Source organism: Acidipila rosea, from assembly GCF_004339725.1.
GTDB lineage: Bacteria > Acidobacteriota > Terriglobia > Terriglobales > Acidobacteriaceae > Acidipila > Acidipila rosea.
In genome coordinates, this window is sequence record NZ_SMGK01000003.1 from 57,672 (window position 1) to 115,102 (window position 57,431).

A 57,431-nucleotide genomic window follows, 5' to 3' on the forward strand; every position below is an offset into this window, starting at 1 on the left:
TGAACGGAGCCCCCGTGCGATAACTGCCGTAGGCAAGCGAGTAGATATAGGGCAGCAATTGATAGCGCAGGCGAAGATACTTCGCCAGAATGGGCTCTGCCTGCTTTCCATAGGCCCATACCTCGTTATGCATTCTCTCGCCATGCGCACGCATCACAGGTTGGAAAGCACCCCATTCGAACCAGCGAACAAACAGCTCCGGATAGTCCTCATACACGCCCACGTTACTGCGCGCATCGGAGGGGTCGATCAGCGGCTTGTGAGCAGCGTGATAGTTAGCAGGAAGAACCGGAGAAAAGAACCCGGCAATATCTGTATCCCAATACGGCAAGCCCGTTGCCGTGAAGTCGAGCCCCGCTGGGATCGATCGCTTCAGCATGTCCCAGTTCGAGACGATATCGCTCGACCAGAAGACAGTCCCATTACGCTGCGCTCCCAGATAGGCCGCCCTCGCCAGGATCATGACTCGCCGGCTGTCGCCGAAATCCCGTCGGAAGCCCTCGTACACCGAAGCCGTATGAAACAGCGGATAGACATTGTAGTACCGTGTCCCTGAGCCGATGGAAAAGAAGTCCTTGGCCGGATCGATATCCGGTTCGGTTTCGTCCAGCCAGAGGTAGTCGAAGTGATCGGGCTTGATGTAACGGTCTCGAATCGTCTCCCAGAACCACTTCGCCGCGGCCGGGTTGGTGGTGTCGATATTCGGCCCGATCACATTGGCGAAGTTTCCCACATCTGGCGTTCCGTCTGCCTCGTGGATTAGCCAGCCCTTCTGCTTGAGCATGTCGTAGTAGCGCGTTCCAGCTGCAAAATGAGGCCAGACGCTGAGCAGCGTTCGAAAACCCATCGAATGAAGCTGATCATTCATGCCAGCCGGATCGGGCCAGCGCTTCGGATCCAGATCCATTTCGCCCTGCCGGGTCATGTTGAGAAAGTCCACCACCATAACATCCGCAGGCAGATGGCGCTCACGATAGCCCTTCGCAACGGCCAGCAGCTGCTCTTGCGTGGGATAGATTGCCTTGCTCTGGATGTACCCATAGGTCGGCTTAGGAAGCATATGGGTGACTCCCGTCAACTGCCGATAGCCCTCATAGATCTCGTCCGTGTCATTGCCTGCGATGACAAAGAACGAAACGCGATCACCCACATCGGACGACCACACATTCTGCTGGTTGAATCCAAGATCCACTGTGGTTTGAGAAGGATTGTCCCAGATCAGACCGTAACCGCCACTGGACACGATGAACGGAACACAAACCGTCTCGCCGCCAATCTCCTGGTAGTTATGCCAGCAGTGCATCCGGTGATCGCGCAGATCCAGAAAGCCCTGCTGGTGCTGCCCCAGACCATAGTAGTGCTCTCCACTCGGAGAATCGAAGGTCGCTGCAACGTGATAGCCGAGATCGCCTTTCGAAGCCGCACCAGAACTGTTAGGTCGCATCGACCAGTTCCGCATCGTGAGGAGCACTTTGCCCGTCGGCGTGGTGACTGTCACCGTGTCGTTGCCGGGGGAGCGTCCACTGGGGCCGCCGAAGTACTGATTGCGGAGCTGCTGGTTGATTTCATCCAGTGGCATCCGTCGAGGCTGGAGCGAAGCGGGCAGATCATCAGGGGAGACGCGCACAACAAGGCGCCCGGAGCGGTAGACATCCCCTTGCCCATCGTGTTCATGTGTCCAGCCCTGGTCAGAAGGGGCTCCGATAAATCCATAGCCGGGCCGTCCTAATGCCTGGGACTTCAGGGTACTCATCGTCACGCGAACGATGTTCGGCGCATACGGCTCAAGTACGATGGTGCTGCCGTTACGCTCGAGGACGAGCTTGCCGTCTTGAGCATGTGCAAACACCGTCTGCTGAAGGAAGGCTACGAAACAGAGCAGGAGGCAGCTTCTATAGATCGATCGTTTCATTTTTTCCTACATTTCAATTTCAAGGCGACGATCGCTCACCTTGGTGCAGGTGAGCGGCGTTGAGTGAGTGGAATGGTGAGACGGATGGGAATCATCAGGAGGCTCGTGGAATGCGCCCTTGTGGTGGATCCGAGCCTGGTCGTAATCAGGAGCGCGAATCAGCGACTCTATCGACACAATCGAATTTTGAGCTTGTTGTCCGTAAGCAACGACAGAGATACACGCGGCCAGAAGCAGCAGACATCGGATACAAAGCATTGGTTGGCTGATTTCCATGTCTAAGCACTTACATCTGAGTTCATGCCTGCCACATCACTTGGCGGAGATCTCGAATAGCGACCGATTGCTCTCACTGCAAACCATGCGGTATAACTCCTCGATGCCAACCGGGAGCCGATATTCGTTTGTCAAGCCGATGCTTTCAATCGGACTAATTGTAATGCCTTTCGCCTCCTGTACGGCCCAGACTCACTCCGTGCCGCCGCTCTCGCCTCAGTACAAGCAGCTGCAGCAGCGGCTGGCGCGAGGCTGGAACACCTGGGACACGCACAGCGTAATGACACAGGTGCTGCTGCCGGAAGGATTAGCGATTCGCATTGGCGTCAAGCATCAGGGAACCGAAGGCTCCGACGGCTTCCTTCCTGCTGCACTGATCGGACGCCAGGGTAAAGAAGAGGAGCGAGTTGTTCCCGGGCCGCACTCCTACAATGGCAGCTATTCCGATCTCAAACTGCTGTGGCGAGGACACCAGATTCGCATTCAAAGTGCGCACGACGGAGACGACCTCGTGCTATTGGCCACGCCGCTCACGGCTGCTGGTGGCTCCTCTCACTTACCCGCCGAAATTGTATTCTCCAGCGGAATGCTCTGGAACCGGCCCGGCGCCGTCGTCAAGACCAGCGGTCGCATGGAAGCGCATCTTCCTGACCGCACCGTATCGCTGTTTCTTTCCGGCACGGACAACGGCGATGTCAATGTCCCGATCAAGGGCGCCTACTTTGCCGCAAGTTTGAAAGCAGCAGTTGGCCTGAGCACCGGCAGACCTCGGAGCATACCGGAGATCGAGAGCATACTGCGACGCGAGCGTAAGGCATATGAGCAATCAATAGCCGGGTCGAAAGACGAGCGGCCGATTGCCGATGCCATTCAAACCGTGATCGGATGGGACACCATCTATGAGCCGGAGGGCCACCGCGTGATTTCACCGGTGAGCCGCATCTGGAACGAGAGCTGGGGCGGATATGTGCTCTTCGACTGGGACACGTTTTTCGCAGCGACACTGGCCGCAGTCGGCGACCGCGATCTGGCCTATGCCAATGCGATTGAGATCTGCCGCGAAGAGACGCCTCAGGGCTTCGTCCCGAATTACGCCCGCAGTGGCGGTTGGAAGAGTGAGGATCGCTCCGAACCCCCGGTAGGATCGATTACGGTTTGGGGACTTTATCAGAAATTCCACGATCGATGGTTGCTGGAAAATACCTTTGCGCCCCTGCTGACATGGAACCGCTGGTGGGCTGCACATAGGGATCGAGAGGGCTATCTCGTTTGGGGCAGCGATGGCGAGAACCAGCCGGAAAATATCGATGATATGTCCCGCGGAACTCGTGCTGGAGCCATCCTCGAATCCGGCCTCGACAACAGCCCCATGTACGACGACGCCACTTACGACAGGCAGACGCACCAGCTGCTCTTTGCCGATGTCGGGCTGATGGGAATGTATATTGCCGACTGCGACGCCCTGGCAAAGATAGCGGATATTCTCCATAGAAGTTCGGAAGCCGAGGAGCTTCGCAGGCGAGCCGCAAAATATCGCACTTCGCTGGCTACTTTATGGGATCCTGGCACAGGAATTTTCCTAAACAAGGACCTGCGCACAGGCCGCTTGAGTCACCGTCTTTCGCCCACAAATTTCTATCCGATGCTCACCCACGCAGCCACTTCTGAGCAGGCCGCGCGAATGGTGGAAGAGCACCTTCTCAATCCAAAAGAGTTTTGGGGTCAGTGGGTCATTCCGTCCATCAGCCGAGATGATCCGGCCTTCAAGGATCAAAATTACTGGAGAGGCCGCATCTGGGGTCCCATGAACTATCTCGTCTATCTCGGCCTACAGAACTACTCTCAACCGGAGGTCAACCACGCCAGAGGTGAGCTGGCGCAAAAGTCATTAGACCTCTTTCTGCGTGACTGGCAAGCGAATGGCCATGTCCACGAAAACTATAACGGCGCAACCGGAAGTGGCGATGACGTAACCAACAGCGACCGCTTCTATCACTGGGGCGCGCTGCTGGGGCTCATTTATCTCGATGACCAGGGCTCTGCTGGCAGACCTTGATCCTCGACTGCGCCACAAGTGATATAGGTCACTGAACTTCCCGCAGTATCCATCTACTCTGAGGAGCAGAAGGAGTTTCAATCGATGGCCACCACTGCGGAAACACCGGTAAGCAAGATTGTTCTTGAGGCCCCAGCTGCGATACCACTGGAGGTTGCTGCTTCCGGAGAAGACCTGAAAGGGACTTCTGTTCTCGAGCGCCCCGCCACGATCTCAAAGGAGTTCACCCTCAACCTTTATCGCAAGCTGCTCACGCTCTTCTACATCGAGGAGCGGATGAAGGTGTTTGCCCGGCAGGGCAAGTGCTCCTTCGTCGCTTCGAGCCGCGGGCATGAGGTCACCCAGGCAGGGATCGCGTCTCTTTTAACGCCGGGCCACGACTGGTTCTTCACCTATTACCGTTCGAAGGGCACAGCCGTAGGGATTGGTCTTCCGCTGAGAGACCTCTTCATGGGAATGCTGGGACGGGAAGGCGATCCCAATTCCGGCGGACGCAACATGCCCGAGCATTTCTCCTCGCGTGCGCTGAATCTGGTTTCGCGAACTGCCTGCACCGCCTCGCAATATCTGCCCGCCGTCGGCGCTGCGAAAGCGATGAAGACAGAAGGTAAAGATGCCATCGTCTATGTGGAGTCAGGGGAAGGTGCGACGAGCGAGGGTGAATTCTTTGAGGCATTGAACTGGGCAGCCAGAGAAGCGCTCCCCGTGTTGTTCGTGGTGCAGAACAACGGCTACGCCATCAGCGTCCCACAGAGAACACAGACCGCCTCCTCAGTGCGCAGGATCGCCGAAGGCTTTGGCATCCACGCCGTTGAGATCGATGGAACTTCCTTCGAGCGTGTCTATGAAGTAGTTCCCGATTTGATTAAGTCGCTACGAGACGGCCACGGCCCGGTTTTGATTGAAGCGAAGGTTGTCAGGATTGACCCGCACTCTTCTTCTGACGACCAGCGAAAGTATCGCAGTGAAGAAGATATCCGCCATGCCGCGGAGATGGACCCCATCCTGCTGATGGAAGCGCGGATGCTGGAGAGCGAAAGTCTCCAGCGTGCTGAGATCGAGCGGCTTCGTCAGGAAGTCAAACAAGAGGTAGATAGCGCCGCAGACTGGGCCGATGCTCAACCTGAACCCAGCAGCGACAACCTGATGGAGCACATCTTCGCCGAGGCTTCGAACGGGAGCACGACGGCGCAACCGCCTCAATACATCTCTCAGGATCCCGTCACTTTCATCGATGCCATCAATCATGGACTGCGTGAAGAGCTGGAGCGCAATCCTAGAATCGTGATGTGGGGCGAGGATATCGCCGACCCCAAAGGAGGCGTCTTCGGCGTGACTCGCGGTCTATCTGACGCGTTTGGGAGTCGTGTCAGCAATTCGCCGCTTGCCGAGGCAAGCATCGCTGGCGTAGCCGGTGGAATGGCGATCGCCGGCTACAAGCCGATCGTCGAGATTCAATTCGCGGACTATCTCTGGCCAGCCGCGATGCAACTGCGGGATGAAATTCCAACCGTGCGCTGGCGCAGCAAAGGTGTCTGGACTTGCCCGGTAGTCGTCCGCATCGCGGTAGGCGGATACATCAAGGGAGGCCCATGGCATTCCACCTGCGTTGAAAGCTTCTTCTCGCATATACCCGGCTGGAAGGTCGTATTCCCCAGCTGCGCCGAAGATGCCAAAGGCCTCATCAAAGCGGCAGCCCGCTCAGAAGATCCCGTCATCTTCCTCGAACACAAAGGCCTCTATCGCCGCATGCAGGCCAAGACTCTCGAGCCGGATGCAGACTACATTGTGCCACTCGGATGCGGGCGCGTGCGGCGCGAGGGAACCGATGCAACCATCGTGACCTGGGGCAGCAGTGTCTATCAGGCTCTTGAAGTAGCGCGCGATCTGCAACAGCAAGGAAAGTCCATTGAGGTACTCGATCTGCGATCGATTATTCCTCTCGATGAAGAATTGATCTACAACAGCGTGCGAAAAACCAACCGGGTCGTAATTGCGCACGAGGACTCGCTCATGATGGGCTTTGGCGCCGAGGTGGCTGCGCGCATTGCGACAAACTGCATCGATGCGCTCGATGCTCCCATTCTTCGCGTAGCCGCGAAGGACTCGTTCGTGCCATCGTCGCCGACGCTGGAAGCCCTCATTCTGCCCTCCGTCGCCGATCTCCGTCTCGCTGTCGAGCAGATATTGCGCTACTGACATGCGCGTTATCGATACTTGTCTGCGCGGCCGCTTGCGGCCGCGCAGGTTCGAGAGCTTACTCAGTCAACGGCGGCGCGACTCCTTGACAGCATCGAATCCGACGCAGCCCCGCGCCGATCGGTATTGCTCTTGCCTGCTCAATGTCGATTAACTTCCTGCACCTTGACCCCGTCCTGCACCTCTGCACTGGGATGAACAATAACCTCTTGGCCAACATCCAGACCGTCACGCACTTCCCAGTCCGTTTCGCCGCGGTGACCAATCCGCACGTACGTCTTCCGTGCGCGTGAGTCCTTAACGACGAATACCGCCCACTCCTCCGCAGACCGGAAGACCGCGCTCGATGGAACCTGCAGAACGTTGTCGCCTTGCCACACAATCACGCTGACCTCGACGTGGTAGTTATCCTGCAGCCCATGCGTGTCGCCTGCGAAATCGCAGATCACATTTACCCGTTGCTCCTCCACCCCAAGCGCGGAGACCTTGGTGAAGCCACCAGGCTCTACCGTTCTCACGCGCGCCGCAATCGCATTCTCGCCGCCCCAGTCTGTAATCACAGCACGCATGTCCGGCTTGATGCGAACGGCATCGCGCGTGAGAAAGTCGGACACTATCTCCAGCCGCGGCGTGTAGCCCAACTCCAGCAGCGGGGTTCCGGGAGCCACAACGCGTTCGCTCTGTTCAAGGATCCGCAGCACTCGCCCATCTGCCGGAGCCACCACAGCAACAGGCAGATCGGAGCCGCCAGGCTGATAAACAAGCAGGGCCGACTTGGCCTCTTCGACCTGATAGGCAGCGGACTCCGCTCCCGAATGAGCGGCTTTCAGTTGCTGCTGCGCGGCTTCCTCCAGTGTCACCGCCTTGTCCAATGCTTCGCGGGAGATGATGCCCTGGCTATATAGCTCGCGCCCTCTCTGCAGATCCTTTTCCGCCTGCCCATACTCCGCCTTTGCCCTGCCGGCCAGGGCAGCAGCATGCTGCTGATTAGCCTCTGCGGCGCGAAGCCGCGCTTCCAGAACAGCACTCTGTCTCGGCTCAAGCGGAGAAGGATCAATCCACGCCAGCGTCTCGCCCGCACGTACACGGTCTCCCGCATGCAGATCAACTCGCCTGAGCTTGCCGCCAACCGTTGCAGCCACCATGTAGTGGTCATGCATCCTCGTCTTGCCTTCTTCTTCCACCACCTCCCGCAGCGGGCCTCGCTGCACCTTGATTGTCTGAATAGGGATGGGAGCCGTGCGGAAGACAAGCACAAGCCCTGCAGCTATCGCCAGCGCAACGATCAACAGAGTTATCTGGCTTCGTCTTCTCATGTCACTCCCTTGCCTTGAGCACAGATACGATGTCGAGTTTCGCAATGCGACGGCTTACCAGCAATCCGGAGACAGCAGCAGCGATCAACACGATGAGTACAGCCCACGCATAGCTGGATGGATACACGACCAGCGGCATCCTGTACAACTCCGTCTGCATCCGCTCAACCATCACGGCACATATTGCATAGCCTGCGATAAATCCGAAAGGCAGTGCGGCAATCGTGATAATCGCCTGCTCGCCGAGCAGCAGAGCCGTGATCTCATTCCGGGTGAATCCAAGCACCCGGAGCGTGGCAAGTTCCCGTCCCCGCTCTGAGAGCGCAATGCGCGCGCCGTTATAGATCATGCCCATGGCAATGATGCAGGCGAAGATCATCAGCGTGCCGAGCGACAGGCCCATGCTTCGGTCGATCGTATCTTTAAAGCTGTTCACCTCCGCATCTTTGATGGAGACGGCGGCTACAGCGGGCAGCCGCTTCAGCAGTTGATAGAGCTCCTGCTGCTTCGCCGCGTCCACCTGCAGCAGCGCGCCTGAGATGGAGTGGTCTTCCTGCATCATCCGGTTCAGAGCGTGCAGATCCATATAAGCATTGGCTCCCAGCAGATCATCGACCGTCGCGGCAACGAGCACTTCGCGCACGGTGCGGCTTCCTTCCAGCACCTCGACGCGCAGCTTCTCTCCGGGCCTAACATGCAAAGCATCGGCAAGCGTGGCGCTGATCATAATTCCACTTCGGGGTATTGCGTTGCTTTTGCCGTTGCGGTCGATCATCGGACGCATCTCGCTCCCGCGAAGAAGACCGAGCAGTGTAGTCTTCTTCGACCGGTGCTCATAGCTCAGCCTCACCGGCACAATTCGGAATGGTTCCGATCGAATCACACCCGGCAGCCGCGCCAGCTCCAGGCGGGTTCGCGCAGAATGCACCTCATTCAGCGTCACGACAATGTCTTCTCGCTGAGCATCGCGAAACTGGATTTCCATCATCCGGTCGAGTGCATCGAACATGCCGAAGACAACCACCACGATCATCACCGAGCAGCAGATAGCAAATGCGGAGGCCAGCGCTCTCCACGGCTGCCTCTCAAGATTGCGAAGTGTCATTCGCAACCCGGGAGAGATCCAGCCTGGTCTTAGCCTGTCGATAATCCGCGAGCGAAATCTTGGGGGTGCCTCCGGCCGCATGGCTTCCGCCGGCGGCAGGGCGACTGCTCTCATCACCGGCGCAATCGCACCAGCTAGCGCAGCGCTCCCTGTTATCAACACTGCCCACAGAAATATCCGGAGCTCAGGCCGATAGACGAGAATGGGAAATCGATAGAACTCCGCATAGATGGCGGCTAGGCGAATGCCGAAATACCACCCCACCACGCACCCCAGCAGGCACCCAGCCATTCCGATCAGCACACTGAACTGCACATAGTGTGCGCCCACCTGCCAGTTGGAATATCCGAAGGCCTTGATCACCGCAATCTCTGAGCGCTGCATGTTGACCAATCTGCTGAACGACAGATGAACCAGAAGAGCCGCAACCGCCAGAAAGATAGCTGGAATCACAGTCGCGCTGATTCGATTCTGCGCGATCTCATCGCTGATGAAGCGGTGCGATATCTGGTCGGAACGTCCATAGGCTCCGAGGCTGCCGTAGCGTTCCAGTATGCGGTCCATCTGCGCGATCACCGCGGCCTCACTCGCGTGCGGCTGCAGCGAGACAACGATCGAGTTGAAGGCTCCCTTCATGTTCAGCGCAGCCGTCAGTGCATCGGCTGAGATCCAGAGAACCCCAAACCGCTTGTTGTCCGGAAAGAGCGAACCGCTGCCGCGAATCTCATAGATGTATTCCGGTGACAGCGCAATTCCAACAATGGTGAGCCTCTGCCAGCGTCCATTGATCACGGCATCGATCTGATTGCCTGGGACAAGCCCGTTCGCTTTTGCAAATGCCTCGCTCGCGATCACCTCGCTCCCTGCAGCCTGATGCATGAAGCGGCCCCGGCGCAGAAACAGGTCGTTGAGTCCGCCGCGTTCGCCCGGCCTGATAGAGATCAATCGCCCGACCGCAGGCTCCGCCAGTCCCGGAACATCCAGCATCACATCCATCACGACTCGAGGCTTTACCTCGGCCACTCCTGGAATCTCGCGGATCCGCTTCGCCACCCCCTCCGGAGCGCGCTTCACCGCGGCAAAAATATCGGGAAAGCGATATTGCGCGTAGTAGTCGGCCTGCGAGCGCAGCAGTGAGCGATACATCGCGCGCATCGTCACAAAGGAGGCGACTCCGCACGCGATCACCAGAACAATAGCGAACGCCTGTCCTCGCATGTGAATAAGATCCCGAAAGAGTTTGCGATGAAGAGTCGTCATCACTCACCACACCAGCTCCTCCGTCCGCGCTTTTCGCTCGTTGTGCGTGATCTCTACGATCTCGCCGCTGCGCAGGCGAATAACCCTGTCCGCCATGGCGGCTATCGCAGTGTTATGAGTTATCACAGCGACCAGGGTGTGCAGTTCTTCGTTGATGTGCGCGAGTACGTCGAGCACTAATTTCGCGGTAGGAAAGTCCAGTGCGCCGGTTGGTTCATCGCAGAGCAGGATATCGGGATTCTTCGCAATCGCGCGCGCAATCGCCACCCGCTGCTGCTCTCCTCCCGAGAGCTGCGAAGGAAAGTGATTCTGTCGCTCCGTCAGTCCGACCAGGCGCAGCGCTTCCTGCGGGTCCATCGGATGTTCGGCAATCTCCGTCACCAGCGTCACATTCTCCAATGCCGTGAGGCTGGGAATCAGGTTGTAGAACTGGAAAACGAAGCCGACATGCTCGCGCCGGAATCGCGTAAGCCCGGCGTCATCCGCCTGAGAAAGCCAATGATCGCGGAAGCGGACATCCCCGGAAGTCGGAGTATCCAGACCGCCCAGAATATTCAACAGCGTTGACTTGCCGCTGCCGGAAGGCCCGAGAAACACAACAAACTCTCCCGCACTCAGCTCGAGCTCCACCGATCGAAGAGCGACGACGAGGATATCCCCGCTCTGGTAAGTCTTCGAGACTGAGCGAACCTGAAAGACAACCTCCGGGCGCGCCGCAGCATGGATCGTCGATGCCATATATGCGCCTACCCTCCGGCTGTTTCCTGCTCATCGCTATCGTGCAGAAACCGCGGTCCCGCAAGCGGTGATGAGGATCACACCGACGGAAAATGAGAGCTGAAGGGAAGACGCATCAGGGAGGTATCGTCTGCGCCACAGGCAGACGTTAACGGTAGGGCACACGGAGATTCGCCCGCTCCTCAACTACGAGAAGCGGGCGACGTATTTACATCCGTGCGGGATTAGGTCCTTCGGTCGCGATACCCAGCTCAGCAATGGCTTCCTGAGCCTTCTTCGCGTCGAACTTGCCCTCGCGCGCCAGCTTGGAGAGTGTAGCGGCGACAATCGATTCGGCATTGACCTCGAAGTGACGCCGCAGGTGTTCGCGGTTGTCGCTGCGACCAAAGCCGTCCGTACCCAGTGTCACCAGGCGATTCGTGAGCCACGGCGAAAGCTGGTCGGGAACAGACTTCATATAATCGCTCGCCGCGATGATAGGTCCGTTCGCGCCCTGCAGCGCCGTCACCAGGTAGGGAGTTTTCTCCGCTTCGGCCGGATGCAGACGGTTCCAGCGCTCCACCTCCAGCGCTTCGCGGCGCAGCTCGTTGTAGCTGGTCACGCTCCACACGTTGGTCTGCACGCCATATTTCTCTGCGAGAATCGCCTGCGCTTTCACCACCTCGTTCAGGATCGGCCCGCTGCCGAACAGCTGTGCCTGGACCTTCTTGCCGGTCGCCGCCTTGAACTTGTAGATGCCGCGTACGATCCCATCCCGCACGCCTTCCGGCATGGCGGGCATCGCGTAATCCTCGTTGTACATCGTGATGTAGTAGAAGACGCTCTCGCCCTCCTGGTACATGCGACGAATGCCGTCCTGCAGGATCACAGCCAGCTCGTAAACATAGGCCGGATCGTAGCTGAGGCAGTTTGGAACAGTGCTGGCGAGGATGTGGCTGTGGCCATCCTGGTGCTGCAGCCCTTCGCCCAGCATCGTCGTGCGGCCTGCAGTTCCACCCATCAGGAATCCCTTGCCGCGCGAGTCCGCAAAGGCCCAGATCATGTCCCCGACACGCTGAAAACCGAACATCGAGTAGTACATGTAAAACGGGATTGAAGGAACGCCGTAGTTCGCATAGGCCGAGCCCGCCGCCGTGAACGATGCCATCGCGCCCGCTTCGGTAATGCCTTCTTCGAGAATCTGGCCGTCCTTCTCTTCGCGGTAGTAGAGCAGCATGTCCACATCGTGCGGCTTGTACTTCTGCCCCTCGGATGCATAGATGCCGACCTGTCGGATCGCCGACTCCAGCCCGAAGGTGCGCCCTTCGTCCGGCACGATCGGCACAATCAGTTTGCCGATTTCCGGGTCTTTGAGCAGATGCCGCAGCATACTCACAAAGCCCATCGTGGTTGAAACCTCGCGGCCCTTTGAGCCGGCAGTCCACTCGCCGAAATACTCCAGCTCCGGCGCCTTGAACTTCAGCTCTGGCACCACGCGATGGGGCATATGACCGCCCAGCACCTTGCGCCGTTGCTGCATATAGACGATCTCTGGAGCATCCTGCGCCGGGCGGAACGGCGTCCCGTGCTTGGCCGCCTCCTCGGGCACAGGGATATCGAAACGCTTGACGAAGGCCACCAGCGCATCGTCGGTCAGCTTCTTTTCCTGGTGCGCAGCGTTGCGGGCTTCCGTGCTGCCCAGCCCATATCCCTTCACCGTCTTCGCCAGGATCACCGTCGGGCCGCCCTGGTGCTCGGTCGCGCGCTTGTACGCGTTATAGATCTTTGCCGGATCATGACCGCCGCGGTGCAGCACCGCCAGCTGGTCGTCCGTCATGTCCTTCACCAGCTCGAGCAGCTCCGGATACTTGCCGAAGAATTCCTTGCGCAGATACGCGCCGCCCTTCGCCTTGAACGCCTGGAAGTCGCCATCCACGCACTCTTCCATGCGCTTCAACAGCAGCCCCGTGTGGTCGCGCTCAAACAGCTGGTCCCAGTCCGAACCCCAGATGACCTTGATTACGTTCCAGCCTGCACCGTGGAAGACACCTTCCAGCTCATCGATGATGCGCTTGTTGCCGCGCACCGGCCCGTCCAGCCGTTGCAGATTGCAGTTGATTACAAAGATCAGGTTATCCAGCTTCTCGCGCGAAGCGACGCCGATTGCGCCCAGCGTATCCACCTCATCCGTCTCGCCATCCCCGATAAACGCCCAGACCTTGCGCGGCGTTTTTTCGATCAGGTTGCGGTTCTCCAGGTAGCGCATGAAGCGCGCCTGATAGATAGCATTCAGCGGCCCAATGCCCATTGAGACCGTTGGGAAGCGCCAGAAGTCAGGCATCAGCCACGGGTGCGGATAGGACGAGAGCCCCGGCGTGTCGCGCAGCTCATGGCGAAAATTCTTCAGCCGATCATCGTCAAAGCGCCCCTCAAGGTAAGCGCGGGCATAGACGCCCGGCGATGCGTGGCCTTGGAAATAGATGAAGTCGCCCGGCTGTTCGCCATACTTGGCATGGAAGAAGTGGTTGAAGCCAACCTCGAGGAGCGTCGCCAGCGACGAATAGGTCGAGATATGGCCGCCGATCCCGGCGTCCTTCTTGTTCTGTCCGTGCACCATCGCCACTGCGTTCCAGCGCAACAGCGCCTCCACGCGCCGTTCGAGCGCCCGGTCGCCCGGGTAGGGCACTTCCTCATGCTTCGGAATCGTGTTGAGATAAGGCGTTGTCAGCTCGCTCGACGGAGCAATGCCGGCCTCCCGCGCCCGCTGCCGCAGCGCCTGCAACAGCTCCGCGCCCTGTTCCGGGCCCTCGGCCACGACGACGTCGTCAAACGCCTCAATCCACTCTGCGACTTCCTGGGAAAAATCTGCTTCGACGGGAACTGCCACTTTTGTATTCATCCGTAGACTCACCTGCGCAACGTTTCAGTATATAAGCGGCGCCGGGAAAAGGTTTGCCCTTCACCAAAATCAATCCCTGCCAGCATCACTCCACCACGACCCGCGGCACCCGCGCGCTGATGCCGCACAGCACCTCGTAGGGAATCGTTCCACTAAGGTCCGCCAGCTCATAGGCCGTGATCCGCTCCTCACCCTGCTGCCCGATCAGGATCGCCTCATCGCCAATCTCCACCCCGGGAATCTCCGTCACATCGACCATCGTCTGGTCCATCGAGATGCGCCCCGCAATCGGCGCCCGCTGCCCGCGCACCAGCACCTGGCCGCGATTGGAGAGCAGCCGGCTCAGGCCGTCCGCGTAGCCCACCCGCAGCAGCGCCAGCCGCGTCGGTCGCGCAGCGCGAAAGGTAGCGTTGTAGCCTGACGGTTCGCCCGGCTCCAGAGTTCGCAGCGAGAGCACTCTCGCCTTCCATGACAGCACCGGCAGCAGTTCCGGCTGCGCGACCTGCTCCGGCATAAAGCGCACCGGGTAGCCGTAGAGCGCCAGTCCTGGCCGCAGCATCAGCCGCGCTCCATGCAGATGAGCCAGCGACCGCAGCCGCTCCACTCCCAGGCCTGAGACCAGCGTGGCCGAGTTGCCGGCGCTCACCAGCTCCGGACGATGCCCCCGGGCTCCGATCGCCTTCAGCGCCTCAGCTAGAACGCTCAACTGCAGCTCGGTTTCCGGCGAATCCAGTTCGTCCGGCGAGCTGAAGTGGGTCATCACGCCCTCAATGCGTAAGGCAGGCGTACTCTCCAGCTGGGCAAGCCGCTCCCCCAGGGCCGCCAGCCCGCGCACTCCCTGCCGCGCCATGCCGGTGTCGACCTCCAGGTGGACAGGAACTGAGCCCTTTGCCAGCCCCTGCCTGCGTGCCTCCCGGCCAAGCTCTTCCAGGTGAAACGGCTCCCATACGGAGGGCGTCAAGCCATGCTCGACCATCGCCGCAGCCTCACCGCGCCACGGTCCCGCCATCACCAGCACTCTCGCAGTAGGGCAGACCGCGCGCACTGCCAGCGCTTCTTCTACTGAGGTCACCCCCAGCCACCGTGCTCCCGCAGCCATGAGCGCAGGCGCGCAGGCAAGCACCCCGTGGCCATAGGCATTCGCCTTGGCGACAGCCAGCACCTCATCCGGTCCGGCAGCCCTGTTCAATGACTGGAAGTTAGCAGTAAGCCTGGATAGGGCGATCTCTGCCCACATCGAATAACCTTCGCTCAAACCAGGCGCGCTCCCGCAAGCCCTTCCAGCACATTGAGCGGAGAGGTCTCCGGCGTGACCAGCGCCTCATGTTGCACCAGCAGCGTCTGTTCCAGCGCATACTGGCCGGTCAGGACCGCATGCGGCACCGTGTCCGTGTAGACCATCCAGCTTGAGCCTGCTGGAAAATTGAAGCTGTACTTCGCGCAGTCCTTCTGAAACTCGGCATTCTCTTTCAGAAAATTATGGAAGCGCATCATGAAGTCGTCATAAGGCGTCCGCTTGAGCGAAGGCACGGCCGCCCCGAGCCCGATCCCGCTGCCCAGCGTCTTCGCCAGCCGCGTGAATGCGCCATCTACCTGAGGCGCAATCTGCCGCGGTGCAAACTGCCCGACAATCTCCCTGAAGGGGTCGCCCACCACCCAGTCGCGGGTGCGCTCCGGGTGAATATTGTTGAAAAATCGCAGAATTCGCGCGCCATGCGTCGGCCGCGTAGGAAATGCATCCGTATGCAGCAGGTCGTTGCGGCGGCGCAGCGGCAGATCCCGGCCCTGCTCTTCCTGCGGGCGGAAGCTCGCGTAATCCAGCTGCCAGCCGCCGTGGTACGGCTCCAGAAATCCCTTCAGAAACTCGACTACGCTCTTTGAGTAGCTGCGCATGATCGCCTGCAGCCGCGCTACTGCAGCCGCATCCGCAGTCTTCGTGTCGACGCCGCTCAGCTTATCGGCGAGCGGCTTGTAGGCAATATTCTTGTGCAGCGAACTATCCGTCTGCTGCTGGCCCAGCAGGAATTGCAGATCATTCGCCGCGAGCGGAACAGGCGTCTGCGGGAAGAAGAGGATCGCTCCTGCCTCGAGCGCTGCACACCACTCGCGCGCCTGGCCTGCGCCTGCGGGCAGCGTCGCGAGCGGAATCTCGATCAGCTTCATCGCCCTTAGTTCCCGCTAAGCTTGCGCTTCAACCACAAGCCCACAAACAGCAGCAGGCTTAGCCCCAGCACAACCAGGCCCGCCGGCAGCGCAATGTACTTGTAGCTGTCGGCGAAGTTGATCGCGTGGTGTCCGGCGCTGTTGTAGATCAGGATCCCCACGATCGCCAGGAAGCAGGAGAGGAAAAACCCGATGAATCCCGTCGTGAATGCCATGAGCAGGCTTTCGGCCAGCCCGAAGTTCCCAAGCGGTATCCCAAGGAGTCGCGTCGTTGCCCGTTCGGTGCTGAGTTCTTTCGCTGCCATCTCGGATAGAATACTGCCTTATGGCTGACACGGCCCAGATTGAATTGATTCCCGCCGCAAAAGTGGCACAGGCCGCGAAGATCCAGCAGGCGTCCAACGGCATCTGCTACGCAGCCTTCGGCGAAACCCAGGTGACCCCGGAGGATCTCGAGAGAGTCGTCGCTGCTGTCCCGGCAACCATCGCCGTGGCCCTGTCGCAGCGCGCCTACTACTTCGTGCCGCTCACCATCGGGGAAAACGACGAGACCATCGTAGCACCGGGCTACAGCACGGAACTGAGCGACCGTGCCATCTGCCATCGCAATGTAAAGTTCGGCAGCTCTGAATGCATCTTCATCTCGACCCGGCTCATGCAGGATCGCTTCGCGCTGGCCTTCGAGTACTTCATCAACGTTGGCCATCACTTCGTAGAGGCGGTCGGCGTACCCGAAGGCTTCTCCAACCTGCTCTGGTCGCAGGCCAAGGCCGACGTCCGCGGAGAGACCAGCCAGGACGCCCACGAGAATCGCCGCCGCGCCATCGGCGAAGGACGTGGCGAGGACGAGAAGGCCAAGAACAGCTACTTCGAGGCAGCCTTCGCAGACTCGCTCGCGATTTACATGCTGTCGCTCACCATCGACTTCGACTATGCCGAACTGCGCGAGCGGGAGTATCCGCTGCTGGCTGCCCCGGCTCTAGCCGAACGCCTGCGCCACCTGGCTTCGCTCTTCCCGCCCAACCAGGGCTACGAATTTGAGATCCGCTACCGCCGGCGCAACGAACGATGATCGCCCATCTGCGCGGCCGTCTCTTTTCCAAGCAGCCCGGTCAGGCCATCGTTGAGGCTTCGGGCGTCGGCTATGACGTCATCATCAGCGTGCCCACCTTCACCGCCCTGCCCGTCGAGGGCGCCGAGGTCTCGCTCTTCATCCACACCCACGTCCGCGAAGACGCACTCGCGCTCTTCGGCTTTCTGGAGCTTGCCGAGAAGCGGCTCTTTGAGCGCCTGATCACCGTCTCCGGCGTAGGCCCCAAGCTTGCCGTAACCATCCTCAGCGGCCTCAGCCCGGAGCGTACCGTCTCCGCCATCCGCGCGCAGGACCACGCCACGCTCACCCGCATCCCCGGCGTCGGTAAAAAGCTAGCCGAGCGGCTCGTGGTCGAGCTCAAGGACAAGCTCGACGACATGGCCGTAGCGCCCGCCCAGCAGATCGCCGCCGGCCCTGCGGCTGACGACGTACTCTCTGCGCTCGTCAACCTCGGCTACCAGCGCCCCGCCGCGCTGAAGGCGATCGAGACTGCCGGAGAACGAGACAAGGCCGCCGGTGCCGATTTCGACGCGCTCTTCCGCGCCGCGCTCAAAATTATTCGATAAGCTATTGCTCACGAGGTGTAAGTATGGCTGCTCCCTGCTGCGAGAAAAAGGGAAATCCCAAACTGTTTCTGCTCTCCGGTGTGCTCTTCCTCATCGCCGGAGTAGGCTCCGCCTTCGGCCCTCATAAATCGGTGGGGTTCCTGTGGGTTACGCTCGGCGTTCTGTACGTGGCCCTCTGGTGGCGCAAGCGTCCTGTCGACCAGCGCTGAATCACCGAGTGTAGAAGCTGTAATCGGCCGTATACGGCACTTTGATCTTCTGCCCGGCCTGGTCGGCTTTTTCGCATCCCGCTTTCGGAGCCAGCCCTCCGTGGGTATTGCTCCTGCGGATGTAAGCCACCTGGGCCAGCTTTCCGCTCGCCGTGCCCGGCACCGCACTCAGCAACAGCCAGGGAATGGAGCCCGCATCCGGTGACGCCTGGCTGGAGATCACCCGCCCCTTCACATGGCTGCCGTCATTCAGCTGCCAGGTGGGCCCGGCAAAATGCTTCCCCACCACCTTGCCGTTGCCGTCCAGCAGCTTTGCATCCGGCCCTTCGAGCTGCCATTGCAGAAAGCCGTGCTCCTTGCCGCACTCGTAGATCTGTACCCCATCGCCCTTCGCCTGAAGCACCAGGCCGGACGCGCCTGCCTTATCCGTCTGCCCACGCAGCATGGCTGACGGCGCCAGGATCAGAAGAAGGAGACACCAGACTCTCATGCCGGACATTTTAGTCCCATAACATTTCATACGCGGCCCATCTGGGCCATCCATCCTCACCAGCAGGGGCGGCGAACCGGAAGCAGGTCCGCCGTCCCCGTCAGTTTACTTCCTGTCATCTGCGTTCTTCTGGTTCCCATCGTCCTTCGCCGCCCCCTTCGCCGCCGCGTTGATAAAGGCCATTCCATTCGGCGTCCCATAGCCGGTCACATTGTCCCAGCCCGGAGTAATCGTCAGCGACGTATCCGTACCAAAGGTCAGGTCCAGGTACTGGCCGTTCGCCAGATCCCACAGCGCGCTGAAGAACTCCGTCTGGTTCTGCAGCGGATTCGCCAGTGCGCTCGGCGAGTAATACGTCGGCCCGCTGCTGTCGAAGACCGTTCCGGCAACATCCTCCGGCGAGCTTACCGGCACAATGTCGGTGATCTCATGCGAGTTCATCTTCGCAATGATCGGAGCCGCCTGCCCCAGCCAGTGCCCTGCCTTCTGGTTGGCAATCGCCCAGATGCCTGAGAAAATCGGCGCCGCAAGGCTGGTGCCGCCGTAGACCTCGACGTACTGGCCGCCCAGGTTCGGGTCGGTCACCACGATCTCCGTGCCGGTAAAGGGATCCGCCAGCGCCGAGACGTCCGGCTGCTGCCGCATCGTTCCCGGCAACGATTTCTGGTAAGCAGGCTTGCGGAAGTAGATGCTCGGTCCGCCGCCGGCTCCACCATAGTTGCCGACATTGAGCGGCGGATCGAAGACGCCATTCATGGCAAAGGAGAGATAGGTCAGGTTATTTCCCCAGCCTGTCTGGCCGTTTCCTCCGCCCGACTTGGGCAGCCCGACGCTCGTGCCGCCGACTGCCGTCGCATACGGCGAGTCGCTCGGAACGCTCGCGGACGGCTGGCCGAGCATGGCAACGTTGTCCCCGCTGTCGCCCGTCGCGAAGTTGACCGCAATGCCGGCCGCCGCGCCCAGCTCGATGACCTCGTTATAGGCCTCCAGCACCGCCGGTCCCGATTCCAGCTCCGGATAGCCATAGCTGTTTGAGATCACGCTCCCCAGGTGATGAGTGATCGCATACAGCAACGTGTACTGAAAGTCGTTGTCCTGCGCAGATGCCGCAATTAACAGCTTGATATTCGCGCCCGGCGCCATGGCATGCGCCCACTCCACATCCAGCGAGATCTCAGGAATCCAGCCGGTGTTAGGAAGAAATGGCTGACCCTCTGGATAGATCACCTGGAAGTTCTTGGCGTTCAGTTGCGGCAGCTTGTTGAGGGCCGAGAAGGCGTTGGCATCTTCCGTGATCGTCGGCGAACCATAGGCGTCGATGATCACAATCGTCTGCCCTGCACCGTTCAGCTTCTGCTTGTACGCCTGGTCCAGCCCGTAGGTGGATTGCACCTGTGCGGCGGAGTACCCGCACGGCGACAGCGTGCCCTGCTTCGTATTGTTCGGGTCAGCGCCATATACGTTGCCAAAGAACACCCCCACCGGCAGACTCGCTCCCTGCGTCGTCAGTGTCACGGCCCTCGCGTGATAGAAGCACTGCGAAGCAAAGTAAATTCCGTTTGCCTTGGCCAGCGGCACCGCAGCCGTGGGTCTGCCCGTCCGCGGGTCGGCCTGGCGCAGGGCATAGGGGTGGACACCAAAGTTATTCAGCCCGGTTACCGTGCTGACGAGCGCACTCGCCTTCCCGGCAAGGCGAGGAGCTGCCACGTTGGCGTGATAAGCACGATTCCGATAGTGGAACTGGTGAATCTGCGTGTTGAACGCTTCTTCGATCTGGGAGACCGTGCCGCGCGCACGGATCGCCAGATGGTTAGGCTCCGTTTCGAGAATGGAGAGGTTATGGGAGGTCAGCTCCTTCCTCACCGTCTCCATCTCCTCTTCCGTCGGAGCATATGCCTTCAGGTCCTGTGCGCTCAGCCATTTGTGGTACATCGGCGAACCGGGCGTATAAAGGGCTTCTACTTTCTTATCGAGCGCAGCCTTGTTATGCAGCTCCATCCAGACCGTCACGCCCATCTCTTCGTTGGCATTCGCGTGCCCCTGGTCCAGGGCATGGGCGGTGAAGCTGGGAACCCCGCCATGTGACTGCGCGACGGCTGCTCCTGGCGATAGAGTAACTACAGCAAGCGGCAGAAGCGTGGAGACTGTAAGTTTCAACAGTGTCATTGAGTGCGTCATCTGAAATCCTCGTGGGGTGGAAAACAGGGATGGTTAGGCCTGCGCCGCAGAGGGCGGCTCGCTGGACACAGGCTGGTTGGGCGAGACAACGAGTGATGCAGGAAAGGCAGATACTTACAGCCAGCGAGAATCAGGTCTCGCTTCAGGTCACTACAAGGCAAATCCAACAGCTGACTTTAGTAACCGGTCTATTGCCGGAAACTCTTTATAGTACGGATAGCGATGAACGGCAAGTTAAACTTTTCCACAACTCCGACGCCCCTGAAGATCCATTCCGGCTCCCCTCACTTCCGCGCCGAGGCACTCCGCTTCCTCCGCGGCCTCAAGCGCAACAACGACCGCGAATGGTTCGAGGCTCGCCGGGCGGTCTACGAGCGGGAGCTCAAGCAGCCCATGCTCGCCATCCTTGAAGCGATTACCCAGGCCATGATTGACTTCGCTCCCGGCCATGTAAGACCGGCACAGAAATCTCTGATGCGGATTTACCGTGACACGCGCTTCTCCGCCGACAAAAGTCCTTACAAGACTCAGGTTGCCGCCTGGTGGACGCACAACGCTCTCAGCAAGACCTCAGGCGCGGGCTACTACTTCCACCTTTCCTCGACCGAGTTCACCATCGCTGCCGGCGTTTACATGCCGCCTCCCGAGCAGCTCCTCGCCATTCGTAATCACTTGCTCACTCATCATGAGGAGCTGCGCAAACTGCTGGACGGCAAAAAGCTCCGGCGCGTGATGGAGCTGCACGAACCCCTGGCCCTGACCCGTCCGCCCAAGGGCTTTCCCGCCGCCCATCCCGCCCTCGACCTCATTCGCTGGAGACAGTGGGGCGTCACTGCGATCCTGCCCGCTGAGGCAGCACTCGAGCCGGATATGCTCGGCGCTATTGTCTCTCGCTTTCGTCTCGCCGCTCCCCTCGTTGACTTCCTCAACGGGCCGCTACTAAGCTCGTCAACGCCGGCAAAACGAGTGCTTTTCCCCCTGCCCTGAGCGGCTGGAGCGCTCATCTCTCTTCTGCACGCAACAGGCGATCGACGGCTCCTTCTGAAACAGAAATGGCCTGAAAACCAGTAAATGTCCATGATTTAGGTACAAAACCCGAAAAAACCTGTGGAAACAGCCGTTTTGCCGTTGACAAACATTTCTATCCGCCGCAAGGTAAATTGCGGTGGGTCTTCTGAAACCCGCATGGATAAAGGGCATTCGCCACACTTTGGTAATGGTCGCCCATGCAGCAGAGGCTCGGCAGCAACGCTTCACCGCGCCGCAACTGGCCGCGCGGACACCCGCAGATGGTGGAGCTAAATTCGTAACTGGAGGAATTACAAATCATGGCAGCAGCAATGACCAAGACAGCGCTTGTGCGCCACATGGCGGAGAAGCTCGAACTGACGAACAAGCAGGCAGCGGCGTTCCTCGACCTCCTGGCTGAAACCGCAGTCAAGGAAACCAAGAAAAACGGCGTTTTCGTAATCCCCGGCCTCGGACGCCTCGTCAAGGCAGAGCGCAAGGCGCGTCTTGGACGCAACCCGCAGACCGGCGAGCAGATCAAGATCAAGGCAAAGACGGTGGTCAAGTTCCGCGTAGCGAAGGCTGCGAAGGACACCATCGCGCCGCCCAAGAAGTAAGAGTTCTCAGAAGAGGTCCGCGTCTCGCAATCGGGACGCGGGCCATTCGCAGCTCGACACCTGCCTCAAACGCCCGCCGCACACGCTTCGCGGATCTGCCTTCAGACACACGCTTCCGCCAGCTTCTTTTGCTTCCCGTCTGTTGCTTCCTGTTTTTACTCTGAGTTTTCCACTGCATCGCGGCTTCTCTGGAAAATCCGTCCCGTCATCGCCCGTCGCGCAGCCTGGTAGCGAGCCGGTCCGGCAGCCCGGCGCGAATGATTCTCATCTGTGCGAGGCGCACATCGTAGGGCACGCGGCAATAGGTCACCGTTGCAGCACGATCATCGTAGATGGCAAAAGCTGCGCGCCAGTCGCCGTCGCGCGGCTGCCCTACTGAGCCGGGATTGAGCAGGTAGCGTCCGCCCTCGCGCAGCTCGAGCTGCCAGCTCTCCGCCTCATCGTGCGTCAGATAGTCCGGCTGCAGGCGATACCATTCGTCTCCGTTGGTGGCGAAGCCCCCCTGCAGGTGCGTGTGTCCGAAGAAGTTGATGCGCGACGGCGACTGCTGCAGCGGCTCCCACGCATCCCGCACCGAGAGCAGATACTGGTCTTCGTCGAGCGGTGAACCGTGCATGCAGCTCACGTTCGACGCCTCCGGGGTGATCGGTCCCGCGGCGAGATGGCGCAGCCATGAGATGTGCTCGGCCGAGAGGACACACTGCGTCCAGCGAGCAGCGCGGCCTGCAATAGGATTGAAGTCTTCTGTGCCCGTAAGGCCGCTGCAGGCGCGATCATGGTTACCGCGAACGAAGATCTCACCGAGGCCGCGAACGCGGTCGATCACCTCATTGGGGTTGGCGCCATAACCGACAATATCGCCCAGGTTCCAGACCGTGTCATAGGCAGGCGCGGTATCGAGCACTGCGTTCAATGCGTCGAGATTGGCGTGAATGTCGGAGAGAATCAGCGCACGCATGAAAAGAGGCCCAATCCAGAATAACGCGGGCAACAGGCCGATGCGCAGCGGCAGTTTGGATGTCGGCAACCGATGGCAATAATTATTATCAGATAATAACAATTATCAAACGATAATTGTTATTACATAAGATCCAAAAAGTCGCCCAAAAGGTCCTTAAATGGCAAAGATTGCTACAATCGGGGCAATCTAACTACCCTTGGATTTTATGGCTAGAATGCAGGTTTCACGCAGAAGTTTCATGTCTACGGCAGCGCTCGGCACCGCCGCTCTGGCGGGGATTTCCACTCCCGCGCAGGCAGAAAATTCCGAAGTGTTTTTCGCCCGTGGAGACTGGAATACGGCCTCCTTCAACAAGCTGCTGCGCGCGCGCAAAACCATGAAGCAGCTCTTCGATGTAACCGCGCCGGATGGTGAAAGCCTTGCGCTGCACATTCATAATGCGTTCTCCGGACTGGAGCGCGGCTTCGGTATTCCCGCCGAGAAGATCATGATCGTCGCGGCGCTGCGCGCTGGTGCGAACGTGATGAACTTCGACGACTATGCATGGAAGAGGTACCAGATTGGCGCGGCCTTCAAGATCAATGATCCTGCAACAGGCAAGCCTGCGGAGCGAAATATCTTCTACGCCAGCAGCAAGGCTCCTGAGGGCAACTACGCCTCGGACGATCCGAACGACCGCCGCTCCATCAGCTGGGATGACTCGATCCAGGCCCTGCAGCGGCGAGGCGTGCAGCTACTCAGCTGCCATGTAGCGACGGAAGGTTTCGCAGAGGGAACCGTGAACAGACTGCATCTGAAAGAGAGTGCGGAGAGCGTAGCGCGCGACCTGTTGCAGCATATGTTGCCCGGGGTGATCGCTGTGCCCAGCATGGTTTCTGCGATTCCCGTTCTCGAGAAGCAGGGCGGCTTCGCCTACCTGCGGCTGTAGAGCCTCTCGCGTCAGAAGTCGGCTCCGCCTTCATTCGGAGCGTTGCTCAGCACCATCTTGCCGCCGCTTCTGGCGATGACGTAGACAGGAGCGGCGAAGGCAGGAGCGAACTGCTCCTCTGTCCAGAGAAAGACGCGTCCCGGGCCATTCCACAGCTTGGCCAGCGCCGCCTGGTCTAGAAAGACGGGCGGGAGATCGTTGAAGGACGCTCCATACGCCAGCTCTCCGCCGCGGCCATTCACGACCAATACCCGCCGCCCCAGATAGAAGGCAAAGCTGGAAGCCTGTTCGAGGCGGCCGTTGATAACGATTACCGAATCGGCGTTCAGCTCAGGGGAAATGGCCTGAGCAAGGTTCTGCGAGGAGTTGACGGCTGAGACCGTAACCAGCGCCGCCTGCGTGCCCAGAAGCACAAAGACCATCATGCCCGCGAGAAAACAGTTTGCCAGGCGGGCGCGACCGCGGCGGCGCAGCAGCAGGTTAGCGCCAGTGCCCACCAGCACAGCCGTGGCAATGATGCCCGGAGGAACATGGAGCCAGGCGACAGCTCGATGACTGAGCCCCGCGACGTGGGGCTGGTAGCGCAGCAGCACGGCACAGCCGAGAGCAATGAGGACGCCAACGCGAAAGAGCAGCTGCGCGCGCTTGACGCCGGCGGCGGCGGGGGACTCTTCATCGGCGGCAAGCCAGTCCGCAGCCATCATGGCAAGAGGCGGGGCCAGCGCGACCACTCCCACCTGCTGGGGAAAGAGTAGGCCTAGCAGCACAGCGGTCAGCAGCCAGCAGGAGAGTAGGCGACGCTTCGCATGCTCCTCCTCCGGGCACTCGGGACACTGGGCGCTGTGGAAGATGACCCAGGGCAGAAACGCCGCGAGGAAGATGAGGAAGTACGAGAGCATGCCCGTGGCCGCCGTCGCGTGGTGCCGCATGAAGAGGAAGAGTTCACGGCCCTGATGCGCGACGAAGTAATGCCACAGAAAGCCGTGCGCGGGACCCGGACCCCGGTTGGCGAGGCTGGCAGCAATGTGCCACGGAAGGGCCAGCAGCAGGAAGACGGCAAGTGCTGCGAACGGATGCCAGCGCTGCAGGTGGCTGAGACGCCGTGACCTGACCAGCACCAGCGCGACGGTGATGAGCGGCACGAGCAGGCCCGGCAGGCCCGCGCTGAGAAGAGCGAGGGCGCAGGCGGCTGCGAAGCCGATCGCGCTGCCAAGCGTCGGGCCCAGGCGCAGGGATCTCCAGAAGAAATGGGCGGCGAAAGAGGCTGCGAGCGCCGTGAGGACAGTGCCGTTCATCTCACGGGTGCCGGCGAAGAGGGCGACGTTTGTCACCAGGATCAGCGCGGCGTAAAAGCCTGAACGGCGAGCGCGGTCTGCGGGGCCGTTGAGCGTAAGGTCAATGGCCATGCGGAAGGCCACCAGCACCAGCAGCAGCGCGGTGAACGCCAGTGGCAGACGCGCAGCCCAGTCGGAAATGCCGAAGATGCGGAAACTGGCGGCCATGGCCCAGGTCGGGGCAGGAGCATCTGCGAGATAACGGACGCCATCGGCGTAAGGCGTGATCCACTGGTGGCGCAGCATCATGCCGCGGGCGGCCTCGGCGCGCAGCGCGTCGAGCCCATCGGCAAGCGGCGGCGTAAAGAGCGTAAAGGAGCCGTAGAGCAGCAGCCAGAGGCCCAGCAGGGGAAGTACGAATCGCTTTGCAGTGAGGTAGCTTTTCATCGCGGCTGCCAACGCGATTATAGAGAAAGCTGCCCGGGGGTGAAGAACCGCCCGGGCTTTGAAGTGAAAAGCGGCGGTTTAGTGGCCGTCGCCATCGCCGTCGTGACCGGCAGCAGCAGCGGCTTTGCCCTGCTGGCTGATGTTCACGCTATCGGGCTGGAGAGCGGCCTGCTGCGTCTGAACGGCGGACGCAGCAGCCTGAGCCGTCTGAACCTGTGAAACGACTGCACTGCTTGCAACGGGACTGATCATTCGGGTAAATCCTCCTGTCTCTCCTATCGGCACTGGAGGAGAAACTTGACGATTTCCGGAGCAGATGACGAAGAGTTCACGCCTGGTTTAGCGTGGAGTCCGTCCTGCACCTCACCCGGTATTCCTCAGGCCGGCAGAGATACCGTTGATGGTGCCTGCGATGGCGCGGTTGATCGCCTCAGTGTCCTCGCCGGCGCGCTTGCGCCGCAGCAGGTTTACCTGGATGAGGCTCATGGGGTCGACGTAGGGGTTGCGCAGACGGATGGAGCGCGCGAGCACCTGATTCATCTGCAGCAGTTCAGACTGGCCAGTGACGGCGAGTACAGCTTCGTGGGTGCGTTCGAACTCCGCCTTCAACTTGGAGAAGACCCGTTCGCGCAGGCCGGGATCGGGAAGCAGCGCGGCGTAGAGCGAGGCGATGCCGAGGTCGGCTTTCGCCATAGCCATCTCCACGTTGCGAATGAGATCGATGAAGAGCGGGAATTCAGCCATCATGGCCTGCAGCAGAGCCATGCCGCCGGGGCGCTTGGCATAGCGGCTGATGGCATAGCCGACGCCGAACCAGCCCGGAAGCATGAGGCGGCTCTGCGTCCAGCCGAAGACCCAGGGGATAGCGCGCAGGTCGGCGAAGCTCTTGCGCCCGCTGCGCCGCGCCGGGCGCGATCCGATCTTGGCGTGTTCGAGCTCTGCGACGGGTGTGGCTACTTCAAAGTACTCGAAGACCTCAGCATCATCGATGATCTGCGTGCGATAGAAGGTGAAGGCATCGGCGGAGAGCTCATCGAGCGCGGCCTCCCACTCCGGAAGCAGAACGCCGGACTGGTGGCCGTTCGGATCGAGCGCATTGGGGCGAGCAAGAGCGTCGAGAGAAGCTGCAATCATCAGCTCCAGGTTGCGCTCGGCCAGCACCACGTCGGAGTATTTCCAGTTGAGCACTTCCCCCTGCTCGGTGATGCGTATCTGCCCCTCAAAGGCTCCCACAGGCTGCGCGTAGATGGCGCGATGGGTGGGACCGCCGCCACGGCCCACGGTGCCGCCGCGACCGTGAAAGAGCCTGAGCTTGACGCCGCACTCGCGAGCAACCTCATGGAGGGCGCGGTGAGCACGGAAGATCTCCCAGGTGCTGGTGAGCATGCCGCCATCCTTGTTGGAGTCGGAGTAGCCGAGCATGACCTCCTGCGTGCTGCCCCAGGAGTCGAGCAGACGGCGATAGTCAGGGCGTGTCCACAGCTCACGGCAGACGGCGGGTGCGTTCTGCAAGTCCTCGATTGACTCAAAGAGCGGCACGGGCATCAGGCCCGGATCGTTGCCGGTGGCCGCTACCTCAACCCCACCGAGACGGGCGAGCCACACGACAGCCATCACGTCCTCAACCGTCGCTGCGCCGCTGATGACATACTGCCGGACCGCTTCAGGGCTGCAGCCTCGCTTGACCTCCGCAATGGTGCGGAAGGTTTCGATGACCTCGTAGGTCTCCGGGCTCATGGGTGACGGAACCGTGCCTGCGGCCGATTCACACCATGCGGAAGCTTCCTTGAGGGTTTTATCGTGGAGGCGCGCGTGCTGTCGGACATCGAGCGTGTGCAGGTGGAGACCAAAGGTTCGCACCAGAAGGACGAGCGGGTCGATGAGAGTACGCGCCAGACGCAGACTGTTGTTCTCCGCCAGGCTGTCGCGAACAAGCGCGAGATCGTCCAGCAGGTCCTGGGCGCTGCAGTAGGGCCCCAGGCCCTCCAGAGCAGCTTCAAGGCTGTCGCGATCCCGGGAGGTCTGACCGGCGGTGCGCAGCAGCCGCGCGTGAACGCAGACCATGAATCGCCGGTAGAGTTCGAACTCAAAGCGAACGCTGAGCGAACCGGCGCCGCGGCCATTAGCGCCGCCGTACATGCTGGCAAAATAGCCCTCAAGGCGACGGCGGAGAGCGGCGCTGACGGGCTGCTGCTGGGCCGAGGTTGTGAGAAGATCAATGACCAGCTGGACGCGCTTTTCGTAATAATCCAGCAGGCGGGCGCGGGCAGCGGCAAGGGCATTCCGCGTGACTTCAGTGGTGACAAAAGGATTGCCGTCGCGGTCGCCACCGATCCATGAGCCGAAGGAAAGCAGCACAGGGAGATCTGCGACATCAATCGCGAGATCGTACTCGGACTGAAACGCAGAGACTATCTCCTCGTAGAGCTTGGGCAGCGTAGCGAAGATCGAGACGTCATAGTAGTCGAGTCCCATCTTGATTTCGTCGCTCACGGATGGCCGGCGGCTGCGAACTTCATCGGTCTGCCACAGGGCCGTAATCTCCGCAACGAGCAGATCCTGCAGCCGCTGGAGCTCCTCATCGGAGACAGGGATACGGTCAAGCTCCTCAAGAAACTCCCCCATGCGGCGGCGCTTGAAGAGAACGGACCTTCTGGCAATTTCAGTGGGGTGGGCGGTGAAGACGGGAATGATGAGGATGCGCTGGAGCCAGTCAAGAGCGCTCTGGCTGGAGATGCCGGCCTGCTTCATGGCGCGAAGCGTCCCACGGAGCGAACCGCGCTGGACGCCCTCAGTATGTGCCGTCTGCAGGGCGAGACGGCGCCGCTTGCGGTGATTGGTTTCGGCCAGATTGATGAGTTCGAAGTAGAAGGCAAAGGCACGGCTAAGCTGGTAGGACTCCTCCACCGGCAACTCGTTGGTGGTGAGCACGGCGAGCTGCATGCGGTCGTCGGCCTCTTTGAGATGCCCGGTCGCCTGTGCCTCGCGACGGCGAATGGCGCTCTGCCGCAGCTCTTCCACTTTTTCGTATATCGCGTCGCCAGCCTGCTCCCTGAGTACCTCACCGAGCAGCATGCCCAGCGAGCGAACATCGCGGCGTAGTGGCGCTTCCTTCACATCGGTTGTGTGCGCTTCCAGCTCGAGCAGGCGTTGCGCCCAGGTCTCCGGTTTCCACAATGACGGCATGGTTCGATTATGCCTCAGCGGAAAGGTGCATCCGAGTGCTAAGGCTCATCTTTGCAGCTTTTACGGTGTAGGGCGGCCGCTGCCGGACGGACTCCACAGCCCGAGAAGCCTTCTGGTGATTCTGCCGAAGAAGCCACTCCCTGCGCCCGGAGGAGGCAGTGGGGGCATCGGAGACAGAGCGGGAGCGGCCTGACGCTCGAGACGCGCAAGGGTCAGCTCCACCTGTCGCCGCAGCTGCTCGACCTCCAGCGTGCACTGGCGCATATAGGCGGAGATGGAAAGGTTCGCCTCCTCCGCACGTTGACGAATCAGACTCTGTTCGGAGGGCGAGATTCGCACTGAGAGCATGATCGGCCGCGCTGCGCTGGCTGCCCCTGCTGGTGCCTTGCCCGGATTTTTCTTAATGGCTGCTGACGGAGCTGCCTGCTGTTGTAGTGCGCGGTTCAGTGTTTCACGGAATTTCGCCTCCGCGGCTGGTGGCGCCTTCGCCACGGCTCTGGCCCCGGTCTTGCTGGATACCTTGGCGGCAGCTTTGGTAGCGGGGGTGGACGAAAGCTTACGCGCAGGTGGTGTCACCCTGGCCTTAGCGGGTGGAGGTGCCTCCATCTTCGGGGGCGGGGCAGGGGACGGCGGTGCTTCGACGCGGCGGAAGCGGCTACTCTTAAGAGCCTGGTCGTAGGAGAGCTCTTTAATATCTTTTATGCCGCCTTTGGGAGCCTTACCTTGCGTACCGCTCCAGGCCTCGAAGCGGCCAAGGATGGCGTGGATATCATCAGCGGGCTGGGAGCTTGTGGCACTGCGCGTTTGCATGGGAATGCTCCTCCATCAGCCTGAGAATAAGACAGGCAAAGAAGGCTCTACGCTGAACCTCAGAAAGAAGATGCCGGTCATTCCCGATTCAGCACTTAGAGATAACCGCTGAAGTCAAAATGGGAAAAGCGTCTTACGGAATGAAAAAGAAAAGCCCCCTATTGAGGGGGCTTTTCTGGAGTTGCAGGGTAGAGGACCTTACTTCTGGTCCATCACGATTCCACCCGGCTGGCTGGCTTTCTTTTCTTCGTTTGCCTTACGGGTGCTCATCATTTTGGCGCTCCACTGCTGTGCCTGGTCAAGGTCGGCCTTGCGAGCGGCGTCATTGCCACATTCAAGATCAGCCTTGCGGCGGTTCAACAGGTTCATGTAGGCCATTGCATCGTCGTAGTTGGGACGAATATCAAGGGCTTTCTGCATGTACTGCAGACCTTCCGTCACCAGCGGAGTATTCTGCTGGACAAGCGCCTGGCAAGTGGCCTTCGGCATTTTGGCATTGCCGTTGCCGTCGTCCGTCATCCCTACGGCGGTCAGCTCCTTGACAGCATTCCTGTAAGCCTGACGCCAGTCAATGTAGCCGATGGTGTAGTTCGCCTCGGCATCCTGCGGGTCAGCTGCAATCACTTTCTGTTGCCACTGTTTAGCTTCGTCTACTTTGCCGATTTCGAGGTAGAGCGCTGCAATGCCCTTGAGCGCATTGATGTTATTCGGATCCTTGCCGAGGACTTCCTGAAAACCCTGAATGGCCAGATTGGCTGTCTTCATGTTTTCCGGGCTCTGCAGATCCGGAACTACCTGCTGAGCGTAGGCAGTAGCCAGATAAATGCGGGCCATGGGGAGCGACGGATCAAGGTTCACCGCCTCCTGGAAGTGGTTGATGGCCTCTTCGTAGCGGGCGCTCTTGTATGCCTGAACACCCTTATTCAGTTGGTCGCGGGCCTCGAGGCGATGGCACCCGGTCATACTGGCAATCAACGTGGCGGTCGCTGCTGCCATTACCGGAAAGCGTGCGAGTCGGTTCATTCTGTTTTTCATCTCCTTCAACCACCGGGCTGCGCTCTAGCACCTGGCAGTGGGATGCATCGCTTGTGCTAACGAGCGAAACTTATCCGCGTTGTGATTGTAATTGGTTTCCGCCTCATGGCAAGTCCCTGAAGCGACAACATTGCCTGGGTTGCAAATTAATTCTTACCAGTCAGCCGCAGAACGCTCGGCTGAGCGTTTCAACTATAAGAGCACAAAACCAGCTCCGGGCGCTTTCAGCCCCGGAGCATGCTGCCTACTGGCCCGCTTCGATCTTGGGCGTAATCAGTCCGATGTGATCCACGCCCGCCTGATGACCCAGATCCACGACCTCAGCCACGGATGAGAAATTCAGGTTAGGGTCGCCCTTTACGAACATGACACGCTCCGCGCGAGTCGAAAAGATAGCAGTCAACCGGGTAAGAAGATCGCTCTTCTGCACGGTGTCCTGATTGATCAGATACGTGGGCACACCATTGGCGCCGCCGTTGATCGAGACGACAATCGTGCGATCGTTCGGCTGCTGCTGATTGGGGTTCTTCGGAGGCTGCGGAACGAGCGCATCCAGTCCCTTGGGTGTCACCGGCACGATGACCATGAAAATGATCAACAGCACCAGCAGTACATCGATCAGAGGCGTTACGTTGATATCCGAGGAGAGTCCACCCGGTCCAGCGCCACTTCCCATTGCCATAAGTCAGTCCCTCATTCCTCTGCGGATGTCCGCAATCATTCTCCGCCGGCGGCCGCGTGGTTGCGGTCCTGGCGCTGCTCGGTCAGCAAGCCTACTTCTTCAACGCCCGCGGTGCGCACGGCGTCGATGGCGTCCATGACGGTGCCATAGTGGGCACGTGCATCCGCTCTAAAGAAGACTTCCTTGGTAGCTTTATTCTGGAGCATATCGCTGACCTTGGCGCCAAGGTCGCTCATTGCTACCGAATTCTGCCCGAGATAGATCTTGCTGTCACGAGTTACCGCGACTACGACAGCGTCTTCATGGTCGGCGTCCGGCATAGCCGTAGGCATGTCGGTTTTCGCCAGCTCCACGTTGACCTTGTTCTGGAGCATGGGCGTGATGACCATAAAGATGATCAGCAAAACCAGCATCACGTCCACCATCGGGGTGACGTTGATATTGGAGTTGACCTTTTTTCCTTCGTCTCGTTTGTTGATTGCCATTCGTGTGCTCCATCTATCGTGCTTGCCTGCGTGCGGGCGGTCTTAACAGTGTCCGGAGAGGGCAGACTTCCCAACCTGCCCTCTTCCGGTCACGATTCCCGCTTCCCGAAAAGGTCCCCCGGCCGACGATTAGCGGCGGTGTCCCTGCTTGATGAAGTAGTCGATCAACTCGCTGGACGAATTGTCCATTTCGACGTCGAAGGCTTCAACCTTATTGGTGAAGTAGTTGAAGGTCATAACCGCGGGGATGGCCACGATGAGGCCGAATGCCGTGGTGACCAGAGCTTCAGAGATACCGCCGGCGACTGCACCGATACCGGAGGTCTTCTGAGTGGCGATCTGCTGGAATGCGTTAAGGATACCGACAACCGTTCCGAACAGGCCGATAAACGGCGCCGTGGAACCGATGGTAGCCAGACCGCCGAGACCGCGCTTCAGCTTGGCGTGAACGATCGCCTCGGAACGCTCAAGGGCGCGCTTGCTGGCCTCGATCTGCTCCTCAGTGATTGCGCCGCCCGAACCATAGTTGCGGAACTCCTGCAGACCGGCGGTGACGACTTCGGCAAGGTGCGACTTCTTGTTGCGGTCTGCAACCTTGATTGCCTCATCCAGCTTGCTCTCCTTGAGAGCGCCGGCGACGCGGGGCGCAAACTCGCGCGACTGCTTGCGGGCGGCCGCGAAGTAGAGATAGCGATCGATCATGACAGCCAGCGACCAGATCGACATGATGAAGAGCACGATAACCACGCCACGGGCCAGATTGCCCATATTGTGCCAGAGATCCATCGGGCTAAAGCCGGGCGTTGCCTGGTCCTGAAAGAATGCGAGCGACGCCGGGTGTGCAACTAGTTGTGTGAGATGAGCGAGAATCACTGAATCTTTCCTCCTGGGACTGACTTCTTCTTGAAACGGGATGATGTTAGTGCTGCATTACTCCTGCCACTGAAGTTCAGCGGCAGGACGGGAAGACTGCCTGCCTCAACCTCCGAGGCTGAAGATTACGTTGACCTGCGTTTCAACCTCAACCGGCTCTCCATTGAGCAAGTAGGGCTTGTAGCGCCAGGAGCGAACAGCGTCGAGAGCGGCCTGCTGCAACATCGGCGGACCACTGAGCACGCGCAAATTCTGGATGGTTCCAGTCTTGGAGATGGTTGCCTGCAGGACAACCGTGCCCTGGATGCGGGCAGCCTTGGCGATGGCCGGATACTGCGGCTGGGTCTTGCTCAGCACCATACCGGTCATAACGCCGGAAGAAACGGCGATCTTTTTAGGAGCGGCTGCTTTGACAACCGGCGCAGGGCCACTGCCCATGCCACCGAGAATGCCGCCCATGACGCCACCTCCGGATCCACCCTCCATACCGGCCATGCCGGCAACACCAGGGGATGATGGCGGAGCTGCGTCTTCCTTGACCATCTTGATCTCTTTAGGAATCTTGGTCGGCGCAGTGAGCTGATTGTTCAGCATCTCTGACACCACCTTGACGTGAACCGGAGCGGCTGGCGGCGGCGGCGGTGGCGGTGGTGGTGGCGGCGGTGGGGCCACCAGCAGAGTCGCCATAGCCGCCTTGGGAAGCGCTTCGGGATAGATCAGCGGTACGAGGATCATCGCTGCCAGAATGGATCCATTCAGGATGACACCAAAGACCATGTAGTACTTGCTCTTGGTCTTAAGTCTGCCGCTGGATTCCACCAATGAATCTTCAAACATGGCCTACCTCGGGACGTACAAAACTTGGTTCCCACCTATAGACACCGGAGAGGTGGGTTTTTGTTCCCAGCATGTTTCGAATTTCTTTGAAAGATTCAAAAAAAACAAAAAGCCGAGTGATGGTCTTTGTACCACACTCGGCTTTCGATTGGAAATGTTCTTAAAAGATTCAAACGCGTGCGCGCTTTGCAGCCGGCAGAGTTGCGGATTTGCTCATCTTCGATCCGCGCCATTCCTGATAAGCAACAAGCATTGGAGCTGCCACCGCGATGGAGGAATAGGTGCCGATGAGGATGCCGACAACCAGCGCAAAGGAGAATCCTCTTAGAACCTCGCCCCCGAAGAGGTAGAGCGACAGCACGGTGAGGAAGGTGAGGCCCGAGGTCAGGACGGTTCGGCTCAGTGTCTGGTTAATGCTGCGATTGACGAGATCGTGAAGAGACTCACGACGAGTCATGCGCAGGTTCTCACGGATACGGTCGAAGACGACGATCGTGTCGTTCATGGAGTAGCCGATGAGCGTAAGGATGGCGGCGATCACCGTAAGCGAGATCTCCTGATTCGTGAGCGAGAATGCGCCTACCGTGATGAGGGTGTCGTGGAAAACAGCGACGACAGCCGCGACACCATAAATCAGCTCAAAACGGAACCAGAGATAGACCAGCATGCCCGCCAGCGAGTAGAGGGTGGCGAGCAACGCCTGCTTGCGAAGCTGGGCGCCGACCTGCGGGCCCACGATTTCCACATTGCGCACAGAGAAGCCCGAAAGAAAGGCATTCTGCTTGAGTTCGTTGACGACGGCAGGGTCCGCTACACCGCTGAGGCTGTCGATCGAGGAAAGAAGTCCTCCGTGCTCGGCATCGCGGAACGAGGTTATCGCCTGGGCCTGCTGCTCATAGCGCTGCGCGGCAGCGTCGGCACCCTTCTGATCGAGGCCCTCCGGGTCGTGCTGCTCAAGGAAGGCAGCGAGAGAGGACCGGCCTGCGTTGTCGAGATCGAGCTTGCCGGCTGCATTGGCGCCCTGTTTCGAATAATTTCGGGTCAGCGTATCGACGATCGTCGCGCGGCCCTTATCGAGCGCAGCCTCGCTGGTGTCATGCTGGGCGAGGGTGATGATGACCTCGTGGTTAGCCGGTGTGCCGTAGGTCACGATGCGCGCATCCTTGAGACCGGCACGGTCGGCCGCGGCGCGGATCAGGTCGGTATTGGGCTGCTCGTCAAACTTGACGCGCACCACTGTACCGCCCTTGAAGTCAACATCGAGGGGCAAATGGTGCCAGAAGAGGAGCGACAGAACGCCCGCCACGCTGAAGATGAGAGAGAAGCCGAGGAAGTACCACTTCTTCCCCAGCCAGTCGATCTTTACATCATGAAACAGTTCCACGAGAGTTCCGCCTGCCTGCTAGATATTTTTCTTTTCGAGGGCATGTAACAGCCCCAGTTTGACCAGAAATGCAGCGGCGAAGAAGAGCACTCCGCTGGCAAACCCCAGTCCGCCCCGTGCAAAGCCTTCGTCCTTTATCTCTGCCATGAAGATCCTTCATCAGCAGCCGCGGCCCAAAGCCGGGCCGTGGCTGCTGCCCAGCTTTAAATCGAAATTGCTTCGCCGCGCTGCTTACGGTTCAGGTTTGCGTCGAAGATGACCCGCGAAACAAAGACTGCGGTAAACAGGTTAGCCAATAGACCAAAGGTGAGCGTGACAGCAAACCCCTTCACGGGACCAGTTCCAAAGAGGAAGAGAATAGCCGCCGAAACGATGGTCGTGACGTGGGTATCGATGATGGTCGTCCACGCGTGAGCGAAGCCCTGATCCACTGCGGCTGCCGGCGACTTGCCGGCGTGCAGTTCTTCACGGATGCGCTCGAAGATCAGCACGTTTGAGTCGACGCCCATACCAACGGTAAGGATGACGCCCGCAATTCCGGGCAGCGTCAGGACAGAGCCCGTGTAGCCCATGAAGCCCAGCAGGATAACCAGGTTCAGGAAGAGAGCGAGATCGGCGTTGATGCCCGCGCCACGATAGTAGACGAGCATGAAGATCATGACGGCAAGCATGCCCATGACCGCAGCCGTGACACCCTGGCGGATCGAGTCGGCGCCAAGCGATGGGCCGACGGTGCTCTCCTGCAGATAGTGGATAGAGGCTGGAAGGGCTCCGGTCCGCAGCAACATGGAGAGGTCCTTGGCCTGCTGCTCGGTGATGCCGCCGCCGGAGATGGTGCCCTGATCGCGGATCTGATCGCGAATGGTTGCCACTTCCTGGATCTTGTTGTCGAGCACGACGCAAAGGGACTTGCCCTTGTTGGCAGCGGTAAAGTCGGCGAAGTGATTGCCGGCCGCGGTCGTCAGGTAGAAGACTACCTCCGGCTCGTTGGTGTTCGGGTTACGGCTGGATTGCGCATCACGAATATCAGTGCCCGCGACCTCAGCCGTCTTACGGATCTGGTAAACGTCGTTGCCTGAACCGGGGGCGCTCGCGCCGGGAGCGGTGTGGAGCAGCACGGAGTCATAAGGCACCGCGCCGCCGAGAGCCTGCAATGCTGCCTGCTCGTCCGGCCATGGGCCGCCCATAACTTCGTGGATCTCAAGACGCGCCGTCGACTGGATCACGTCGCGCACCCGGCCCGGGTCGTCGACGCCTGGAAGCTCTACGAGGATCTGATTCGAGCCTAGGTTGTACTCCTGGATAACGGGCTCGCTGACACCGAGCGAATCGACACGCGTGCGGATGACGTCAATCGCCTGCTGCAGAGTCCGCGACTTGAGGTCGGCCTCGGCGCTGGGCTTCATGGTCAGCGTAAAGCTGCCGCTGGCGCCCGAGTGCAGGTCATACTCTGAGCCGTAGCGCGACTCGAGCAGACTGCGCAGATCGCCCGCCTTATCAAGCGGAACGCCGTTGATGGCGAGCGTCTCAGGGTGGGTGGCGTCGGGCTTGGTGACGGTGGCGCCGGTGATTCCGTTCTGCTGCAGGTCGCTCTGGATATGGGAGACGTCGTTATCTGTCGCAGCATTGACAGCCTCATCGACCATGACCTGCAGGACCAGGTGGGTACCGCCCTTGAGGTCAAGGCCGAGGCTGATGCGCTTCAACAGCGAAGCCTTGAGAGCCTTGCCGCTCAGACCGCTCGGCAGCCCGATGATCCCGAAGACGAAGACCAGCAGGACCGCAATAATAAGGATAGTTTTCTGGGTTAGATTCTTCCGCATGGAACTCTAGGCCTGCTTGCTCTGGTCTTCTGTGATGACCGAGGCGATGGCGCTCCTCGCTACTTCAATCTTGATATTGTCGGGTGGAACGCGGAGATGCACGGCATCGTCGCGCAAGGCAAGAACAGTCCCACGGATACCTCCCGTGGTGGTGATCTTGTCTCCCGGCTTGAGAGCGGCGAGCATCTCCTGCCACATTTTCTGCTTCTTCTGGTTAGGGCGGATCAGCAGCAGGTAGAAAACGCCGATGATCAGCACAAACGGCAGGAAAGACACGATATTGGGAGGCAGGCCGCCAGCCGCAGCCAGCAAAATAGTCGACGTCAACGCTCAGTCCTTTATAGGTACTCCGGCTATCTGCCTGGAGATTCCAGCCCGGTTATCGCCGGACACACGTTACTGACACCACTCAGGACGATCGATTCCTACAGTTGCACGTTCGGAACGGAACAGCCTTTTTCAGCCCTAAAAGCAGCCCAGAACAAGCGCAGCGATGCGCACGCCCGGCGAGCCGCTACCAGCCAGAGAGGTGCCTAGCTATCTAGCATCATGTCTGGGGATGGATAGTGTCAAGAAGAAGGCTCCCCTAAAGGCAGCTTCACGCGCTCAGGCTGGGATGATTCGCTCGTCCTTAAGGCGGGCGAAGAGGTCAAAAAAGGAGGCGGGCGTGGACTGAAAGGCGCTGAAACCCAGGCTCCAGCTCTGGGTCATGTCATTGACACACTCGAGCTTGCGGCCCAGATCTCCATCCGTGTGCCACCAGGAGACCAGCGCATCGATATTTGGCTCGGCCAGGGAATGCCGTTGCGCTATGCCGCGCCAGAGAGCGGCTGCACCTGTCATGCGCGGCTCCAGGGGAGCAGGCGGCGTGGGCGGCCCTTGAGGCTCAACGCCAAAATAACCGGCCAACTGCGGCCACAGCCAGCGCCAGCGGAAGATGTCCCCATTCGAGATATTGAAGGCGTGGTTGCGCGCGGCTGGGGTAGTAGCAGCCCACTCCAACTGGCGGGCAAGAATGCGGGCGTCGGTGACATCGGTGAGCGCATTCCACTGCTCGTGCGAGCCGGGAAAGATGAACGGCTGGCCGGTTTCGCGGCAGATCGTGGCGTAAACAGCCAGGGTGACGCCCATATTCATAGCATTGCCGCGTGCGTATCCGATGACGGTGTGCGGGCGGTGGACGCTCCAGCCGAAACCGCCGCGTCCGGCTGCGGCAAAGAGGATGTCCTCCTGCGTGTAGTAAAAGTTGAGGCCCGGCAAACGAGGGTTGTCCTCGCGGAAGGGCGTCTCGGCGGCTGTCTGGCCATAGGCCTCGAAGGGTCCGAGATAGTGCTTGGTTCCCGTGACCAGCGCGGCATGCTTGATGGGTTTGCCGGCCAGTGCACCGAAGAGGTTTTCCATCATCGCTCCGTTGACGCGGACATTTTCTTCCTCGGTGGGCTGACGCAGCCAGGTGCAAAGAAAAACGTGGGAGATGTCGACGCCTGCAATGGCAGCGCGAACTGCTGCCGAGTCCTGGAGATCGGCCGCGAGCGGGGTGATGCCGGGTGCGGCCTGTGGCTTGCGGGCCATGCCGTAAACGATCCATCCGGTGGAGGCCAGATGCGCGGCCAGATTGCCGCCGGTGATTCCCGTGCTTCCGACCACCAGGGCCGCTCTTCTGCTTTCACTCAGGTTTGTGCTGGACTCGGGCCCCTGATTCGCATGCATTGTTCTTAGATGATTTCGCTGGGAGCCGCGATGCATGGAAAGCTTGCTTGACAGTGGATATGACATGTTGTAATGTTTACTTGTCCTTAAGGAAAGGAAACATGTCTATGGGTCTCCTTTGCAATCGTGCCTCCCTAAGTCCTGTCCAGCGCCGTCACTATTCCCTGTTCATGGGGGGCTTGTGGTTGGAGTCCCTCGCCATGATCATCGTGAGCCAAAGCCGTCATCGCCTTCAGCTCACCGGGTCAGAAGCAATTCTGCTGGCCATGCTGCCGGCTCTGCCGATTTTTTACCTGATTTTCGTCGTCGCCCGGTATCTGATACAGGAGAAGGACGAGTTCATCCGCAGCCTGATTATGCAGGCAATGCTGTGTGGTATCGGCCTCACGTTAGCCGTCGACACCACCTGGGGTTACCTGACAGAGATCCACGGGACGTCGCCACTGCCTCAATTCGCAAACTTTGTGCTGTTTTTCGTCACAGGAGCCCTGGCCTGGCGCATTCAGCTTGCGAGGAGCCGATGAAAAACCGTCTCCGGGTGCTGCGTGCCGAGCGCAACTGGAGCCAGGCGGATCTCGCTGAGCGACTGGAGGTCTCCCGCCAGTCAGTCAACGCTATTGAAACGGGCCGCTTCGATCCGAGCCTGCCGCTGGCTTTCAAACTGGCGCGCCTCTTCGAAGCTCCCATCGAGTCGATCTTCTTCCAGGAGTAGCGTGGAGATTGAAGAAGATTCAGGCTTTTCAGCGATGTAGCATGGCCGATCATTCATACCGTAGAGCGACCATTGGGTCTACCTTCATTGCGGCGCGAGCAGGCACCGTTACCGCCACTAGCGCGACCACCGCCAGCAGAAGTATCACACTCGCAAAGGTCGCCGGATCGTGGGGACTGACATCGAATAGCAGGCTCGCAAGCGCCCGCGAGATAGCAAGCGTCGCCAGCAGTCCAGCCACTCCGCCCAAAAGAATCAGTCGTCCGCCCTCCCACAGCACCAAGCGAAGAATATTCCATCTACTCGCGCCTAAGGCCAGGCGTATGCCGATCTCCTGGGTACGTTGCGCGACCAGGAACGAAACCACGCCGTAAACGCCGATCATGGCCATCAAGAGGCCGGTCATTGCGAAGAATCCTATTAGTACCGCCTCAAAGCGAGGACGCTCAGCCATCACGTCTACACGATGGCTGAGCGTCTGAATATCGACCGGCACGGTGGGGTCAACCGATGCGATTTCAGAGCGAATCCATCGCGACTCGATGTCCGATGGGGCGCCAGTGTTGATGATGATCGTGGAAGACCGGTCCCAGTCCTCGGGGCGGTCGCGCCTCAGCCGGTAATATTCCGGTTCGTCCTCCCCTGTCAGACCTGAGTTCTTCACGTTTCCTACCACCCCTACGACCGTATACCAGGGGTTATTGATGGGAGATGGAAATGCAAGTTGCAGGTGCTGACCTATGGCATCTCCTTTCGGGAACATGCGAGACGCAAAGGCCTTGCTCAACACCACGAAGTGCTCCGTCGAGCGCAGTTCCTCATTATCAAAGCCATGCCCCTGCAGGAGCGGGATGTTCAACGCGCGAAAATATTCAGGCGTGACCCATCTCCACGCCGCCATTCCACCTGTTCCACCAGCAGGGGACGGTCTGCCGGCAACTGCGATGGATGTGTATATCTGGTCGTGATGTGGGCCGCCGGGCGGTAATGAATCGCTCAGCGCCAGAGCCGTTACACCCGGCATCCTACGCAGCCGCGCCGCTATCTGCTGGAAGAACTCCATCTGCTGCGCCGCGACACTATAGCGTTGCTCGCCCAGAGTAATGCTGGCGGTCAGAACGGTTTTCGTCTGCATTCCCAGCTTTTCTGTTTGCATGTTCCAGAGGCTGCGCAGCAGCAGTGTGCCGCTCACCAGCAGCACCACGCTCACTGCAATCTGTGTAGCCACCAGCCACTGACGCGCGAGGGCGCTTGAGATGCCGCGGGTTGACCGCCGCTCAGCAAGAACCTCCACGTTCGGCTTCTGAACTGCGGGCGCGAACGCGAAAAGTATTCCGCATGCGGTTGAGATGACGATGGTGAAGAGAACGATACGAAGATCAATTTTCGCCTGGTTCAGGTAGATGATCTTTTCAGGAGCCATAGAGACAAAGATCCGCAGCAGTATTTTCGCCAACAGGAAGCCAGCAACCGCTCCGGCAACGGTCAGCAACAGGGCTTCCGTCAGCGCCTGGCGTGCAAGACATGCAGGGCTAGCCCCTAATGCCGACCTCACTGCCATCTCTCGTCCACGCTGTGCTGCGCGCGCCATCAGCAGACTCGCCACATTGGCACAGGCAATCAGCAAAACCGCCGCTACGCTCCCCAGTAATAACCACGCGGTCAGCATTACATTTTGGAACTGACGGTCACGTAGGGAACGCACTCGGAGGTGAATTTCCTTACGAAAGCGTGGGGAGCCAACCTGAGCGAATATTCGAAGACTGGCTGCAGTTCGGCTTTTGCCTGCTCTCTGGTTAAGCCAGGCTTGAGACGAGCGAAGGCATACATCACGCGGCCCGGGTCTGCCTTGCGCTGCTCCGTTTCATCAAGCGCCTGCGGAACCAGAATGTCCGCCGGTTCGAGGGTCGGCATCTCGAAACTTCTGGGCAACACACCAATGATCCGTGTCTGTTGTCCGTCGATCGCTATAGTCTTGTTCAGCACATCAGCATCTCGCCCGAAGCGACGCTGCCATAGACCATAAGAGATCAATGCCACCTTCGGTGCACTCGGACGATCTTCCTCTTCTGTAAAGCTCCTACCCAGAACTGGTGCTATCCCAAGTGTGGAAAGGAAGCTGGACTCGGCATGTGCGCAGTTCAGGCGTATTGCGTTTTGTTCTGTCAGGTCACAGGCCTCCACTCCGGTTTCAGAGGTCAATGCCGTAAACGGGTGCTGGTGATCCCGCCAATCGTAGTACGAGCCGCCGAGCATGAACTCCACTGGTATGATTGGCGCCGTGAGCCCCACTGAAACCAGCTGCTCCGGATTGGCATACGGCAGGCTGCGGAAGAGGATCGGGTCCACCACGCTGAATACAGCAGTGGTCGCACCAATACCGAGCGTCAACGTTGCAATGACAGTCATGGTGAAGACTGGGTTACGACGAAAGCCACGAAGCGCATATCGCACATCGCGCAGCAAGTTATCCAGCAGTGGCAGAGTGCCTCGTTCGCGATAAGCCTGCGTTGTCTGCTCGATGCCGCCAAGCTTGAGGATGGCCTCGCGCCTGGCCTGTTGCGCGGACATGCCGGCGCGAAGATTATCCTCGATGTGCATCTGGAGGTGACTCTCCAGCTCCGCGCTGAATTCGTCCTCCGTCTTCCCGAGAGCAACGACGCCGCGCAGACGCATCCACAGTGCTCTGAGTTTTCGCATCATGCCTCCTCGGCCGGGGAGAGAAAACGCGCGAGGATCGCGGTTGCCTGCTCCCAGTCACGGGTCTCGCGCTCCAGCTGCCTGCGACCGGCGCGTGTCAGCTTGTAGAACTTTGCACGGCGGTTGTTCTCGGATACGCCCCATTCAGAGGCGATGTAACCCTCCTGCTCCAGCTTGAGCAAGGCAGGGTAGAGAGTTCCGTATTGCACGATCAGCTTGTTTCCGCTCGTCTGCTCGATTCTACGGGCTACCCCATACCCGTGAAGCGAACCCATGGCCTCCAGGGTCTTCAGAACCATCAGCGCCAGCGTGCCCTGCCATACCTCGCCCTTCGTCCCCACGGTGCACACTCCCCTATTTATAAACAAGGGGAGCGTACAGTCTTTCTTATTGGTTTGCAATAGAAGAAAAGGTCGGTCGCGATTTTTTTGCCTATTGCCCCTGCTTATCCCGGTAAACAATCGCCCACCTTGACTACCCTTTTCAGGGTTCGGTACACGCTCACGCCCCTCATTTGGTTAGGCCCGGCAAGCCATATAGAAGCAGTAGTTTCTGCCGATGTGATTCAACCGCCCTCAACCCGTAGAATGAATAGAGTGTCTCTCCACTTTGAAATCCTGAACTCTGGCGCCGCTGGCCGCCGTGGCACCCTGACGCTGCCCCATGGACAGGTGGAAACGCCTGCCTTCATGCCGGTGGGCACTGCTGCCTCGGTAAAGGCGCTGCCGCAGCACTTTCTCGAAGAGCTGGACGCACGCATTATCCTCGGCAACACCTATCACCTCTACCTGCGCCCCGGGCATGAACTGATCCGCCGGATGGGTGGGCTGCACCGCTTCATGAGCTGGCCCCGTGCGCTGCTGACCGACTCAGGCGGGTTCCAGGTCTTCAGCCTGAACGAGCTGCGCAAGGTCACGGAAGAAGGGGTGCGATTCCGCTCGCACCTGGACGGATCGTCGCATTTCTTTTCCCCGGAACACTCGATGGATGTGCAGATCGCCCTCGGCTCGGATATTGCCATGGCCTTTGATGAATGCCTGGAGTACCCGGCAGATCGCGAGCGAGCGCGGAAATCTCTCGACCTGACCATGCGGTGGGCGGCTCGCAGCAAGGCGCACTTCGATGCACACAAGCATGAAGCGCCTTGGGTGGATGAGCTGGAGCAGACGCCGAACCTTTTTGGCATTGTGCAGGGCGGAATGTTTGCCGACCTGCGCCGCGAGTCGGCGGAGCGGCTGGTGGAGATGGACTTTCCCGGCTACGCCATCGGCGGTCTGAGCGTGGGCGAGCCGCGAGAGCTGACCCGCGAGATCATTGCGGATACACTCCCGCTGCTGCCAGCCGACAAACCCCGGTACGTGATGGGCGTCGGTTACCCGGACGAGATTGTCGAGTACGCAAAGATGGGTGTGGACATGATGGATTGCGTGCTGCCTACGCGGGCGGCTCGGCACGGACTGCTCTTCACCAGCGAGGGACGGCTGAATATAAAGAACCGGCGTTTTGCTGAAGATCAGGGCCCACTCGACCCGGAGTGCAGCTGCCCGGTGTGCCAGCGTTACTCACGCGCCTATCTGCGTCACCTGATGGCCGCGCAGGAGCCCCTGGCCGCGGTGCTGAATACTCTGCATAATCTGGCGTTCTACCTGATGACGATGCGGCGCGTACGGGAAGAGCTCGCCGGAAGTGTGCCTTCGATTTAGGTCGGCGCCTGCAGGCAAGTGCTGACGCCTGAGCGGCACAACCAAAGGGCCTCCATTAAAATTAAGGGTATGTCTTATACAGCGGCGATCGACGGGTTGATGTCTCTTGCAGGAGAGCTGCAGGTGACGGCAGGCGGCCTGCGCCGCAAATTTGAACTGGGGCACATGCGCGTGCTGATGGCCGCACTGGGCGAGCCACAGATGAAGTTCCCTTCCGTGCTAATTGCGGGCACCAACGGTAAGGGGTCGACGGCGGCAACCCTGGCATCGATCCTGCACGAGGCGGGTTACACGATGGGGCTCTACACGTCTCCACACCTAGAACGAGTGAATGAGCGCATTCAATTCAACGGTGAGCCGATCGAAGATGAGCAGTTCGCGAGACTTTATTTCCAGGTGGACGACACGGCGCGGCAGCTTGTGACCAAGGCCATGCTGCCGGCGATGCCGAGCTTCTTCGAGACGCTGACGGCGCTGGCATTTCTAGCGTTTGCAGAGAGACAGGTGGATATTGCCATCCTTGAAGTGGGGATGGGTGGCAGGCTGGACGCTACCAATATTGTTGAGCCCCTGCTGTCGATCATTACTGATATTTCTCTAGACCATACGGAGTGGCTCGGCCCGACCATCACAGATATCGCCCGCGAAAAGGCGGGCATCCTGCGCAGGGGCGGAACGCTCATTACGCTGCCGCAGCATCCGGAGGCAAATCAGGCAATCGGCGAAATCGCCGTCAGCCTGGAAGTCCGGGGAGTGAGCGCCACGGAGTATTTGCCGGCACGAACTGCAGGATCTACCCCGTTTCACAATCAGTATCCTCTGAGTGTTCTAGGTCAGGTAATAGAGGTGAATTCGCCCTTGGCCGGACAGCACCAGCAGCGCAATCTTGCTCTGGCGATTGCAGCTGCAGTAGAACTTGGCCGAATAAGTAACAGTGATAGTTACAATCACAATCTTATAAGTAACTGCAATAGTTACAATATCTCTGCCGCTCATATTGAGGCGGGAATTCGCAAGGCACGTTGGCCCGGACGACTGGAGTTTATCGATGCCAGTCAACGGCGTCCTAAGATATTACTGGACGTTGGCCATAATCCGGCTGGAGCCTGGGCGCTGCGGTCTGCGCTAAGTTCCCTGGAGCCGGAAGATGCTCCGCCAACTACGAAAACACTCGTCTTTGGCTGCCTGCGTGATAAAGCCATCGACGAAATTGCACAGGTGCTTTTTCCACTTTTCGACAGGGTAGTGCTGACCCCGGTCCACTCGCCCCGCTCAGCAAGCCTTGAGAGGCTGCTGGAGGCGACGGCCAGAACAGGTGTGCCCGTAAGCGTCGCAGAAAATGCCCAGGAGGCGGTTGCTGCCGCGATTGCTCAGACGCCAGAGGATGGCCTGATCGTGGTCAGCGGCTCAGTCTACCTTGTAGGAGAGGTGCGCAGCGCCCTGAAGACACAATGACAGCCCGCACACTGACACCCCGCCCGAATCCGCTACCGCTCAAATACAGGCTGATGTCCGCACTGGTACAGGGACCGATATTTGCCGCTGCGACTGCCTTCATGGGCAGCGTGGCCCTGGTCGCCTCGCTATTTGAAAAAGATGGCCGCATTCAGCACTGGCTGGCTAGGAAGTGGGCTCGTTTTACTATTAAAATAAGTATTTCGCCAGTGAAATTGATTAATGGCGAGAATCTGCGGAAATATCCCGTCGCGGTCTACGTCGCGAACCACCTGTCTTTCATGGACACGCCGGTGCTCTTCAGCCAGCTTCCCTTTCAATTTCGAATCGTTGCTCGCCATGACCTTTGGAAACTGCCCTTTATCGGCGGATGGCTGCGACGTTCCGGTCAGGTGCCTGTAAATGTGGATAATCCCCGTGCTTCCATAGCCAGCCTGAGCAGCGCGGTCAAGACTCTGAAATCAGGGATGCCCCTCTTTATTTTTCCCGAAGGCGGCCGAACCGAGACCGGCCACCTTGCACCCTTTCTAAACGGTCCGGCATTCATGGCCATTCGTGCCCAGGTTCCTGTTATTCCTATGGCTATCGTGGGTACCTATGAACTGCTGCCTATTCATACCCTACAATTTCACCCTGAAGCCCTTGTTCTGGCAGTTGGCGAGCCAATCGACACCAGCGGTTACTCCATGAAGCAGGTGGACGAATTAACCGCGAGACTCCAGAATGAAGTTGCGCGGCTCTATTATGCTCACACCTATCTGAAGGCGCCCGCGATAGAGGCTCCTGCATCGGCCACTGCCACTACCCCCCAAGCCGAGAGTGTTCTATGAATGGGCCGCGACCGCGCATCGCGATTCCTGAGCCGAACTCCCTCGATGTTGGCTATAGTGAGCGTACGTGGCCTCAGTATGCGGCAGCGATCGAGAGCAGCGGGGGAACGGCCATCAAGGTGCCGCTGGGGTTGGCGCCAGCGCAGGCGGCTGAATTGATCGCCTCCTGCGCTGGGTTCCTTTTGCCTGGTAGCTCCGCTGACATTGACCCGCAGAAGTATGGCCAGCCAGCCGATCCTGCCTCCGCGCCTCCTGATCCACGGCGGGAGGCACTTGATGAGCTTCTCCTCCAGGATGCGTTCAACCTCGGCAAGCCAATTTTTGGGATTTGCTACGGGCATCAATCCTTGAACGTATGGAAAGGTGGACCCCTGATCCAGAACCTTACTACCTGCGTTGACCACCAGCCGGGCAACTCGATTAGCGAGGCGCACAGCATCACCTCTCCCCCTGCCAGCTCTCTGCTCGCCTCGCTAGCCCCTGGCGGGGGGGTAGTTAACAGCAGCCATCATCAGGCTGTACGGGTTGCCGGGGATTCATTGAGGGTTACGGCCCGCTCTGCTGAGGACAACGTGATTGAGGCGGTTGAGGGCGGTTCAGATCAATTCGTGATCGGGGTACAGTGGCACCCCGAGAGAACGTACGATAACCCTCTCTCTCGCGGCCTCTTTGACTCGTTTATTGAGGCAGCCCGCAAGTGGACACCGCGCGTCTCCAATGGGGCTTATCCCAGGTGACTTCCTCAGACATTCAAGAGGCGCTAGCAGAGGCGGGTCTTCAACCACTATCGACGTCGTCGTTAGACTCCCTGAAGGTTTATCTCGACCTGCTGCTCAAATGGAATTCGCGTCTGAACCTGACGGCTATTCGGGAACCGGAGGCGATCGTAAGGCGGCATTTTATCGAGTCTTTGGTTGGCGCTGAGCGTTTACCCCAAGGCATCAAAACGCTGCTTGATTTCGGTTCAGGCGCGGGCTTTCCGGGAATCCCTATCGCAATCCGTAGACCTGAGATTACAGTCACGCTCGGGGAATCTCAGGCGAAGAAGTCAGCCTTTCTCCGGGAGGCCGGTCGAGCGCTGGGTATTCCTGTTGAGGTCTATGACGGACGCATTGAGTTCATGCCGGAGACACGGCAGTTTGGCGCCGTGGCTTTGCGCGCCGTAGATCGCATGGAAGAGGCGTGCGTGGAGGCACTCCGGAGAGTCGAAACTGGCGGCTGGCTGGTTCTCTTCGCAACCCGCCCGAGCGTACCCCGACTGATTGCGCCACTCAAGGGTATTGCGTGGCGCAGCCCGGTGGTATTCGCAGGAACCGTGGAGGAGATCATCCTCGTGGGTCGCAAACTCGCACCATTGGAGTAGATTCTCTCGCCGAGTGAGGAGTGTTCCACGTGGAACACTTGTGAAGAACGGCGAATCCTGGTTCCATGTTCCACGTGGAACACTCCTCAAATTGCATTCATGCAGCTGAACCTTTACTCTCAGAATCGACATGGGTAAGGTCTTAGCAGTAGTCAATCAAAAAGGCGGCGTAGGGAAAACCACTACTGCCATCAATCTCTCCGCAGCTTTAGCCCTAGAGGGGCTCAAAACCCTTCTCATCGATTGCGACCCGCAAGCCAACTCCACGGGTGGATATGGGATTCCCCGGGACGAGCAGCAACTCTCCACCTATGACATTCTTGTTGGAGAGGCAGGAATTGCTGACGCCATCCAGCCAACTGAGATTGAAACGCTCAAACTCGTCCCCTCCAGCAAAAATCTAATCGGCGCAAATGTGGAGCTCATCGAACAGGAAGGGCGGGCCCATAAATTACGAAATGCTATCGAAAAGATCCGGGCAGAGTATGACTTTATCATCCTTGACTGTCCACCGGCCCTTGACCTACTAACCTTGAACGCCTTAGTAGCTGCCGATCGTCTCGTCGTCCCTATGCAGGCTGAATACTTCGCCCTAGAAGGCGTTAGTGAACTCATGCAAACGCTCGAAAGAGTGAAATCAGGACTGAATGCGGATCTCGATATAGAAGGTGTGCTCCTGACGATGTATGACGACCGGACCAATCTGGCGCAGCAGGTTACAGAGAATCTCCGCGAGTACTTCAAGGATAAGCTGCTCAAAACTACAATTCCCAGGAATATTCGCCTGGCGGAAGCGCCTAGCTACGGAAAACCCGTGATGCTTTACGATCCAAAATCCCGCGGCGCAGAAGCCTACCGAGACCTGGGCGACGAGATCCTTGCGAGAAATAATATCGAAAGCCCTAAAGCCAAAGAGCGGAAGTCTGCTGCCAGTCGGCGTGGAACCGCAAAAGTTCGATTCTGGCCTTATTCCGAATAGGAGAAGAGAAGATCCATGAACAGTCAGGAAACCCCTAAGCGTCGCGCCCTGGGCAAAGGACTCGATTCCCTATTGCCTCGCGCCCAGGCACCCGCGACTCCTGCGCCAACGGTTGAAGCGACAGGCAGGCCTCTCGAAATCCCCGTAGGTCAGATCGATGCCAACCCTTATCAAACGCGGGCTAGTGTCAATGAGGAAAAACTTAAGGAACTAGCGGCTTCCATCGCCGCTACCGGAGTCGTACAGCCAATTGTGGTCCGTCCCACAGCCAATGGCAGGTATCAACTCATCGCGGGAGAACGGCGCTGGCTCGCCTCCAAAAGTATCGGCAAAGAAACCATTCCAGCTGTTGTTCGCCAGGCTTCCAATGAACAATCCATGGAGATGACGATCGTTGAGAACCTGCAGCGAGCGGATTTGAACCCTATGGAACAGGCGCGCGCTTATGGACGGCTCGCTCAGGAGTTCAAGTTTACACAGGAACAGATGGCCCAGCGGACCGGGAAGGATCGAGCTTCCGTGGCAAATTTCCTCCGTCTTCTCAGACTACCGATGGAAGTGCAGGCCAAAGTGGAGGCAGGGGAACTAAGTTTTGGCCATGCGCGCGCGCTTTTAGCATTGGAAAACCCAGAAACAATCCTGATGGCTGCTCGCAAAGTGGGAGTTCTGTCATTATCCGTTCGGCAGACGGAAAGCTATGTACAGGGACTCCTTCATCCTGAAACCAAGGCAAAAGGGGAACAAAAGGCGATAATCGACCCTCTCGACCCTAATGTGCGGGAAGCGCGGGATCGCCTGCAGCGCTCTCTCGGCCTTAAGGTCAAGATTGAAGACAAGAATGGTCGGGGCAGAGTAGTGATTGAGTACTCCAACCTGGAAGACTTCGACACGCTTGTGGAAATGCTCGATAGAAATTGAAAAAGTGAGAACCCGAACAAAAGCCTGCTGATCTGGTTATCAAGATCAGCAGGCTTTTCTATTTCAGGGTTCCTGTTCGAATCTGCCACTCACCTCTGTAAGGTACTCCACATCTTCCACAGGCAACTGCAGACCTAATACTCGGACGTCTTTATAGAACTCAATCTTTGGCCAGCCGACCCTCAACAAACGGCAGAGGTTGGCCTGTGGAAAGCGTGGAGAAGGCGTCCGATGTTTAAAACAGGTACACCTATGGACCGCTTTAATACTGTACGGGGACTCCTTTTCCACGCTGTCTCCGCATTTTTCCTTCACACGGCGAATCCGGGCCTGTGTGTAACAAGGAGAAAGTGGAGCGGCTGGCGAGCTTTCCACCATGTCTTCCTTGTTTTGCCACTCCGCCTGAACCTGTTTTCTAAATCAGGACACACTATGAACCGAGCCTCTGATGCGGTTATGGTCCAACTTTCCACTTTTCCGAGCCGAACTGTTACTGCTGCTGTCTATCTATAAGACTGGATTGATTAACAGCAGTAGCAGCACGGGCGTCGTCGGACCATGGCCGGGCCTGAATTACTCTCGGCGCGTTCTCCACGCTACGACCACAATTTCCGCAATCGATTTGTCTCTAGAATGAGGGAAAGCGCACTCTTCTCTTCGCCGAAACGACGCGGTGGTGTAAAGTGTGGCCAACACTCGTATGCAGGAGCAGTCAGATGCCGGAGCTGGGACTGGAACAGGAAAAGCCTATTGTGCAGGGGGCGTCGATGGAGATAACGGTCAGCCGCCAGGAGTTGCTGCATGAGTTGACGGCCGCGCAGAGCGTAGTCGAACGCAAGACCACCATCCCGATTCTGTCGAATTTCCTGCTGGAGGCGGACGAGGGTGGTCTGACCATTGCCGCGACCGATCTCGATCAGAGCATGAAGACATCCTGCGTGGCCAAAGTAAAGAAGCCGGGCTCATGCACCATTCCTGCCCGTAAGCTTTACGATTACATCAAACTGCTCGCCGATGGTGATATCTCGATCAAGTTGATGGATAACCACTGGGTGCAGATCCGGTCGGGGCGCTCAAATACAAAGATGGTTGGCATGGCGCGGGCGAACTTTCCGCAATTGCCTGAGTTTCCTTCGACGAGTGTGACTGCGCTTCCTGCAGCATCGCTCAAGAGCATGATCTCAAAGACGATCTTTGCAATTTCGAACGAAGAGTCGCGCTATACGCTGAATGGAGCATTGCTGATACTCAAGGCTGAATCGATGGCCATGGTTGCAACCGATGGGCATCGACTCTCCCTGGTGGAGAAGCATGGGGAGAATTTCCCCGGGATAACGGGCGAGAAGAAGACGCTCATTCCGCGGAAAGCTCTGGCGGAACTGCAGTCCCTTCTTTCGAACACCGATGTACCGATCGTCGAGTTTGCCGATGATGAAAATACGCTCTACTTCAGGATTGGACATCGGACGTTGACCAGCCGCAAACTGACCGGGCAGTTTCCGAACTATGAGGCAGTGATGCCACGCGACAATAATAAGTTTGTCGTGGTGAAGAGCGAAGAACTTGGAGGCTCCATCCAGCGTGTCGCGCAGTTTGCGGATGAGCGTTCCGGAGCGATTCGTATGAGGCTCGAACAAAATGAGCTTAAAATCTCTTCCTCCTCTACGGATGCCGGCGAATCAGAAGATACAATCGAGACACCGTATAGCTTCGATCCAATTATGGTGGGCTTCAACTCAAGTTATATGCTCGATTTCCTTAAGGCAATCGGCAACACGGGCGAAGTTAGGCTGGAGTTCAAAGACGCTCAATCCGCAGGTCAGATGCGTCCCGAGGACGGCACAGAAGAATTCAAGTACCGCTATATCATCATGCCGATGAGGATCTGACGCACCGAAGTAGAAAGTTTGTGAGATAGCCCGTAAGGTGGCAAGCAGCCATTTTACGGGCTATTTGCTTTTGTAAATGCAGGGGCGAGGCACGAGATCTTAGCTTCTAAGCAGAGATAGCGACAAGGTCTTTGAGGAGTGGAGTAGACGCTACCTCGGCCAGTGTGAAGTTATTCATCCTGGTAAAGAAGGCAGCATAGCCTTCATCTAATGCATTCTTCAGCAGACAGTTGCCGCGAAGGGGACATGGCTGCGTAAAGCAGTCGATTACGGCATGTTCAGGCTCGGTACTACGCAGCACGTCTCCGATGCGAATCGACTCGGGCGAACGGGCCAGGCGTAACCCGCCACGTTCTCCCTTAGTGGTGATAATCCATCCTTGCTGACCAAGGCGATGAACTACTTTCACCATATGCGCATATGGCACATTGAACAGCGTCGAAACAGCACGAGCCGTGACCATGGCATCCATGGGCTCCTCACGGCTCGCCAGATACATCAAGGTACGCAAACTTAAGTCAGAAAAACGTGTGAGTTGCATAGTGCCGGCAACATCCTTCCAGATAGTGTCACGCCCGTGCAATGGCAGTAGCAAAGGAGGGATCGGGTGCGAACACTTCACTATATCTCCTGTGGAGTGGTACGCCTAAGTGGTCTAGAATACCCTCCACTGCACTCATGAAGCCGAGCGGACCGCAGTAGTAGAATTCTGCTTCACCCGCAGGCAGATGTGGGCGAAGAGACTCCAGAGTTAGACGGCCAATCTCGTCGTAATGCAGGCCCTGGATATCTTCAGGCTTTGTCTTCTCGTAGTAGACAACACTCTTTACATTGTTCCTGTTCTTCTCCAACTCTCGCATCTCATCTGCAAATGCATGCTGATCGCGACCTGCAGTCGCATGGACGAAGATGACCGGACGCTTGCCCTCCTGGGCCAGATGCTGAAGCATGCAGATGGCTGGCGTGATGCCAACGCCGCCGCTCAACAGCACGAGGGGATCAGTCCTAAGCTCATCAAGCACGAAATTGCCAGCAGGCATGCTTACCTGCACGACATCGCCTACATTCACATCGTCATGCAGGTGATTGGATATTTGCCCATGCGGGGTACCCTCAGCGAAGCCCGGCGCTGTTTCCCGCTTGACGCTGATCCGGTAAAACTCCCTGGTGGGGAGATGCGACAGGCTGTACTGGCGTATCTGGTCATACTGTGATCCCGGCACCCGCGCTTTGACACCGAGATATTGTCCAGGTTTGAAGAGCGGTAAGGGCTTGCCATCGGATGGCGCCAGATAGAAGGAGCAAATGCCTTCGCTCTCCCGCTCCTTGCGTAGCACGGTAAATGGTTTGTAGCCCCTCCATCCACCGTCAGACGCTGCACCCTCCGCATAAATGCCTTCTTCTTTATCGATCATGATCTGAGCGAGCTGCCCATAAGCCGCCGCCCATGCTTCGAGTATCTCCGGAGTTGCGGCCTCGCCCAGCACTGTGCGGATCGCTTTCAGCAGATGCTCGCCGACGACGGGATAATGTTCAGGAAGGACCTGCAGGCTCACATGCTTGTGAGCAATGAGGTTAACCATGCCGCCAAGTTGATCCAACTGGTCGATATGTGCCGCGTACGCAAGAATGGACGCAGCAAGACTGCGTGCCTGTCCACCATCCCGCTGATTGACTGGATTGAATAAATTCAATAGCTCTGGATGTGCTTCAAAAAGCTGCTGATAGAAGACTCGCGTAATTGCCTCGCCATTTTCCTGCAGCACCGGCACCGTCGCCCTAATGATTTCCTTGTGTTTCTCCAGCATGTATTCCTCCTGTACATGAATATACATTTGAAATATATATTCATGTACAGGGTAATTTTTTGCCCTGTGCTGCCCGGGAATGAGATTTTTCCGTAATTGGGCGAACGAGGTCTGAAGCGAAGGCGTGATGTTCGCGATGAATGAAAGATCGGGAGAACTACGCCATTCTTCCGCTTGCCAGGTGTGAGAGAAGTGAAGGGCTAGGCTGGTAAATGGTGGGCGAGGCGGGAATCGAACCCACAACCCCCGGCTTAGAAGGCCGGTGCTCTATCCGATTGAGCTACTCGCCCGTGGAACCAGTCCTTATTGTAGCGTCTGAGGCAGCTTCAAGCACCGTCTGCCAGATGGGGATAACGGACTGCGAATCGCTGCCGCAAGCTGCCGCATAGAGTGTCATACCAAAGCCATCGGCGCCCTCGTAGCTTGCTGCCCGCAGAACTAGATCAACGCGCGCCTGCCGGATCGCTCGTGAACGCAGCTCCGCCACTAGGCGTGCGGCCCACTTCTCATGCCACTGAAATGAGCTGAAGCACGCAGGCTGCAGTGTAATGACGTCAATATAGCTGGCGAGGCCGGCCGTGCAGGAAGTGTGGCCGGCCTCGAATTCGAAGGGGTCGATTTCTTCCGGCCCCAGCGGCCATACGTCACACTTCGAGGTAAGCAGAGGAGAGGCGGCTGAGTTCATATGCTGGAGAATGTGAATCAGCGCGGGATAAGCCGCCGCTTCTGGTAGGTGGCTGGCAGCGCCAAGCTCTACGCGTAGATTGCGAAACCCCTCCCACGGAACCACGATGGAGGGAAGATCGGAACCTATTTCTACGGCCCAGTCAGCTTCCACGCTAGACCGCCACGGATTGAAGAAAGTTGAGCAGAGTCTTCTCCGCCCAGTAGCCGTCGTCGTTGATGGCTGGCTCGAGAAAGGCGCAATGGCCACCATGCTTCGTTTCCAGGTAGCGAATGTGGGGATTGGTAAGCAGCGAATTGCGCGTCTCGGGGAGCATGCGGAGAAAAGGGTCATCAAGCGAGTGGATGATAAGCGTTGGAACAGACAGGGAGGCTACCCATTGGGAACTGGCCACGCTGGCATAGTAGTCGTCGGCATCGCGAAAACCGCCGTAGCGAGCGACGATCTGCCCGTCGAAATCACGCATGGAGCGTATGGTCTCAAGCCCTTGAGTTGAATAGAGCTCGGGAAAGAGCTTTGCCTTGCGGCGAACACGGGCGAGCATCGCACGGAGGAAACGGCGCTCGTAGACGCGGTTCTGGAACTCGTGAAGCGCGTCGGAGGAGGGCGCAAGATCCAGCAGCGGGGAGACGCCGGCAAGCGCCCGCACCTCAGGCCGCAGATCTGCGCCGAGTTCGCCGGCGTATTTCAACACGAGATTGCCGCCCATCGAGTAGCCGACCAGGGCAATGGCTTCCGCGCCATGGGCGACAAGCGCCTCAACCACCGCAGCTACATCCTCTGATCGACCGGAGTGATAGATCGTAGGCGATAGCTCTTCTGTCCCGCCGCAGCTGCGCATGTTCATGCGGACCACGTTCATCCCGGCGTTCCAGGCGCGAGCCGCATTGCCCAGCACGTACTGCGAGCTAGAAGAGCCTTCCAGGCCATGCACGAGCACGACGGTAAGCCTCTGAGCGCGAACGCCTTCGCTCTGCCAGTGGCAATGGCAGAGCACCTGCGTGGGTCCGTAGCCGGCAACTGGCCCTTCGACCTCGACCAGCAGAGACGTTGGCTCAGGTAGAGTCAGCCGTCGGGGCAGGAAATTGCCGGCGATGGTCTGCAGGTGTCCATTCCGCAGACCGCGGCGCGGGATAAAGTCCTGCCACTCGAAAACGGTGGTCGCAGGTGAGGCGTTGTCGGACGTCTCGCAGGCCACAGAAAATCCTCCTGCAGAGATGGTAACTGCTTGCGACAGGCTAATGCGCCTAGAGCGTAGCGCTGCGTACCGGCTCAGGACGCGGCATCGACTGGGGCTCCTCTATCCTGCCGAAGATCATCTTGCCGGAGGCGGTCTGCAGCACGGACGTGACGCTGATCTCAACGGAGCGGCCGATCATGCGCCGAGCATTATCAACCACCACCATCGTTCCGTCATCAAGGTAGCCGACGCCCTGGTTGAACTCCTTGCCTTCTTTGAGGATCGAGATGCTCATCTTCTCACCGGGCAGCATGACGGGCTTCAGGGCATTGGCGAGATCATTGATGTTGAGGACCGGTACGGAATGGAGCTGGGCCACCTTGTTGAGGTTGTAATCGTTGGTGAGGATCTTTGCCTCCATCTGGCGGGCTGCTTCGATGAGCTTGAGGTCAACTTCGCGAATCTGGGGATAATCATTCTCCACGATCTGTATAGACAGCAGCGGGTTGGATTGCATGTGTCGCAGAATGTCGAGGCCGCGACGTCCGCGCTGGCGCCGCGAGGCGTCAGAGGAATCGGCCACCATCTGTAACTCCCGCAGAATGAAGCCGGGAATGACGATGGTGCCCTCGAGAAAGCCTGTTTCTGCCAGATCGGCGAGTCTGCCGTCAATGATGGAACTGGTGTCGAGGAGCTTCAGACTCCGGCGCGTGGGACGTTCCCCGCTGAAGATGCCGCCCAGGGCGGCAAGGTTGAGCATGTCTCCCTTATTGGCTCCTACAACGAGGCCGACATAAGACATCAGCAGCAGCACGGCCAACTGGAGCAGACTGCGCAGAGCGCCATCCGGAAGGCTGTTGCGCAGTACCAGGCAGAAGAGAAACGCGCCGAAGATGCCAAGAATGCTGCCGATGACAGCGCCGAAGAGCCGCCTCAGGCTGAGCGCCCGGACGCGAAGCTCGAAATATACGATCAGCGCGGCAGAGGCAGCCCCTGTGAGAGCGGCAACCGGTCCAGGGAAGCCCGCGGGCCGGAAGAAGTAGAAGACAGACGAGAGAGAGGCAACGAAGGCAAGGCGTAGCAGTATGAGATCCATAGGGCCCTTACTCCTGCAATCGGGGAGTATACGCAGTCCCCGCTACTTTGGGCAAAATTTGGTGTTTGACCTTAATAGAAAGTGGTAGTGCAGTTCCGACAACCTCCTGCGCGGCGGAACGTCTTACTAACTGTTGGCTACAAGGAGTCACACTCACATGAAACGATCGATCAAACTCGCCCCCATTTTAATGGCGGCATTTTTCTTTTTGCTTCTTCCTCTGGCCGGGGCTCGTGCGGATAACATCAAGACGGATTATGACCATGACGTCAAGTTTGAGAACTATCACACGTACAGCTTCGGCAATATCCAGACGTCGGATCCATTTGCAAAGAAGCGTATCAAGCACGCAGTGAATATCCTGCTGCAACAGCGCGGCTGGCACGAGGTGCCTACCGGTGGTCAGGTGACCATCTTCGCCATGCAGAACGTGCACAACCAGAAGGAAGTCCAGACCATGTATAACGGCATGGGCGGCGGATGGGGCATGGGCTGGGGCTGGGGTGGCTGGGGAATGGGTCCTGGCGGCGGTCTGGGCATCTCCGACACCACCACCTATAACCGGCAGGTCGGTCGCCTGATGATCGATATGTTCGACACGAGTACGAAGCAGCTACTCTGGCGCGGTATCGCCAACCGCGATCAGACCAACGATGCGGACAAAAACAAGAGAAATCTCTACGGGGACATTCACCGGATGTTCGACCGTTTCCCGGTGAAGCCGCAGAAGTCCTAAGAAGAGGTAATTTGCCTCTCAGCCCTGAGCGGGTCTTCGTCCCTTCGCCTTTGGAGCGCGGAGGAATGAGGACCCGGCAGGGCGCTGTTTTTTGGCAGGCGCAGCGGCCGGTTTGGCAGCCGGGCTGGCTTTGCGAGGCCGGGTAGCGCGCCGCAGCGACTCAACCTCGCGCTCTGTGAGTTCGCGGATCTCGCCCGGTTCCACATCCAGCACAAGCGGGCCATAGCCTATGCGGCGGATCTTCTCCACGTGATGGCCCGCCTCCTCGAACATCTTCCTGATTTCGCGATTGCGTCCCTCGATGAGGGTCATCTCATACCAGGGATTATCGCCTTCGCGGGCCAGCCGGATCTGAGCAGGGGCAGTCATGACGCGGCCTTCGCGGGAGCCTGGCTTACCGCGCTCGATCATGACGCCGGAACGCAGCCGCTCGATGGCAGACTCGCTTGGGCGGCCGCTTACCTTAACGAGATAAGTCTTCTCAACGCCGAGAGCAGCGCGGGTAAGCTTATTGGCCAGCTCCCCGTCGTTGGTCATCAGCAACAGACCCTCGCTGAGGTAATCGAGGCGGCCAATGGGGTAGAGCCGTTCCCGGGAGCGCTCGAAGAACTCCATGACTGTGGGTCTGTTCTGAGGATCGCTGACCGTGGTGACATAGCCCTTGGGCTTGTTCAACATGAAATAGCGGTGCGGCTCAGGGCCCTGCAGCAGCTTGCCGTCGACGCGGATGTGGTCGCGATGGGGATCGGCCTTGGTGCCAAGTTCGGTGACGACCTGCCCGTTGACCTTGACGCGGCCTTCGAGGATCAGTTCTTCAGCCTTGCGGCGCGAGGTGAGTCCTGCCGCGGCGATAATCTTCTGCAGGCGCTGTCCGCTAC

The 57,431-nt window shown here is 58.9% G+C and carries 53 protein-coding genes and 1 tRNA gene (2 of these 54 cut by a window edge); 20 read left to right on the forward strand and 34 right to left on the reverse strand.

Annotation, left to right across the window (positions count from 1 at the left end):
* On the reverse strand, positions 1-1,912 hold the 5' portion of the coding sequence (locus C7378_RS10220; protein ID WP_131995881.1) for a glycoside hydrolase family 31 protein. The gene continues 494 nt to the left of window position 1, outside the view; 1,912 of the gene's 2,406 nt are visible here — the first part of the coding sequence; its start codon is at positions 1,910-1,912; its stop codon lies beyond the left edge, outside the window.
* 439 nt (positions 1,913-2,351) lie between these two features.
* On the opposite strand from C7378_RS10220, the gene C7378_RS10225 reads away from it, so the two are divergent.
* A complete protein-coding gene (locus C7378_RS10225) occupies positions 2,352-4,244 on the forward strand; it encodes an MGH1-like glycoside hydrolase domain-containing protein (protein ID WP_165876747.1) in 1,893 nt (630 codons plus the stop codon).
* A gap of 84 nt (positions 4,245-4,328) precedes the next feature.
* Entirely contained in the window at positions 4,329-6,443 is a 2,115-nt protein-coding gene (locus C7378_RS10230) for an alpha-ketoacid dehydrogenase subunit alpha/beta (RefSeq protein WP_131995887.1), read from the forward strand.
* A gap of 140 nt (positions 6,444-6,583) precedes the next feature.
* Here the strand turns inward: C7378_RS10230 and C7378_RS10235 are convergent, their stop codons facing one another.
* The 7 genes from C7378_RS10235 to C7378_RS10265 form a co-directional block, all read right to left on the reverse strand.
* The gene (locus C7378_RS10235) at positions 6,584-7,759 is read right to left on the reverse strand and encodes an efflux RND transporter periplasmic adaptor subunit (RefSeq protein ID WP_131995890.1); all 1,176 of its coding nucleotides are present in this window, start codon (positions 7,757-7,759) and stop codon (positions 6,584-6,586) included.
* Between the two features lies 1 nt (position 7,760).
* Positions 7,761-10,124 carry an ABC transporter permease gene (locus C7378_RS10240; protein ID WP_131996921.1) on the reverse strand — a complete coding sequence of 788 codons (2,364 nt, stop codon included), beginning with the start codon at positions 10,122-10,124 and terminating at the stop codon, positions 7,761-7,763.
* A 3-nt stretch (positions 10,125-10,127) separates the two neighbouring features.
* Positions 10,128-10,862: an ABC transporter ATP-binding protein gene (locus C7378_RS10245; RefSeq protein ID WP_131995893.1), complete on the reverse strand. Its 735-nt coding sequence runs from the start codon at positions 10,860-10,862 to the stop codon at positions 10,128-10,130.
* Between the two features lie 208 nt (positions 10,863-11,070).
* Positions 11,071-13,740 (reverse strand): pyruvate dehydrogenase (acetyl-transferring), homodimeric type, encoded by a 2,670-nt coding sequence (gene aceE, locus C7378_RS10250; protein WP_131995896.1) that lies wholly within the window; start codon positions 13,738-13,740, stop codon positions 11,071-11,073.
* A gap of 85 nt (positions 13,741-13,825) precedes the next feature.
* Positions 13,826-14,995, reverse strand: coding sequence for an alanine racemase (gene alr, locus C7378_RS10255; RefSeq protein ID WP_243648184.1), 1,170 nt, complete (start codon positions 14,993-14,995; stop codon positions 13,826-13,828).
* Entirely contained in the window at positions 14,992-15,903 is a 912-nt protein-coding gene (locus tag C7378_RS10260) for a Kdo hydroxylase family protein (protein WP_131995897.1), read from the reverse strand. Before C7378_RS10260 ends, alr begins: the two co-directional genes overlap by 4 nt.
* Positions 15,904-15,908: 5 nt before the next feature.
* Positions 15,909-16,208, reverse strand: coding sequence for a hypothetical protein (locus C7378_RS10265; RefSeq protein ID WP_131995898.1), 300 nt, complete (start codon positions 16,206-16,208; stop codon positions 15,909-15,911).
* A gap of 20 nt (positions 16,209-16,228) precedes the next feature.
* Here C7378_RS10265 and C7378_RS10270 point away from each other — a divergent pair, with 20 nt between their 5' ends.
* Genes C7378_RS10270 through C7378_RS10280 form a run of 3 tightly spaced genes read left to right on the forward strand, consistent with a single transcriptional unit; the run spans position 16,229 to position 17,771 of the window.
* Positions 16,229-16,975: a hypothetical protein gene (locus tag C7378_RS10270; protein ID WP_131995899.1), complete on the forward strand. Its 747-nt coding sequence runs from the start codon at positions 16,229-16,231 to the stop codon at positions 16,973-16,975.
* Complete coding sequence (gene ruvA, locus C7378_RS10275) at positions 16,972-17,562, forward strand: Holliday junction branch migration protein RuvA (protein ID WP_131995900.1); 591 nt, start codon at positions 16,972-16,974, stop codon at positions 17,560-17,562. The genes C7378_RS10270 and ruvA overlap by 4 nt, the downstream gene beginning before the upstream one ends.
* Before the next feature lie 23 nt (positions 17,563-17,585).
* The gene (locus C7378_RS10280) at positions 17,586-17,771 is read left to right on the forward strand and encodes a hypothetical protein (RefSeq protein ID WP_131995902.1); all 186 of its coding nucleotides are present in this window, start codon (positions 17,586-17,588) and stop codon (positions 17,769-17,771) included.
* 1 nt (position 17,772) lies between these two features.
* Here the strand turns inward: C7378_RS10280 and C7378_RS10285 are convergent, their stop codons facing one another.
* Together C7378_RS10285 and C7378_RS10290 are read right to left on the reverse strand one after the other, a co-directional pair.
* Positions 17,773-18,261: a DUF3455 domain-containing protein gene (locus C7378_RS10285; protein ID WP_165876748.1), complete on the reverse strand. Its 489-nt coding sequence runs from the start codon at positions 18,259-18,261 to the stop codon at positions 17,773-17,775.
* 105 nt (positions 18,262-18,366) lie between these two features.
* Entirely contained in the window at positions 18,367-20,427 is a 2,061-nt protein-coding gene (locus C7378_RS10290) for a S53 family peptidase (RefSeq protein WP_165876749.1), read from the reverse strand.
* 234 nt (positions 20,428-20,661) lie between these two features.
* Between C7378_RS10290 and C7378_RS10295 the strand changes: the two genes are divergently transcribed.
* The gene (locus tag C7378_RS10295) at positions 20,662-21,426 is read left to right on the forward strand and encodes a DUF2461 domain-containing protein (protein ID WP_131995908.1); all 765 of its coding nucleotides are present in this window, start codon (positions 20,662-20,664) and stop codon (positions 21,424-21,426) included.
* A 341-nt stretch (positions 21,427-21,767) separates the two neighbouring features.
* Positions 21,768-22,064, forward strand: coding sequence for an HU family DNA-binding protein (locus C7378_RS10300; protein ID WP_131995910.1), 297 nt, complete (start codon positions 21,768-21,770; stop codon positions 22,062-22,064).
* A 205-nt stretch (positions 22,065-22,269) separates the two neighbouring features.
* On the opposite strand, the gene C7378_RS10305 is transcribed toward C7378_RS10300, so the two are convergent.
* Positions 22,270-23,022: a metallophosphoesterase family protein gene (locus C7378_RS10305; RefSeq protein WP_131995912.1), complete on the reverse strand. Its 753-nt coding sequence runs from the start codon at positions 23,020-23,022 to the stop codon at positions 22,270-22,272.
* Positions 23,023-23,239: 217 nt separating this feature from the next.
* Here C7378_RS10305 and C7378_RS10310 point away from each other — a divergent pair, with 217 nt between their 5' ends.
* Positions 23,240-23,953 carry a twin-arginine translocation signal domain-containing protein gene (locus tag C7378_RS10310; RefSeq protein ID WP_279388586.1) on the forward strand — a complete coding sequence of 238 codons (714 nt, stop codon included), beginning with the start codon at positions 23,240-23,242 and terminating at the stop codon, positions 23,951-23,953.
* Positions 23,954-23,964: 11 nt separating this feature from the next.
* Here the strand turns inward: C7378_RS10310 and C7378_RS10315 are convergent, their stop codons facing one another.
* Positions 23,965-25,674: a glycosyltransferase family 39 protein gene (locus C7378_RS10315; RefSeq protein WP_131995918.1), complete on the reverse strand. Its 1,710-nt coding sequence runs from the start codon at positions 25,672-25,674 to the stop codon at positions 23,965-23,967.
* A gap of 39 nt (positions 25,675-25,713) precedes the next feature.
* Here C7378_RS10315 and C7378_RS10320 point away from each other — a divergent pair, with 39 nt between their 5' ends.
* The gene (locus tag C7378_RS10320) at positions 25,714-25,893 is read left to right on the forward strand and encodes a hypothetical protein (RefSeq protein WP_131995921.1); all 180 of its coding nucleotides are present in this window, start codon (positions 25,714-25,716) and stop codon (positions 25,891-25,893) included.
* A 144-nt stretch (positions 25,894-26,037) separates the two neighbouring features.
* On the opposite strand, the gene ppc is transcribed toward C7378_RS10320, so the two are convergent.
* From ppc to C7378_RS10375, 12 genes are all read right to left on the reverse strand, one after another.
* On the reverse strand, positions 26,038-28,860 hold the full coding sequence (gene ppc, locus C7378_RS10325) for a phosphoenolpyruvate carboxylase (RefSeq protein WP_131995924.1): 2,823 nt from the start codon (positions 28,858-28,860) through the stop codon (positions 26,038-26,040).
* Positions 28,861-28,920: 60 nt separating this feature from the next.
* Positions 28,921-29,670: a plasmid mobilization protein gene (locus tag C7378_RS10330; RefSeq protein WP_131995927.1), complete on the reverse strand. Its 750-nt coding sequence runs from the start codon at positions 29,668-29,670 to the stop codon at positions 28,921-28,923.
* A gap of 198 nt (positions 29,671-29,868) precedes the next feature.
* The gene (locus C7378_RS10335) at positions 29,869-30,693 is read right to left on the reverse strand and encodes a tetratricopeptide repeat protein (RefSeq protein WP_131995930.1); all 825 of its coding nucleotides are present in this window, start codon (positions 30,691-30,693) and stop codon (positions 29,869-29,871) included.
* Between the two features lie 256 nt (positions 30,694-30,949).
* A complete protein-coding gene (locus C7378_RS10340) occupies positions 30,950-31,387 on the reverse strand; it encodes an ExbD/TolR family protein (RefSeq protein ID WP_131995933.1) in 438 nt (145 codons plus the stop codon).
* Positions 31,388-31,422: 35 nt separating this feature from the next.
* Entirely contained in the window at positions 31,423-31,872 is a 450-nt protein-coding gene (locus tag C7378_RS10345; RefSeq protein ID WP_131995936.1) for an ExbD/TolR family protein, read from the reverse strand.
* Between the two features lie 129 nt (positions 31,873-32,001).
* Positions 32,002-32,745 carry a MotA/TolQ/ExbB proton channel family protein gene (locus tag C7378_RS10350; RefSeq protein ID WP_131995939.1) on the reverse strand — a complete coding sequence of 248 codons (744 nt, stop codon included), beginning with the start codon at positions 32,743-32,745 and terminating at the stop codon, positions 32,002-32,004.
* A gap of 105 nt (positions 32,746-32,850) precedes the next feature.
* Entirely contained in the window at positions 32,851-33,582 is a 732-nt protein-coding gene (locus C7378_RS10355) for an energy transducer TonB (RefSeq protein ID WP_131995942.1), read from the reverse strand.
* Between the two features lie 169 nt (positions 33,583-33,751).
* A complete protein-coding gene (secF, locus tag C7378_RS10360; RefSeq protein WP_131995945.1) occupies positions 33,752-34,966 on the reverse strand; it encodes a protein translocase subunit SecF in 1,215 nt (404 codons plus the stop codon).
* 18 nt (positions 34,967-34,984) lie between these two features.
* Complete coding sequence (locus C7378_RS18060; protein ID WP_279388587.1) at positions 34,985-35,113, reverse strand: hypothetical protein; 129 nt, start codon at positions 35,111-35,113, stop codon at positions 34,985-34,987.
* Between the two features lie 56 nt (positions 35,114-35,169).
* Positions 35,170-36,789: a protein translocase subunit SecD gene (secD, locus tag C7378_RS10365; RefSeq protein WP_131995948.1), complete on the reverse strand. Its 1,620-nt coding sequence runs from the start codon at positions 36,787-36,789 to the stop codon at positions 35,170-35,172.
* Positions 36,790-36,795: 6 nt separating this feature from the next.
* The gene (gene yajC, locus C7378_RS10370) at positions 36,796-37,116 is read right to left on the reverse strand and encodes a preprotein translocase subunit YajC (protein ID WP_131995951.1); all 321 of its coding nucleotides are present in this window, start codon (positions 37,114-37,116) and stop codon (positions 36,796-36,798) included.
* A 279-nt stretch (positions 37,117-37,395) separates the two neighbouring features.
* Positions 37,396-38,499 (reverse strand): SDR family oxidoreductase, encoded by a 1,104-nt coding sequence (locus C7378_RS10375; RefSeq protein ID WP_131995954.1) that lies wholly within the window; start codon positions 38,497-38,499, stop codon positions 37,396-37,398.
* Positions 38,500-38,699: 200 nt separating this feature from the next.
* Here C7378_RS10375 and C7378_RS10380 point away from each other — a divergent pair, with 200 nt between their 5' ends.
* Both C7378_RS10380 and C7378_RS10385 read left to right on the forward strand, forming a co-directional pair.
* The gene (locus C7378_RS10380) at positions 38,700-39,023 is read left to right on the forward strand and encodes a hypothetical protein (RefSeq protein WP_131995957.1); all 324 of its coding nucleotides are present in this window, start codon (positions 38,700-38,702) and stop codon (positions 39,021-39,023) included.
* A complete protein-coding gene (locus C7378_RS10385) occupies positions 39,020-39,211 on the forward strand; it encodes a helix-turn-helix transcriptional regulator (protein WP_131995960.1) in 192 nt (63 codons plus the stop codon). Before C7378_RS10380 ends, C7378_RS10385 begins: the two co-directional genes overlap by 4 nt.
* Positions 39,212-39,260: 49 nt before the next feature.
* Here C7378_RS10385 and C7378_RS10390 read toward each other — a convergent pair whose 3' ends face one another.
* The 3 genes from C7378_RS10390 to C7378_RS10400 are packed head-to-tail and all read right to left on the reverse strand — an operon-like array spanning position 39,261 to position 42,252.
* A complete protein-coding gene (locus tag C7378_RS10390) occupies positions 39,261-40,838 on the reverse strand; it encodes an FtsX-like permease family protein (RefSeq protein ID WP_165876751.1) in 1,578 nt (525 codons plus the stop codon).
* 41 nt (positions 40,839-40,879) lie between these two features.
* Positions 40,880-41,914, reverse strand: a complete 1,035-nt coding sequence (locus tag C7378_RS10395) for an ABC transporter permease (RefSeq protein ID WP_131995966.1) — start codon at positions 41,912-41,914, stop codon at positions 40,880-40,882.
* Positions 41,911-42,252, reverse strand: a complete 342-nt coding sequence (locus C7378_RS10400) for a PadR family transcriptional regulator (protein WP_131995969.1) — start codon at positions 42,250-42,252, stop codon at positions 41,911-41,913. The genes C7378_RS10395 and C7378_RS10400 overlap by 4 nt, the downstream gene beginning before the upstream one ends.
* 255 nt (positions 42,253-42,507) lie before the next feature.
* Here C7378_RS10400 and tgt point away from each other — a divergent pair, with 255 nt between their 5' ends.
* The 8 genes from tgt to dnaN all read left to right on the forward strand — a co-directional run bounded on the left by tgt (position 42,508) and on the right by dnaN (position 51,048).
* Positions 42,508-43,614, forward strand: coding sequence for a tRNA guanosine(34) transglycosylase Tgt (tgt, locus tag C7378_RS10405; protein ID WP_243648219.1), 1,107 nt, complete (start codon positions 42,508-42,510; stop codon positions 43,612-43,614).
* 69 nt (positions 43,615-43,683) lie between these two features.
* Entirely contained in the window at positions 43,684-45,069 is a 1,386-nt protein-coding gene (locus tag C7378_RS10410) for a bifunctional folylpolyglutamate synthase/dihydrofolate synthase (RefSeq protein ID WP_131995975.1), read from the forward strand.
* Complete coding sequence (locus tag C7378_RS10415; RefSeq protein ID WP_165876752.1) at positions 45,066-45,899, forward strand: lysophospholipid acyltransferase family protein; 834 nt, start codon at positions 45,066-45,068, stop codon at positions 45,897-45,899. The genes C7378_RS10410 and C7378_RS10415 overlap by 4 nt, the downstream gene beginning before the upstream one ends.
* Positions 45,896-46,636, forward strand: coding sequence for a gamma-glutamyl-gamma-aminobutyrate hydrolase family protein (locus C7378_RS10420; protein ID WP_131995978.1), 741 nt, complete (start codon positions 45,896-45,898; stop codon positions 46,634-46,636). Before C7378_RS10415 ends, C7378_RS10420 begins: the two co-directional genes overlap by 4 nt.
* Entirely contained in the window at positions 46,633-47,262 is a 630-nt protein-coding gene (gene rsmG, locus C7378_RS10425; RefSeq protein ID WP_243648185.1) for a 16S rRNA (guanine(527)-N(7))-methyltransferase RsmG, read from the forward strand. Before C7378_RS10420 ends, rsmG begins: the two co-directional genes overlap by 4 nt.
* A 130-nt stretch (positions 47,263-47,392) precedes the next feature.
* Positions 47,393-48,241, forward strand: coding sequence for a ParA family protein (locus tag C7378_RS10430; RefSeq protein WP_131995981.1), 849 nt, complete (start codon positions 47,393-47,395; stop codon positions 48,239-48,241).
* A gap of 15 nt (positions 48,242-48,256) precedes the next feature.
* The gene (locus C7378_RS10435; protein WP_131995984.1) at positions 48,257-49,159 is read left to right on the forward strand and encodes a ParB/RepB/Spo0J family partition protein; all 903 of its coding nucleotides are present in this window, start codon (positions 48,257-48,259) and stop codon (positions 49,157-49,159) included.
* A 716-nt stretch (positions 49,160-49,875) separates the two neighbouring features.
* Entirely contained in the window at positions 49,876-51,048 is a 1,173-nt protein-coding gene (gene dnaN, locus C7378_RS10440) for a DNA polymerase III subunit beta (protein ID WP_243648186.1), read from the forward strand.
* Between the two features lie 106 nt (positions 51,049-51,154).
* Here dnaN and C7378_RS10445 read toward each other — a convergent pair whose 3' ends face one another.
* From C7378_RS10445 to C7378_RS10470, 6 genes are all read right to left on the reverse strand, one after another.
* Positions 51,155-51,589 carry an RrF2 family transcriptional regulator gene (locus tag C7378_RS10445; protein WP_131995987.1) on the reverse strand — a complete coding sequence of 145 codons (435 nt, stop codon included), beginning with the start codon at positions 51,587-51,589 and terminating at the stop codon, positions 51,155-51,157.
* A gap of 28 nt (positions 51,590-51,617) precedes the next feature.
* Positions 51,618-52,856, reverse strand: coding sequence for an NO-inducible flavohemoprotein (gene hmpA / locus C7378_RS10450; RefSeq protein WP_131995990.1), 1,239 nt, complete (start codon positions 52,854-52,856; stop codon positions 51,618-51,620).
* A gap of 213 nt (positions 52,857-53,069) precedes the next feature.
* A tRNA-Arg gene (locus tag C7378_RS10455) sits at positions 53,070-53,146 on the reverse strand.
* Positions 53,137-53,694: a hypothetical protein gene (locus C7378_RS10460; RefSeq protein ID WP_131995993.1), complete on the reverse strand. Its 558-nt coding sequence runs from the start codon at positions 53,692-53,694 to the stop codon at positions 53,137-53,139. The genes C7378_RS10455 and C7378_RS10460 overlap by 10 nt, the downstream gene beginning before the upstream one ends.
* 1 nt (position 53,695) lies before the next feature.
* Positions 53,696-54,739: a YheT family hydrolase gene (locus C7378_RS10465; RefSeq protein ID WP_131995996.1), complete on the reverse strand. Its 1,044-nt coding sequence runs from the start codon at positions 54,737-54,739 to the stop codon at positions 53,696-53,698.
* A 49-nt stretch (positions 54,740-54,788) separates the two neighbouring features.
* Entirely contained in the window at positions 54,789-55,817 is a 1,029-nt protein-coding gene (locus tag C7378_RS10470) for a PIN/TRAM domain-containing protein (RefSeq protein ID WP_131995999.1), read from the reverse strand.
* A gap of 157 nt (positions 55,818-55,974) precedes the next feature.
* Here C7378_RS10470 and C7378_RS10475 point away from each other — a divergent pair, with 157 nt between their 5' ends.
* A complete protein-coding gene (locus tag C7378_RS10475; RefSeq protein ID WP_131996002.1) occupies positions 55,975-56,553 on the forward strand; it encodes a DUF4136 domain-containing protein in 579 nt (192 codons plus the stop codon).
* A gap of 18 nt (positions 56,554-56,571) precedes the next feature.
* On the opposite strand, the gene C7378_RS10480 is transcribed toward C7378_RS10475, so the two are convergent.
* Positions 56,572-57,431, reverse strand: partial view of a pseudouridine synthase gene (locus tag C7378_RS10480; protein ID WP_131996005.1) — the 3' portion only. The gene runs 19 nt beyond the window's last position; only the last 860 of its 879 coding nucleotides appear in the window; the start codon falls outside the window, past its right edge; the stop codon is at positions 56,572-56,574.

Excerpts from the sequence above, each read along its gene's own strand:
- C7378_RS10470 (WP_131995999.1), bottom strand. The coding sequence starts at position 55,817 with ATGGATCTCATACTGCTACGCCTTGCCTTCGTTGCCTCTCTCTCGTCT.
- C7378_RS10335 (WP_131995930.1), bottom strand. The coding sequence starts at position 30,693 with ATGAACCGACTCGCACGCTTTCCGGTAATGGCAGCAGCGACCGCCACG.
- C7378_RS10240 (WP_131996921.1), bottom strand. The coding sequence starts at position 10,124 with ATGACGACTCTTCATCGCAAACTCTTTCGGGATCTTATTCACATGCGA.
- C7378_RS10230 (WP_131995887.1), top strand. The coding sequence starts at position 4,329 with ATGGCCACCACTGCGGAAACACCGGTAAGCAAGATTGTTCTTGAGGCC.
- C7378_RS10300 (WP_131995910.1), top strand. The coding sequence starts at position 21,768 with ATGGCAGCAGCAATGACCAAGACAGCGCTTGTGCGCCACATGGCGGAG.
- C7378_RS10315 (WP_131995918.1), bottom strand. The coding sequence starts at position 25,674 with ATGAAAAGCTACCTCACTGCAAAGCGATTCGTACTTCCCCTGCTGGGC.
- C7378_RS10235 (WP_131995890.1), bottom strand. The coding sequence starts at position 7,759 with ATGAGAAGACGAAGCCAGATAACTCTGTTGATCGTTGCGCTGGCGATA.
- C7378_RS10430 (WP_131995981.1), top strand. The coding sequence starts at position 47,393 with ATGGGTAAGGTCTTAGCAGTAGTCAATCAAAAAGGCGGCGTAGGGAAA.
- C7378_RS10305 (WP_131995912.1), bottom strand. The coding sequence starts at position 23,022 with ATGCGTGCGCTGATTCTCTCCGACATTCACGCCAATCTCGACGCATTG.
- C7378_RS10225 (WP_165876747.1), top strand. The coding sequence starts at position 2,352 with ATGCCTTTCGCCTCCTGTACGGCCCAGACTCACTCCGTGCCGCCGCTC.
- C7378_RS10270 (WP_131995899.1), top strand. The coding sequence starts at position 16,229 with ATGGCTGACACGGCCCAGATTGAATTGATTCCCGCCGCAAAAGTGGCA.
- secD (WP_131995948.1), bottom strand. The coding sequence starts at position 36,789 with ATGCGGAAGAATCTAACCCAGAAAACTATCCTTATTATTGCGGTCCTG.
- C7378_RS10260 (WP_131995897.1), bottom strand. The coding sequence starts at position 15,903 with ATGAAGCTGATCGAGATTCCGCTCGCGACGCTGCCCGCAGGCGCAGGC.
- C7378_RS10265 (WP_131995898.1), bottom strand. The coding sequence starts at position 16,208 with ATGGCAGCGAAAGAACTCAGCACCGAACGGGCAACGACGCGACTCCTT.
- C7378_RS10330 (WP_131995927.1), bottom strand. The coding sequence starts at position 29,670 with ATGCAAACGCGCAGTGCCACAAGCTCCCAGCCCGCTGATGATATCCAC.
- C7378_RS10355 (WP_131995942.1), bottom strand. The coding sequence starts at position 33,582 with ATGTTTGAAGATTCATTGGTGGAATCCAGCGGCAGACTTAAGACCAAG.
- C7378_RS10420 (WP_131995978.1), top strand. The coding sequence starts at position 45,896 with ATGAATGGGCCGCGACCGCGCATCGCGATTCCTGAGCCGAACTCCCTC.
- C7378_RS10375 (WP_131995954.1), bottom strand. The coding sequence starts at position 38,499 with ATGCATGCGAATCAGGGGCCCGAGTCCAGCACAAACCTGAGTGAAAGC.
- ppc (WP_131995924.1), bottom strand. The coding sequence starts at position 28,860 with ATGCCGTCATTGTGGAAACCGGAGACCTGGGCGCAACGCCTGCTCGAG.
- C7378_RS10345 (WP_131995936.1), bottom strand. The coding sequence starts at position 31,872 with ATGGCAATCAACAAACGAGACGAAGGAAAAAAGGTCAACTCCAATATC.
- C7378_RS10340 (WP_131995933.1), bottom strand. The coding sequence starts at position 31,387 with ATGGCAATGGGAAGTGGCGCTGGACCGGGTGGACTCTCCTCGGATATC.
- aceE (WP_131995896.1), bottom strand. The coding sequence starts at position 13,740 with ATGAATACAAAAGTGGCAGTTCCCGTCGAAGCAGATTTTTCCCAGGAA.
- C7378_RS10295 (WP_131995908.1), top strand. The coding sequence starts at position 20,662 with ATGAACGGCAAGTTAAACTTTTCCACAACTCCGACGCCCCTGAAGATC.
- C7378_RS18060 (WP_279388587.1), bottom strand. The coding sequence starts at position 35,113 with ATGGCAGAGATAAAGGACGAAGGCTTTGCACGGGGCGGACTGGGGTTT.
- C7378_RS10445 (WP_131995987.1), bottom strand. The coding sequence starts at position 51,589 with ATGCAACTCACACGTTTTTCTGACTTAAGTTTGCGTACCTTGATGTAT.
- C7378_RS10415 (WP_165876752.1), top strand. The coding sequence starts at position 45,066 with ATGACAGCCCGCACACTGACACCCCGCCCGAATCCGCTACCGCTCAAA.
- C7378_RS10380 (WP_131995957.1), top strand. The coding sequence starts at position 38,700 with ATGATCATCGTGAGCCAAAGCCGTCATCGCCTTCAGCTCACCGGGTCA.
- C7378_RS10245 (WP_131995893.1), bottom strand. The coding sequence starts at position 10,862 with ATGGCATCGACGATCCATGCTGCGGCGCGCCCGGAGGTTGTCTTTCAG.
- C7378_RS10475 (WP_131996002.1), top strand. The coding sequence starts at position 55,975 with ATGAAACGATCGATCAAACTCGCCCCCATTTTAATGGCGGCATTTTTC.
- C7378_RS10290 (WP_165876749.1), bottom strand. The coding sequence starts at position 20,427 with ATGACACTGTTGAAACTTACAGTCTCCACGCTTCTGCCGCTTGCTGTA.
- C7378_RS10395 (WP_131995966.1), bottom strand. The coding sequence starts at position 41,914 with ATGATGCGAAAACTCAGAGCACTGTGGATGCGTCTGCGCGGCGTCGTT.
- C7378_RS10280 (WP_131995902.1), top strand. The coding sequence starts at position 17,586 with ATGGCTGCTCCCTGCTGCGAGAAAAAGGGAAATCCCAAACTGTTTCTG.
- C7378_RS10310 (WP_279388586.1), top strand. The coding sequence starts at position 23,240 with ATGCAGGTTTCACGCAGAAGTTTCATGTCTACGGCAGCGCTCGGCACC.
- C7378_RS10435 (WP_131995984.1), top strand. The coding sequence starts at position 48,257 with ATGAACAGTCAGGAAACCCCTAAGCGTCGCGCCCTGGGCAAAGGACTC.
- hmpA (WP_131995990.1), bottom strand. The coding sequence starts at position 52,856 with ATGCTGGAGAAACACAAGGAAATCATTAGGGCGACGGTGCCGGTGCTG.
- C7378_RS10385 (WP_131995960.1), top strand. The coding sequence starts at position 39,020 with ATGAAAAACCGTCTCCGGGTGCTGCGTGCCGAGCGCAACTGGAGCCAG.
- ruvA (WP_131995900.1), top strand. The coding sequence starts at position 16,972 with ATGATCGCCCATCTGCGCGGCCGTCTCTTTTCCAAGCAGCCCGGTCAG.
- C7378_RS10285 (WP_165876748.1), bottom strand. The coding sequence starts at position 18,261 with ATGAGAGTCTGGTGTCTCCTTCTTCTGATCCTGGCGCCGTCAGCCATG.
- C7378_RS10410 (WP_131995975.1), top strand. The coding sequence starts at position 43,684 with ATGTCTTATACAGCGGCGATCGACGGGTTGATGTCTCTTGCAGGAGAG.
- dnaN (WP_243648186.1), top strand. The coding sequence starts at position 49,876 with ATGCCGGAGCTGGGACTGGAACAGGAAAAGCCTATTGTGCAGGGGGCG.